Source organism: Pseudomonas sp. c313 (genome assembly GCF_055407145.1).
The window spans coordinates 1-55,300 of sequence record NZ_JBUZRD010000001.1; the positions used below are offsets into that span (position 1 = coordinate 1).

The 55,300-nt window shown below is 58.5% G+C and carries 54 protein-coding genes, 1 tRNA gene, 1 rRNA gene and 3 pseudogenes (1 of these 59 cut by a window edge); 23 read left to right on the forward strand and 36 right to left on the reverse strand.

Features of this window, described 5'->3' with window-relative positions; all coding sequences use genetic code 11:
- The 4 genes from rrf to ACZRKZ_RS00020 form a co-directional block, all read left to right on the forward strand.
- Positions 1-97: ribosomal RNA gene (gene rrf, locus ACZRKZ_RS00005) — 5S ribosomal RNA — on the forward strand; the annotation flags it as partial.
- A 183-nt stretch (positions 98-280) separates the two neighbouring features.
- A complete protein-coding gene (locus ACZRKZ_RS00010; RefSeq protein WP_463967937.1) occupies positions 281-940 on the forward strand; it encodes a paraquat-inducible protein A in 660 nt (219 codons plus the stop codon).
- A complete protein-coding gene (locus ACZRKZ_RS00015) occupies positions 927-1,550 on the forward strand; it encodes a paraquat-inducible protein A (RefSeq protein WP_133101902.1) in 624 nt (207 codons plus the stop codon). The genes ACZRKZ_RS00010 and ACZRKZ_RS00015 overlap by 14 nt, the downstream gene beginning before the upstream one ends.
- On the forward strand, positions 1,543-3,846 hold the full coding sequence (locus ACZRKZ_RS00020) for a PqiB family protein (protein WP_463980368.1): 2,304 nt from the start codon (positions 1,543-1,545) through the stop codon (positions 3,844-3,846). Before ACZRKZ_RS00015 ends, ACZRKZ_RS00020 begins: the two co-directional genes overlap by 8 nt.
- Positions 3,847-3,912: 66 nt before the next feature.
- Here ACZRKZ_RS00020 and mksF read toward each other — a convergent pair whose 3' ends face one another.
- The 3 genes from mksF to mksB are packed head-to-tail and all read right to left on the reverse strand — an operon-like array spanning position 3,913 to position 8,739.
- Positions 3,913-6,753: an Mks condensin complex protein MksF gene (gene mksF / locus ACZRKZ_RS00025; protein WP_463980369.1), complete on the reverse strand. Its 2,841-nt coding sequence runs from the start codon at positions 6,751-6,753 to the stop codon at positions 3,913-3,915.
- Complete coding sequence (gene mksE / locus ACZRKZ_RS00030) at positions 6,750-7,457, reverse strand: Mks condensin complex protein MksE (RefSeq protein WP_133101905.1); 708 nt, start codon at positions 7,455-7,457, stop codon at positions 6,750-6,752. Before mksE ends, mksF begins: the two co-directional genes overlap by 4 nt.
- Positions 7,447-8,739, reverse strand: coding sequence for an Mks condensin complex protein MksB (gene mksB, locus ACZRKZ_RS00035; RefSeq protein WP_463968413.1), 1,293 nt, complete (start codon positions 8,737-8,739; stop codon positions 7,447-7,449). Before mksB ends, mksE begins: the two co-directional genes overlap by 11 nt.
- A gap of 214 nt (positions 8,740-8,953) precedes the next feature.
- Between mksB and ACZRKZ_RS00040 the strand changes: the two genes are divergently transcribed.
- Positions 8,954-9,700 (forward strand): energy transducer TonB, encoded by a 747-nt coding sequence (locus ACZRKZ_RS00040; RefSeq protein ID WP_463980859.1) that lies wholly within the window; start codon positions 8,954-8,956, stop codon positions 9,698-9,700.
- Positions 9,693-10,145, forward strand: coding sequence for a ribosomal protein S18-alanine N-acetyltransferase (gene rimI, locus ACZRKZ_RS00045; RefSeq protein WP_149411788.1), 453 nt, complete (start codon positions 9,693-9,695; stop codon positions 10,143-10,145). The genes ACZRKZ_RS00040 and rimI overlap by 8 nt, the downstream gene beginning before the upstream one ends.
- Before the next feature lie 57 nt (positions 10,146-10,202).
- Here the strand turns inward: rimI and ACZRKZ_RS00050 are convergent, their stop codons facing one another.
- The gene (locus tag ACZRKZ_RS00050; RefSeq protein ID WP_463980370.1) at positions 10,203-10,607 is read right to left on the reverse strand and encodes a serine kinase/phosphatase; all 405 of its coding nucleotides are present in this window, start codon (positions 10,605-10,607) and stop codon (positions 10,203-10,205) included.
- 151 nt (positions 10,608-10,758) lie between these two features.
- On the opposite strand from ACZRKZ_RS00050, the gene can reads away from it, so the two are divergent.
- Complete coding sequence (can, locus tag ACZRKZ_RS00055; RefSeq protein WP_133101908.1) at positions 10,759-11,403, forward strand: carbonate dehydratase; 645 nt, start codon at positions 10,759-10,761, stop codon at positions 11,401-11,403.
- On the opposite strand, the pseudogene ACZRKZ_RS00060 reads toward can, so the two are convergent.
- The 5 genes and pseudogenes from ACZRKZ_RS00060 to ACZRKZ_RS00080 form a co-directional block, all read right to left on the reverse strand.
- A pseudogene (locus ACZRKZ_RS00060) lies at positions 11,400-11,735 on the reverse strand (SET domain-containing protein-lysine N-methyltransferase); the annotation flags it as partial. The gene can and the pseudogene ACZRKZ_RS00060 overlap by 4 nt on opposite strands.
- A 48-nt stretch (positions 11,736-11,783) precedes the next feature.
- Entirely contained in the window at positions 11,784-12,953 is a 1,170-nt protein-coding gene (locus ACZRKZ_RS00065; protein ID WP_463980371.1) for a hypothetical protein, read from the reverse strand.
- Between the two features lie 230 nt (positions 12,954-13,183).
- On the reverse strand, positions 13,184-14,602 hold the full coding sequence (locus ACZRKZ_RS00070) for a short-chain fatty acid transporter (protein ID WP_463967942.1): 1,419 nt from the start codon (positions 14,600-14,602) through the stop codon (positions 13,184-13,186).
- A 106-nt stretch (positions 14,603-14,708) separates the two neighbouring features.
- Positions 14,709-15,173, reverse strand: a complete 465-nt coding sequence (locus tag ACZRKZ_RS00075; protein WP_463967943.1) for a hypothetical protein — start codon at positions 15,171-15,173, stop codon at positions 14,709-14,711.
- A gap of 11 nt (positions 15,174-15,184) precedes the next feature.
- Positions 15,185-15,889 carry a hypothetical protein gene (locus ACZRKZ_RS00080; RefSeq protein WP_463980372.1) on the reverse strand — a complete coding sequence of 235 codons (705 nt, stop codon included), beginning with the start codon at positions 15,887-15,889 and terminating at the stop codon, positions 15,185-15,187.
- Positions 15,890-16,063: 174 nt separating this feature from the next.
- Here ACZRKZ_RS00080 and ACZRKZ_RS00085 point away from each other — a divergent pair, with 174 nt between their 5' ends.
- A complete protein-coding gene (locus tag ACZRKZ_RS00085; RefSeq protein WP_463967945.1) occupies positions 16,064-17,353 on the forward strand; it encodes an MFS transporter in 1,290 nt (429 codons plus the stop codon).
- 74 nt (positions 17,354-17,427) lie between these two features.
- Here the strand turns inward: ACZRKZ_RS00085 and ACZRKZ_RS00090 are convergent, their stop codons facing one another.
- Complete coding sequence (locus ACZRKZ_RS00090; protein ID WP_463980373.1) at positions 17,428-18,102, reverse strand: heavy metal response regulator transcription factor; 675 nt, start codon at positions 18,100-18,102, stop codon at positions 17,428-17,430.
- A gap of 251 nt (positions 18,103-18,353) precedes the next feature.
- On the opposite strand from ACZRKZ_RS00090, the gene ACZRKZ_RS00095 reads away from it, so the two are divergent.
- From ACZRKZ_RS00095 to ACZRKZ_RS00105, 3 genes are all read left to right on the forward strand, one after another.
- Positions 18,354-19,598, forward strand: coding sequence for a TolC family protein (locus tag ACZRKZ_RS00095; protein ID WP_463980374.1), 1,245 nt, complete (start codon positions 18,354-18,356; stop codon positions 19,596-19,598).
- 77 nt (positions 19,599-19,675) lie between these two features.
- Positions 19,676-20,770, forward strand: coding sequence for an efflux RND transporter periplasmic adaptor subunit (locus ACZRKZ_RS00100; protein ID WP_463980860.1), 1,095 nt, complete (start codon positions 19,676-19,678; stop codon positions 20,768-20,770).
- 18 nt (positions 20,771-20,788) lie between these two features.
- Positions 20,789-23,959 (forward strand): CusA/CzcA family heavy metal efflux RND transporter, encoded by a 3,171-nt coding sequence (locus ACZRKZ_RS00105; protein ID WP_463980375.1) that lies wholly within the window; start codon positions 20,789-20,791, stop codon positions 23,957-23,959.
- 23 nt (positions 23,960-23,982) lie between these two features.
- Here ACZRKZ_RS00105 and ACZRKZ_RS00110 read toward each other — a convergent pair whose 3' ends face one another.
- The 4 genes from ACZRKZ_RS00110 to ACZRKZ_RS00125 all read right to left on the reverse strand — a co-directional run bounded on the left by ACZRKZ_RS00110 (position 23,983) and on the right by ACZRKZ_RS00125 (position 28,013).
- Positions 23,983-25,362: a heavy metal sensor histidine kinase gene (locus ACZRKZ_RS00110; RefSeq protein WP_463980376.1), complete on the reverse strand. Its 1,380-nt coding sequence runs from the start codon at positions 25,360-25,362 to the stop codon at positions 23,983-23,985.
- Positions 25,359-26,033 (reverse strand): heavy metal response regulator transcription factor, encoded by a 675-nt coding sequence (locus tag ACZRKZ_RS00115; RefSeq protein WP_463967951.1) that lies wholly within the window; start codon positions 26,031-26,033, stop codon positions 25,359-25,361. Before ACZRKZ_RS00115 ends, ACZRKZ_RS00110 begins: the two co-directional genes overlap by 4 nt.
- A 272-nt stretch (positions 26,034-26,305) precedes the next feature.
- Positions 26,306-26,500, reverse strand: coding sequence for a hypothetical protein (locus ACZRKZ_RS00120; protein WP_463967952.1), 195 nt, complete (start codon positions 26,498-26,500; stop codon positions 26,306-26,308).
- A gap of 184 nt (positions 26,501-26,684) precedes the next feature.
- Complete coding sequence (locus tag ACZRKZ_RS00125; protein ID WP_463980377.1) at positions 26,685-28,013, reverse strand: OprD family porin; 1,329 nt, start codon at positions 28,011-28,013, stop codon at positions 26,685-26,687.
- Between the two features lie 257 nt (positions 28,014-28,270).
- On the opposite strand from ACZRKZ_RS00125, the gene ACZRKZ_RS00130 reads away from it, so the two are divergent.
- Positions 28,271-28,603, forward strand: coding sequence for a DUF2790 domain-containing protein (locus ACZRKZ_RS00130; RefSeq protein ID WP_463980378.1), 333 nt, complete (start codon positions 28,271-28,273; stop codon positions 28,601-28,603).
- Here the strand turns inward: ACZRKZ_RS00130 and ACZRKZ_RS00135 are convergent.
- Together ACZRKZ_RS00135 and ACZRKZ_RS00140 are read right to left on the reverse strand one after the other, a co-directional pair.
- Positions 28,551-29,141, reverse strand: coding sequence for a GNAT family N-acetyltransferase (locus ACZRKZ_RS00135; protein ID WP_463980379.1), 591 nt, complete (start codon positions 29,139-29,141; stop codon positions 28,551-28,553). The genes ACZRKZ_RS00130 and ACZRKZ_RS00135 overlap by 53 nt on opposite strands.
- Before the next feature lie 117 nt (positions 29,142-29,258).
- Complete coding sequence (locus ACZRKZ_RS00140) at positions 29,259-30,062, reverse strand: AraC family transcriptional regulator (RefSeq protein ID WP_463967956.1); 804 nt, start codon at positions 30,060-30,062, stop codon at positions 29,259-29,261.
- Positions 30,063-30,218: 156 nt separating this feature from the next.
- Between ACZRKZ_RS00140 and ACZRKZ_RS00145 the strand changes: the two genes are divergently transcribed.
- Positions 30,219-30,857 (forward strand): LysE family transporter, encoded by a 639-nt coding sequence (locus ACZRKZ_RS00145; RefSeq protein ID WP_463980380.1) that lies wholly within the window; start codon positions 30,219-30,221, stop codon positions 30,855-30,857.
- A gap of 100 nt (positions 30,858-30,957) precedes the next feature.
- Positions 30,958-32,052, forward strand: a complete 1,095-nt coding sequence (gene ddlA / locus ACZRKZ_RS00150) for a D-alanine--D-alanine ligase (RefSeq protein ID WP_463980381.1) — start codon at positions 30,958-30,960, stop codon at positions 32,050-32,052.
- A gap of 21 nt (positions 32,053-32,073) precedes the next feature.
- Here ddlA and ACZRKZ_RS00155 read toward each other — a convergent pair whose 3' ends face one another.
- The 4 genes from ACZRKZ_RS00155 to ACZRKZ_RS00170 form a co-directional block, all read right to left on the reverse strand.
- Complete coding sequence (locus ACZRKZ_RS00155) at positions 32,074-32,388, reverse strand: helix-turn-helix domain-containing protein (protein WP_463967958.1); 315 nt, start codon at positions 32,386-32,388, stop codon at positions 32,074-32,076.
- A 139-nt stretch (positions 32,389-32,527) separates the two neighbouring features.
- Complete coding sequence (locus ACZRKZ_RS00160; RefSeq protein ID WP_463980382.1) at positions 32,528-32,695, reverse strand: hypothetical protein; 168 nt, start codon at positions 32,693-32,695, stop codon at positions 32,528-32,530.
- Between the two features lie 161 nt (positions 32,696-32,856).
- Positions 32,857-34,701, reverse strand: coding sequence for a gamma-glutamyltransferase (ggt, locus tag ACZRKZ_RS00165; RefSeq protein WP_463980383.1), 1,845 nt, complete (start codon positions 34,699-34,701; stop codon positions 32,857-32,859).
- Positions 34,702-34,735: 34 nt separating this feature from the next.
- Positions 34,736-35,515 carry a PhzF family phenazine biosynthesis protein gene (locus ACZRKZ_RS00170; RefSeq protein WP_463980384.1) on the reverse strand — a complete coding sequence of 260 codons (780 nt, stop codon included), beginning with the start codon at positions 35,513-35,515 and terminating at the stop codon, positions 34,736-34,738.
- 119 nt (positions 35,516-35,634) lie between these two features.
- Here ACZRKZ_RS00170 and ACZRKZ_RS00175 point away from each other — a divergent pair, with 119 nt between their 5' ends.
- Together ACZRKZ_RS00175 and ACZRKZ_RS00180 are read left to right on the forward strand one after the other, a co-directional pair.
- Positions 35,635-36,609: a bifunctional helix-turn-helix transcriptional regulator/GNAT family N-acetyltransferase gene (locus tag ACZRKZ_RS00175; RefSeq protein ID WP_463980385.1), complete on the forward strand. Its 975-nt coding sequence runs from the start codon at positions 35,635-35,637 to the stop codon at positions 36,607-36,609.
- Positions 36,610-37,008: 399 nt separating this feature from the next.
- Positions 37,009-38,565: a methyl-accepting chemotaxis protein gene (locus ACZRKZ_RS00180; protein ID WP_463980386.1), complete on the forward strand. Its 1,557-nt coding sequence runs from the start codon at positions 37,009-37,011 to the stop codon at positions 38,563-38,565.
- Between the two features lie 233 nt (positions 38,566-38,798).
- On the opposite strand, the pseudogene ACZRKZ_RS00185 reads toward ACZRKZ_RS00180, so the two are convergent.
- Together ACZRKZ_RS00185 and ACZRKZ_RS00190 are read right to left on the reverse strand one after the other, a co-directional pair.
- Positions 38,799-39,036 (reverse strand): annotated as a pseudogene (locus ACZRKZ_RS00185) (phage integrase central domain-containing protein); the annotation flags it as partial.
- Between the two features lie 170 nt (positions 39,037-39,206).
- Positions 39,207-39,283 (reverse strand) — tRNA-Met (locus ACZRKZ_RS00190).
- A 377-nt stretch (positions 39,284-39,660) separates the two neighbouring features.
- Between ACZRKZ_RS00190 and ACZRKZ_RS00195 the strand changes: the two genes are divergently transcribed.
- The gene (locus ACZRKZ_RS00195; protein ID WP_463980387.1) at positions 39,661-40,878 is read left to right on the forward strand and encodes an MFS transporter; all 1,218 of its coding nucleotides are present in this window, start codon (positions 39,661-39,663) and stop codon (positions 40,876-40,878) included.
- A 53-nt stretch (positions 40,879-40,931) separates the two neighbouring features.
- On the opposite strand, the gene ACZRKZ_RS00200 is transcribed toward ACZRKZ_RS00195, so the two are convergent.
- Positions 40,932-41,480: an RNA polymerase sigma factor gene (locus ACZRKZ_RS00200; protein WP_463967965.1), complete on the reverse strand. Its 549-nt coding sequence runs from the start codon at positions 41,478-41,480 to the stop codon at positions 40,932-40,934.
- Positions 41,481-41,886: 406 nt separating this feature from the next.
- Here ACZRKZ_RS00200 and ACZRKZ_RS00205 point away from each other — a divergent pair, with 406 nt between their 5' ends.
- From ACZRKZ_RS00205 to sctU, 6 genes and pseudogenes are all read left to right on the forward strand, one after another.
- Complete coding sequence (locus tag ACZRKZ_RS00205; RefSeq protein WP_463980861.1) at positions 41,887-42,525, forward strand: HrpJ domain-containing protein; 639 nt, start codon at positions 41,887-41,889, stop codon at positions 42,523-42,525.
- A pseudogene (locus ACZRKZ_RS00210) lies at positions 42,435-43,142 on the forward strand (FliM/FliN family flagellar motor switch protein); the annotation flags it as partial. The gene ACZRKZ_RS00205 and the pseudogene ACZRKZ_RS00210, both read left to right, overlap by 91 nt.
- Positions 43,139-43,792 carry a type III secretion system export apparatus subunit SctR gene (gene sctR, locus ACZRKZ_RS00215; protein ID WP_463980388.1) on the forward strand — a complete coding sequence of 218 codons (654 nt, stop codon included), beginning with the start codon at positions 43,139-43,141 and terminating at the stop codon, positions 43,790-43,792. The pseudogene ACZRKZ_RS00210 and the gene sctR, both read left to right, overlap by 4 nt.
- A 7-nt stretch (positions 43,793-43,799) precedes the next feature.
- Positions 43,800-44,060 (forward strand): type III secretion system export apparatus subunit SctS, encoded by a 261-nt coding sequence (gene sctS, locus ACZRKZ_RS00220; RefSeq protein WP_463967974.1) that lies wholly within the window; start codon positions 43,800-43,802, stop codon positions 44,058-44,060.
- A gap of 15 nt (positions 44,061-44,075) precedes the next feature.
- Entirely contained in the window at positions 44,076-44,624 is a 549-nt protein-coding gene (locus ACZRKZ_RS00225; RefSeq protein ID WP_463980862.1) for an EscT/YscT/HrcT family type III secretion system export apparatus protein, read from the forward strand.
- A complete protein-coding gene (gene sctU, locus ACZRKZ_RS00230) occupies positions 44,621-45,718 on the forward strand; it encodes a type III secretion system export apparatus subunit SctU (RefSeq protein ID WP_463980389.1) in 1,098 nt (365 codons plus the stop codon). Before ACZRKZ_RS00225 ends, sctU begins: the two co-directional genes overlap by 4 nt.
- A gap of 33 nt (positions 45,719-45,751) precedes the next feature.
- Here the strand turns inward: sctU and ACZRKZ_RS00235 are convergent, their stop codons facing one another.
- The 13 genes from ACZRKZ_RS00235 to pth form a co-directional block, all read right to left on the reverse strand.
- On the reverse strand, positions 45,752-46,132 hold the full coding sequence (locus ACZRKZ_RS00235) for a transcriptional regulator (RefSeq protein WP_463980390.1): 381 nt from the start codon (positions 46,130-46,132) through the stop codon (positions 45,752-45,754).
- Positions 46,129-46,332 (reverse strand): HrpT family type III secretion system protein, encoded by a 204-nt coding sequence (hrpT, locus tag ACZRKZ_RS00240; protein ID WP_463967977.1) that lies wholly within the window; start codon positions 46,330-46,332, stop codon positions 46,129-46,131. Before hrpT ends, ACZRKZ_RS00235 begins: the two co-directional genes overlap by 4 nt.
- Positions 46,329-48,476: a type III secretion system outer membrane ring subunit SctC gene (gene sctC / locus ACZRKZ_RS00245; RefSeq protein WP_463980391.1), complete on the reverse strand. Its 2,148-nt coding sequence runs from the start codon at positions 48,474-48,476 to the stop codon at positions 46,329-46,331. The genes hrpT and sctC overlap by 4 nt, the downstream gene beginning before the upstream one ends.
- A gap of 15 nt (positions 48,477-48,491) precedes the next feature.
- A complete protein-coding gene (locus ACZRKZ_RS00250; protein WP_463980392.1) occupies positions 48,492-48,881 on the reverse strand; it encodes a type III secretion protein in 390 nt (129 codons plus the stop codon).
- 1 nt (position 48,882) lies between these two features.
- Entirely contained in the window at positions 48,883-49,101 is a 219-nt protein-coding gene (locus tag ACZRKZ_RS00255; RefSeq protein WP_463980393.1) for a hypothetical protein, read from the reverse strand.
- A 107-nt stretch (positions 49,102-49,208) separates the two neighbouring features.
- Positions 49,209-49,790 (reverse strand): type III secretion system stator protein SctL, encoded by a 582-nt coding sequence (gene sctL / locus ACZRKZ_RS00260; protein ID WP_463980394.1) that lies wholly within the window; start codon positions 49,788-49,790, stop codon positions 49,209-49,211.
- Positions 49,768-50,343, reverse strand: coding sequence for a type III secretion protein (locus tag ACZRKZ_RS00265; RefSeq protein WP_463980395.1), 576 nt, complete (start codon positions 50,341-50,343; stop codon positions 49,768-49,770). Before ACZRKZ_RS00265 ends, sctL begins: the two co-directional genes overlap by 23 nt.
- Positions 50,336-51,160, reverse strand: coding sequence for a type III secretion system inner membrane ring lipoprotein SctJ (gene sctJ / locus ACZRKZ_RS00270; protein ID WP_463980396.1), 825 nt, complete (start codon positions 51,158-51,160; stop codon positions 50,336-50,338). Before sctJ ends, ACZRKZ_RS00265 begins: the two co-directional genes overlap by 8 nt.
- Before the next feature lie 7 nt (positions 51,161-51,167).
- Positions 51,168-51,533 (reverse strand): EscI/YscI/HrpB family type III secretion system inner rod protein, encoded by a 366-nt coding sequence (locus ACZRKZ_RS00275; protein ID WP_463980397.1) that lies wholly within the window; start codon positions 51,531-51,533, stop codon positions 51,168-51,170.
- A gap of 114 nt (positions 51,534-51,647) precedes the next feature.
- The gene (locus ACZRKZ_RS00280) at positions 51,648-51,866 is read right to left on the reverse strand and encodes a hypothetical protein (RefSeq protein ID WP_350616900.1); all 219 of its coding nucleotides are present in this window, start codon (positions 51,864-51,866) and stop codon (positions 51,648-51,650) included.
- A gap of 609 nt (positions 51,867-52,475) precedes the next feature.
- Entirely contained in the window at positions 52,476-53,399 is a 924-nt protein-coding gene (locus ACZRKZ_RS00285) for a sigma 54-interacting transcriptional regulator (protein WP_463980398.1), read from the reverse strand.
- A 445-nt stretch (positions 53,400-53,844) separates the two neighbouring features.
- Entirely contained in the window at positions 53,845-54,945 is a 1,101-nt protein-coding gene (ychF, locus tag ACZRKZ_RS00290; protein ID WP_149411753.1) for a redox-regulated ATPase YchF, read from the reverse strand.
- Between the two features lie 22 nt (positions 54,946-54,967).
- A protein-coding gene (pth, locus tag ACZRKZ_RS00295) for an aminoacyl-tRNA hydrolase (RefSeq protein ID WP_003208389.1) crosses the window boundary here: on the reverse strand, positions 54,968-55,300 show its 3' portion. Its footprint extends 252 nt past the window's final position; the window shows 333 of its 585 coding nt (coding positions 253-585); the start codon falls outside the window, past its right edge — the gene reads right to left on this strand; its stop codon occupies positions 54,968-54,970.

Genomic DNA, 55,300 nt, shown 5'->3' on the forward strand with positions numbered 1-55,300 from the left:
TGGAACCACCTGATCCCATCCCGAACTCAGTAGTGAAACGATGCATCGCCGATGGTAGTGTGGGGTTTCCCCATGTGAGAGTAGGTCATCGTCAAGATTAAATTCCGAAACCCCATTTGCGAAAGCAGATGGGGTTTTGTTTTGGGCGCTCGAAAAGTATGAGCGAGCGCGCCGGGAGCAAGCTCGATCCTAGAGTTGAAGCCCCGACAAATTTGCACAGTTATTTCTGAAGCAGAACACTAGAATAGGCACCTAACCTTTTTTAGAGTTCGAGCCCTATATGCCGGATCCGGTTGATACCCTCAAGGTGTCAGACTTACCGCTGGACGACCTGGTGGCATGCCATGAGTGTGACTTGCTGATGCGCAAGCCAGAGCTTACCCGTGGTGAGAAAGCCTTATGCCCGCGTTGTGGTTATGAGCTGTACGCCCATCGGCACAATGTCGTCGAGCGTAGCCTCGCCTTGGTGATCGCGGCTCTGCTGTTGTACGTCCCGGCGAACTTTTTACCCATCATGCAGCTCAATCTACTCGGGCAGTCCTCGCAGGACACGGTGTGGAGCGGCGTTGTCGCCCTGTTCAACACCGGGATGCAAGGCGTCGCCGTGGTGGTTTTCCTCTGCAGCATGGGCATTCCATTGCTCAAACTCATCTGCCAATTGGCGGTATTGCTGAGCATTCGTTGGAACGTCGGCCGCAGCTACGGCTTGCTGTTCTATCGCATTTATCACCATTTGCGGGACTGGGGAATGCTTGAGGTCTACCTGATGGGTGTGCTGGTGGCAATCGTAAAGCTGGCCGATATGGCTTCCATCGCCGTAGGCTTGGGTTTGGCCTGTTTTGTCGGTCTGTTAATGGTCCAGGTGCTGCTGGAGGTGGTGATGTCACCTCACCAGATCTGGCAGGCGTTGTCAGGAGAGGATGCTCATGCGGGCGATTGATGCGGGCATTCTGATTTGTACCGAGTGTCACGAGCTGAACAAGCAAGCCCCGGACACTGACGAGCAAACCTGCAGCCGTTGCGGTGCATTGGTCCATGCTCGTCGTCCGAACAGCCTGATGCGTACTTGGGCCTTATTGATCACTGCGGCCATTTTGTACATCCCCGCCAACCTGCTGCCGATCATGACCGTCAGCTCCCTGGGGCAGGGCGATCCGAGCACCATCATGTCCGGGGTGATCCAACTGGTGCAGCACGGGATGTTCCCTATCGCTGCCGTAGTCTTTATCGCCAGTATCCTGGTGCCAACGTTCAAACTGGTGGGTATCGCTTTACTGCTGTTCTCGGTGCAACGCCATCAGCCGCTTTCTGCGCGACAACGCATTATCATGTACCGCTTTATCGAATTCATTGGCCGTTGGTCCATGCTGGATATCTTCGTGATCGCCATCCTGGTGGCGGTCGTAAACTTTGGGCGACTTGCCAGTGTCGAGGCTAATCTCGGCGCTGTGGCTTTCGCCAGTGTGGTGATTTTGACGATGCTTGCCGCAGTAACTTTCGATCCCCGACTGATTTGGGATAACACGGAGTCGGACGACGACCATGACTGATTTGCCTAAGGCTAAAACCCGCCCAGCTTCGAACTGGTCGGCCATTTGGGTGCTGCCCCTGATTGCACTGGTGATCGGCGGCTGGCTGGGATGGCGTGCTTATAACCAGACGGGCATCGAGATCCAGGTTCGCTTTGAAAGCGGCGAAGGCATCCAGGTCAACAAGACCGAAGTGGTCTACAAAGGCATGCCTGTGGGCAAGGTCAAAACCCTGGCCCTGGATGATGAAGGCAGTAACCGCGGGGTGATTGCTACCATCGAGATGAACAAGGATGTGGAGCAATACCTCAAGACCAACACCCGCTTCTGGCTGGTCAAACCCAGCGTCAGCCTGGCCGGAATTACCGGCCTGGAGACACTGGTCTCGGGTAATTACATTGCTGCCAGCCCCGGCGATGGCGAGTCCTCGCGCAAGTTCAAGGCGCTTTCCGAAGAGCCTCCACTCTCTGATGCCAAGCCCGGCCTGCACCTGACCATCAAGGCCGAACGCCTCGGTTCGCTTAACCGGGGCAGCCCGGTGTTCTATAAACAGATCCAGGTGGGCCAGGTCAAAAGTTACCTGCTCTCCGAAGACCAGAGTACCGTTGAGGTTAAGGTCTACATCGAGCCGACCTACGCCAATCTGGTGCGCAAACATACGCGTTTCTGGAACGCCAGTGGCATCAGCATTGATGCCAACCTGTCCGGAGTCAAAGTGCGCAGCGAGTCCCTGGCCAGCATCGTCGCCGGCGGTATCGCCTTCGCCACGCCAGAGAATCGCAAGGACAGCCCACCCACCGATCCAAGCCTGCCGTTCCGGCTGTACGAAGACTTTGACGCGGCCGCCGCCGGTATCCGGGTCAAGGTCAAACTCAGCGACTTCGAAGGCCTGCAGGCCGGCCGTACACCGGTGATGTACAAAGGCATCCAGGTCGGCAGCTTGAAGACCTTGAAGGTCGACCCAGACCTGTCCAGCGCCAGCGCCGAACTGACCCTCGATCCATTGGCCGAAGACTATCTGGTCCAGGGCACTCAGTTCTGGGTGGTCAAGCCCTCCATTTCCCTGGCTGGCATTACTGGTCTGGAAGCCCTTGTAAAGGGTAACTACATCGCCATCCGCCCCGGCGATAAAGGCACTGCCCCCCAGCGTGAGTTCGAGGCCCGGCCCAAGCCTCCCCCGTTGGACCTGCGTTCCCCAGGCTTGCACATGGTGCTGTTCACCGACAGCCTCGGCTCCCTGGAGGTCGGCAGTCCGATTCTCTACAAGCAGGTCAAGGTCGGTTCGGTACAGAGCTATCAATTCTCCCGCAAGCGCAAGCAACTGGTGATCGGTATCCATATCGAGAAGGAATACGAAGGCCTGGTCAACGGTTCTACCCGATTCTGGAATGCCAGCGGCGTCACGCTCACCGGCGGGCTGACCGGCGGCATCCAAGTCAAGAGTGAATCCCTGCAGAGTCTAATGGCCGGCGGTATCGCCTTCGAGACGCCAGAGCAGAACGTACCACTGAAAAAACGCATCCCACGTTTCCGCCTGTTCCCGGATCACGACGCTGCCAATCAAAAGGGCACGCTGGTGACCATCAAGGTTGACCGTGCCGATGGTTTGCGCAGTGGCACGCCGGTTCGCTTCAAGGGTCTGGACGTGGGCAAGATTGAAAGCGTCGACCTGAGCGCCGATATGCAGTCCGTGATGCTCAGCGCACGTATCACCGAAGTGCCGGAACGTATTGCTCGCGTTGGCAGCCAGTTCTGGGTGGTCAAGCCTGAACTGGGCTTGATGAAGACGTCCAATCTGGAAACCCTGGTGACGGGCCAGTACATTGAGGTGCAACCTGCGGCGAAAAGCGCTGGCCCACAAAAGAGCTTTGTCGCCCTGGCCCAACCGCCTGAGGCTACCCAACAGGAAGCCGGCTTGAGCCTGGTGCTCAGTGCTGCCCGCCGTGGATCGTTGAAAGTCGGTGTGCCGGTGACCTACCGTGAAGTCACCGTGGGCAAGGTCACCGGTTACGAGCTGGGCCAGACCGCTGACCGCGTGCTGATCCATATCTTGATCGAACCCAAGTACGCCCCACTGGTACGCACAGGCAGTCGGTTCTGGAACAGCAGCGGCTTCGGTGTCGACTTCGGCCTGTTCAAGGGCGCGACGGTACGCACCGAGTCCCTGGAGACCCTGATCCAGGGCGGCATCGCCTTTGCCACGCCAGACGGTGAACGCATGGGCAATGCAGCACGTCCCGAGCAGACCTTCCCGTTGTTCGACAAGTTCGAAGACGAGTGGCTAATCTGGGCACCGAAGATTCCTCTGGGTAAATAAACCCAAGCCCATAAAAAAGGCCGCGATCCATTGGATCGTGGCCTTTTTTGCTTTTAGTGCAGCCGATCAGACCTCATCCAACTCCGGCTCGTCCGCCTGCACCCTCACTGTCGCCTTCACTGCGTCGTGACGGCGAATGTACTTCCAGTCCGCCTCATCAATGTAAATCCCGTTCGGCCCGCTGCCGCCTTCCAGGTCAATCGCCACCTGGGCGGAAACCTGTGGCTTCACACTGGCCAGAATCGGCACGAAGCCCAGCTGCAAGCTGGTTTCCAGCAGCGCCGCCTGGTTCTTCTCGTCGATGTCTGCTGCCTCATCGAGGTAATACGGCAAGCGCACGCGCCCGGCCTGGTCGCGATCCATCAAGTGCAGCAACAAGTACATGTTGGTTAGCGCCTTGATGGTCATGGTGGTGCCGTTGGAGGCGGCGCCATCGATGTCGGTGTGAATCACCGGCTGACCGTTGACCTTGGTGATCTCAAACGCCAGCTCAAACAGATCCTTGAGGCCCAACTGGTTATGGTTGGCGGCTACCAGACGTGCCAGGTACTCCTTGGCCTCTTCGTTCTTGTTGTCCTGCTCGGCGCTCTGGCTCAAGTCGAACACCGACAGGGTTTCGCCTTCTTCATACTGACCGGCACTGTGGATGATCTGGTCGATATGCTTGAGGGCTTCCTTGTTCGGCGCCAGCACGATGCGGAAGCTTTGCAGGTTGGAGACCTGGCGCTTGTTGATCTCGCGGTTGAACAGCGCCAACTGGTGCTCAAGGCTGTCGTAGTCGCTGCGGATGTTGCGCAGGGTCCGCGCGATATCGGTGACCGCAGCACGTCGCGCCTTGCCCAGGGTCAGGGCTTCGTCGGTACGGTGTGCGTAAGCGTTGATCAGCAGATGCAGACGACGCTCAACGTCATCCTCACTGTCGAATTTGGCCACGCCCTTGAGGCGCACCTGGGCGTACAGCGCTTCGATCTGGCCATCGCCGCGCAGCAAACCCTGCCAGCTGTCCTGATAGTCATTGAGCAGCGCCAGCAAGTTATCCATTGAATCGTCGACCGGGTCCATAAACGGCGTGCCAAACGGCAAGTCCGCTGGCAACAGCTGGCGACGACGCAAGGCGTCATCCAGCGTGCGCTGCTTGGCTTCCATGTCACCGATCTGGCGACCCACCAGTTGCAGCTTGGCCGACAGTTGCTGGACGCGTTCGGTAAAGGCATCGCTGGAGCGTTTCAGTTCGTCTTGCGCTGCTTCCATCTGCGCCAGGTTTTCCAGCTTCTCGCCTTCCTCGGCGCTCAGGGTTTGCGCGCGGCGGAAGTCTTCCAAGGCTTTCTGCGCATCCAGCACCTGTTGGTACAGTGCCTCGGTCTGGGTCTTGCTCGCCGCGCGGTCGGAGGTCACGGCTTGCTGGGTTTTCAGTTGCTTGAGTTCTTTTTCCAGGCGCTCTTTCTGGTCGCGCAGTGCCGCGCGGTCAGCCAGGGCTTGCAACGCCGGCGGCTCGATGTGTGAGATGTCGATGGACAGCCCCGGCACTTCAAAGCGCTCGCCCTTGAAGCCATTGAGGATCAGCTCCAGGGATTTGACCCACTGACCGTCGTCGTCCAGGGCAATGCCATGCTCACCCAATGGCAAGCTGAACAACGAGCAGTTGAACAGGCGCATCAGGCGCTCGACATCCTGCTGGGAGAATTCTTCCCGCAGTTTGGCGTAGCTGTTGTTGTCGGCGTGATCGAGTTGTTGCTTGACCGACTTCAGGCGTTTTTCCAGGTCCCGCAGACGCTCATCCAGGTCCTCGGCGCTGAACTGGCGCGACTGCGCAAGGGCCCCTGCCAGCTCATCGTGAGCATCCTTGGCCGCGAGCAGTTGCTGTTCCAATACCTTGACGTCATCCACCAGGGCAAAGCGATGCTTGAGCACCGATAACTCACCCAGCCAACGCTGAAGGCCGCTGATTTCCCGCTCCAGGCGCATCAGTTCCTGGGTGCCACCACGCTGGTCGTTCTGCAGCGAATCTTGTTCGTTGCGGTAGTGCTCGGCCTGGATCGTCAGTTCTTCCTTGCGAGCACCGGCGTAGTCCGACCAAGTGCCCAGCAACGAATCCAGCAGTGGCGACAGGCGGTGCAGCTTGCCGCGCAAGATGTCACGGTGCTTCACGCCATTGGCCAGAGCTTCCACCAGAGGACCAGCCGCCACCAGGGCGTTGTAGTCCTGCTCCATGCGTCTCACATCACGGAATGCCTCTTCGCACGCCGCGATGTAATCGACACTGCCGGAACGCAGGCTGTGTTCGAAGGCATCGAGGAACAGCTGCTTAAGCTTGGCCGCAGTGATTTCGCGCATATGCAGCAGATTAATAAACAACGCCCGGAAGGTCTTCAGGCTCTGCTCGCTGGTAGAGCGCAACGGGATCAGCGTCAGGTCCAGCGGAATAGACGTGTGGCCACCTACCAGCAAACGACGCAGCTCATCGGGCTTGAGTTCATAGGCTTTCAAGCCTTCACGCTCAAGGTTGGTGAATAGCTCTTTCTGGCGCAGGCAAGTATCGTTTTTCTGGTAGTGGGCCAGGTCCAGCTTGCCGGCGTAGGCAAAGAACTGGTGACCGAAACCACCCCCCGGGCCGCGACCGACCACGCCGATCACATGTGGGCCGTGTGGTAGCGACACTTCCACCAGGATGTAGCTGGTGTCGGTAGCAAAGTAGAAACGCCGGGATTGCTCCAGGGTGTACTTGCCGAAACTCATGTCCGACATGCGCGCCAGGATCGGGAACTGCAAGGCGTTGATCGAAGCCGATTTACCCAGGTTGTTCGCGCCGTACACCGACAGCGGCTCTTCCAGCGGGAACAAGCCCAGGCTGTAACCGGCGGTATTCAAGAGGGCGAAGCGGCGAATGCCGTAGCGTTCCTTGCTCATGCATCGGTCTCCTGTTCTTCGGCAATGGCGCGGGCCATGGCGTCTTCTTCGCTGTCGTCGGCGAAGTCACTAAGGTCCAGCGGATCATTGGTCTTCAGCAACTTTTCGTCGCTGTCCTCGTCGATCAACACCGGAGCGGGTAACGGCAACACGCTATGCAAGCTGGCCGCCAAATCGCGGTCCTGCTGCACGGACAGGCACACATCGAGGAATCGATGCATCGGCGGCAGGAAGCGGTAGATACCGTTCTCCTCACTGGCGAAACCGAGCTGCGTCATGCGGCGCATGATTTTTTCTTCCAGCTCTTCCTGGGTCTGCACTTCGGCCTGGATAAACAGGTCGCGGTACTTTTCCAGCAACGACGGCAGCTCATCACGGCCCAGGCTGCCACCGTCGAGCACCGCAATCGGGTCGCGACCCTGGTCGGCCAGGTGCTCGACGATGATGAAGGTGAACAGTGCCAGGCGCTGGGCGGTCTTGTTGACCTGCGCGGCGGCGACGGCGGTGTCCGGGACGAAGTAATAGAAACCACGGGTATCGCATACCAGCTCAAAGCCCAGGGCCTTGAACAGCGTGCGGTACTGGTCCTGGAAGTTCGACAGTTGCGCGTACAGCTCCGGGTCGCGGCGGCTGACGTGGTACCCCTTGAACAGCTCGCGAAAGATCGGCGCCAGCTGGGACAGTTCGGATAGATCAAGTTGCATGCTGAGTACTTGCATAAGGGGTGCTCGCAGAATTCTCGGTCGCATCAGGCGTGGCCGGGAGCAGGGCGAATGAGCGCAGGCTGACCTGGTGCTCGTGAGTGTGGTAATCCTGGCGTTCCAGACGTTCGCGCTTGAAGCGTTTCTCCCGCGACAGGCGTGAGAACCAGTACAGCAACTCGTCGGTCGCGCCGTCCGGTTCCTGCTCCAGCAGCCAGGTCATCAGGTCCGGCATAGGCAGGGCATCTTCGCAGCGCTCCAGCATTTCCTTGACCGTGCGCGGTGCGCGAGGGGCTTCTCCCTTGTGGGATTTGTGTGCCTTGGGGAAGCGCGCGGGTTTGGGTTCGAAGTTCGCCAGAGCGTAGACATAAGCCTCGACCTGGCTAGCACTGCCGAGAAAGGTGCTTTGCGGCCGGGTAAACATTGGCATCGCCGCTTGCGGCACCGCGTCCAGGCCCTTGCGGCGAATCGCCGACAAGGCCAGCGCGGCGCCACGGGTTACTGCGTTGTGCCGGCGGGCTTCTTCGCGCAGCGGCAGCAGTAATTCGCGGGCATGACGCAAGGTCAGTTGGGCGCTGGTTTGCATCTCGAGGATGCGCGCGTGGGTGCGCAGCAGCATGTCATCGTCCACCAGGTGGCCGAGGCGCTGCTGCTCAGTGAGCATGCGCAGCAGCACGTTTTCCACCTTGCGCACGCCTTGTTCGAAGGCACCGTCGGCGTTCACCAGTTGGATCATCGGTTCTACGTATTCGTCCCAGGTCGCCAGCACTTCGGCATAACGCTGGCGCAACGGGATCTGCCGGTCGCTGGTTTTGGCCCGATCGGCCACGGCGGCGAGGGCCTGTTCGTCGTTGGCGAGCTTTTTCAGCACGTCGCGCACGCGCATGTCCAGCAACCGCAGCTGCCGGGCCAGGTCGTGGCCGTCACGGATATCGAAGGCGTCCTGGATATAACCGGCCAGGCGCTCAAGGTGGCGCAGGTAGGCTTCGATTTCCAGGCACAGGCCTAGCCGGTGCTCCTTGCGAAGATAGGCGAGGAAGTCGTGGATCTGCGCGTTGAGTTCGAAACGGTTCGGGCTCTTGGCGACAGGCACCAGGATATCCAGGCGAATCCACACGTCCAGCAGGCTGGTGATGTCCTGGGGCGTGCTGTCCAGTTGTTGGGCGGCCAGTTGTGCGCGCAGTTCGGCGAGGCTCAGGGTGCCTTGGTCGAAGTGTTCGCACAGAGGCTCAAGCAGGGCCCAGTGTTCGGCGAGGGCGCGCAAGACGCGCTTGGGTTCGATCATCGGAATGGCCAGCTGGTTGGCGATTAAAAGCAGCGATTGTACTGCATCCAAGGTGGGATTTATCCACAGCCGGTCAGGGTGCTCCTGGATGGGCTTTAAACGCATCAACGGTGGGCGATCTTCGTCGAAGGGCGGTAGAATCACCGTTCTTTAGTTATCCACAAGTGGCCGACCTTTGCTTATCGAGTCCCGACGTCGCGCTTACTTGACCGCCATGCAGGTGGTCAACTGGCTGCCACGCACCGAATTGCCCTTTGCCGCGCCTTCGCGGCCCGAGCTGTTGCAAGCGCTGGAACCTTACGAGCCTTTCGAGTCGTCTGGCGAGGAGGCGGCTGCGCCTGTAGCGGTGGTCAAACCTGCGGTTGAAGCGGTTGTTCGGCCGACAGAGCGGGTCAAGGTCGAAGTACCGCGTCGGTCGCCCGTTGCCAAACCGGTGATTGCAGAGCAGGCAGCCCCCGTGGTCAAGGCCCCGGTGGTGCTACCGCCGCGTTTTTCCCTGCAGTTGCTAAGAGCTGGACGCTGCCTGGTGCTGGTGGAATTGCCCACCGGCGAGCGCTTCCAGACGCGCGATCCGGCGTATCTGCTGCTCAAGGACATGCTACGCGCCGCCGGCCTGCCGGACAGCCCGCAGATCGTCGGCGACCCGGTGCGCTGGCCGCTGCTGGTACGAGGCACTATGGACCAAGGCCCGGAAGCGGCCCGGGACTTTGTCCAAGGCTTTGTCTCGGCCCGCCTGGAAGACGAACCCTGCGTCTGCCTGTGGCTGATCGGCCTGCCAGCCGTGCGTTTTGCCGGCGAGGCCAATGCCGAGTCCTGGTACCGCGAACTGCAGGTCGAAGGCCTCGGTTCAGTCTGGGCCCTGCCGGGCCTGGAATTATTAATGGAAGAGCCACAGCGTAAGGCTGATGTCTGGCAAGCCATGCGCCGGCTGATGGCGCGCTGGAAAAGTACCGATGAGTGAGGCTTTATCTTTCCGCCCGATGACCGAGGCGGACCTCGATGCTGTGCTGAAGATCGAATACGCAGCCTTCAGCCACCCCTGGACTCGCGGGATTTTTCTCGACGGACTGGGCAAGTACCAGATCTGGCTAATGTTTGAGGGTGAGCAACAGGTAGGGCATGGCGTGGTGCAGCTCATCCTCGATGAAGCGCACCTGCTGAACATCACCGTCAAGCCGGAAAACCAGGGCCGTGGCCTGGGCTTGAGCCTGTTGGAGCATTTGATGTCACGCGCCTACGAGGCCAAGGCGCGCGAGTGCTTCCTGGAAGTACGTGACAGCAATACCGGGGCGTTTCGCCTGTATGAGCGCTATGGCTTTAATGAAATCGGCCGGCGTCGGGATTACTATCCGGCTGTAGGCGGACGCGAGGATGCAGTCGTCATGGCCTGCACCTTGGTGGACTGAGTATAAAACTCATGTGGAAGCGAGCTTGCTCGCTCCCATAGTTAGAACCGCGTTGCTTCAGCGATTGCCATCCACCGGGTCCCGCTCCGCCATCTCCGCCTCATCCAGACCATTTCCGCCACCAATATCATCCTCATCAACGATGCTCAGGTCCCAATCCGCCGGCTCACCTTCCCCGGCTTCATGGGCATCGCGCGCACCATCTTCACGGATCAGCGTTTCTGGGCTCATATCGTCATCGGTCGCCTCATGATCGGCGGTCGAAGCTCCGGTCATCCCGGCTTCTCGCACCCGCTGCTCGGGCATCAAGTGTTCGCGTTCACCCTGCGGGATCTCATTGCCAATTTCCGCCGTCGGCTCCTCCTCATCAAAGTCCAGCTCCCGCATCGAGCCCATGCGGTCTTCGTTGTCATCAATCGGCTCCGGTTGAGTGGCGCCGAAAGGACGTCGTGATTCAGTCATGGCTATTCCTCATAATGTGGGGCTTATAGTGTGTGGACAGGCGCGGCCCTTTAAGATTCAAGGTATTTTCCGTTCGACTATCTGCGTCCTGGGCGTGACCCCGATGGGTGGTCGTCTGTCAAAGCTGCGCATGATTCCTGAGGCTGACCTGATGAACGAACTACAAGACCTGATTGATAACAATGAACGCTGGGCGGATGCGATCAAACAGGAAGATCCGGAATTCTTCGCCAAGCTCGCCCGTCAGCAAACCCCGGAATATCTGTGGATTGGCTGTTCGGACGCCCGAGTACCTGCCAACGAGATCGTCGGCATGTTGCCTGGCGACCTGTTTGTACACCGTAACGTGGCCAATGTGGTGCTGCACACCGACCTTAACTGCCTCTCGGTGATTCAGTACGCCGTTGACGTCCTCAAGGTCAAGCACATCCTGGTCACCGGCCACTATGGCTGCGGTGGTGTGCGCGCCTCGATGCAGGATCGCCAGCTCGGTCTGATTGACGGCTGGCTGCGCTCAATCCGCGACCTTTACTACGAAAACCGCGAAGTACTGGGCCAATTGCCTACGGAAGAAGAGCGGGTCGACCGCCTCTGTGAGCTGAACGTGATCCAGCAAGTGGCCAACGTCGGCCACACCAGCATTGTGCAAAACGCCTGGCACCGTGGGCAGAGCCTGTCGATCCACGGCTGCATCTACGGGATCAAGGACGGTCGCTGGAAAAGCCTGAACGCCACCATCAGCGGCTTTGAGCAGTTGCCGCCGCAGTACCGTTTGCGTCCGGTAGGCGCCGTTTAAGGGCTTTTACGTTTGCGCCACTGTTCCATGAACAGCTGGCCTTCAGCGTTCAGCGGCTCCTTTATACCGGTGATCCAGCTCCGGCAGTTGCCGGCGCTGCAACGGCAAGGGAACTGCTGAAACAACACGTCCTCAGTGCTGGCGTAATCCATGGTCAGGAGGGTTCCGGCGGGGATGGCCTGGACCGACCACAGCTCCAGCTCGCTGATGTCGAGAAAAGTGTTCGGGTTGCAGGAGTGCAATAGCAGGCCGCTGAAGCAGGGGTCATACAGGTGGATGCGAGCAGACACCTTTAGCGTATGCAGGCGTCGCTCGCCCAGGGTGTGCCCGGAGATATTGCCCATTTTTTGCGTAAGAAAATGCCTGCTGATTACCTGTCATTAAAGCGCCGGGATGCTCGCTGACGGGGCAGGCGCTGCGCTCTTCAATTGCTTGAGTTGAGCCTTGATCGCTGGCGTGGCGCACTTGGCCTTCGCTTGCTCGGGGGGAAACTCGCGAATCGAGGTATAGAACAATTCGCAGGTCTGCTCCTTGCGGGTCACTTGCCAGGTGTTCATACAACCTTTGAGTTGCACATTAGGATCGCTGGCGGGCTTTTGGCCCATTGCTGCCTGCCAGCAGGCAGCGCTCAAGTCCTGGCCCATGATTTTCAAGCCGGCATCGTCGGCTTTTTGTTCGTCGCCGTCGTAGGTGTCGGGGTTGGCGGCGTACCAGATGTAACTGGGGTGGTTGGCGCCCAATACCGCGACGTTGGCGCCTTCGGCTGGGCTGATCTGCGCGAGGCCCAGTACCGCCACACTCTGTCCGTACTGCTGCTTGATCCAACTGCGCACTGGCGCGCCGAACGCTACCATCGGCAACGAGCCGCTGGCGTTCTGGCTGAGTTCCTTGACCATCCGCGTCTGGTACTCGGTGAAGTAACCGTAGACCCCCTCCAAATCCTTGCCTGCCGTGGCGGGGGCGGCAATCGGTGCGATATCGATGATGGTCTGGTACTCCGGCGTCTGGGTCGCCGGGAGGCCGTTGGCGGTCAGCAGCGTGGCCCAACGGTCAGTAGTGGCTGATTCAAGGTAGTCCTGGAAGTGGGTCAGGGAATAGTCCGGCGGGAAGTGCAGCAGTTCGATACTTTTGCGGTTTTCCAGCGCCATGCCCAACGGCAGGAACAGGTACCAGTTGAACTGCCACTTGCCGTCGCTGTTGAGTTTGCTGGCGCCCTGATAGGCCAGGTCTGCCGTGTTGAGCAGTGTGGTCAACGGCTGGCCGTAGCCGTCCGGCACGCCGCTGAAGTGGGCCAACATTTGACTCTGATCGTTTTTTACGCTGACTTTCGCTCGACTGTAACCATCGCGCTGAAGGCTCTGGTTAAGGTAATGCTCAACGGTCTGCTCCAGCGTCAGCGGCCGAAAACAGATAACGCTGCAATTATTGGGATAGGCGAACAGTTGGGTGACCCGTTGCGGGGTGCCCAGCGGCACGATGACGTCAGCCTGTACGACCGCACTCAAGGTTAGTGCGGCCAGGGTGAAGGACAACCTGGTCAGTTTAAACATGCGTGTTTCCTTGTCAGCGAAAGCCCGTCTGCGCGGGGTGAGTGCCCACCCTCACACAGTAGCGGTTGACCAGGAAAAGCGCGTGGGAAATCTATTTTCTTGTCGCTATTGGGCAAGAGCGGCTACACCGTAAAGTGCAACGCATTGCTCAGGTCGCCCATGGGTTTCTGGCCTCGAGTGATCATGAGCCTGACCGCACCTGTCGCAATAACAGGCGCGGTTCAACTAAATTAAGGCATCACCGGCGGCAAATACGTCAACGTCGTCCCCAGCGCCCACAACAGAAACAGCACCAGCGGCGTATGCACCAGCAACTGCACAAACGAGAAACCAATCAAATCCCGCGCCTTCAACCCCAGCACACCCAGCAGCGGCAGCATGTAGAACGGGTTGATCAGGTTGGGCAGCGCCTCGGCAGCGTTATAGATCTGTACCGCCCAGCCCAGGTGATATTGCAGGTCGTTGGCCACTTGCATCACATAAGGGGCTTCGATGATCCACTTGCCGCCACCCGACGGAATAAAGAACCCCAGTACCGCCGAGTACACGCCCATCAGCAGGGCGTAAGTGTCGTGGGAAGCGATGGAGGTGAAAAACGTCGAGATATGGTGGGCCAACGTCTGCCCGTCGCCGCCCTTGACCACTGTCATCAGCGCCGCGATGGAACCATACAACGGGAACTGGATCAGCACCCCGGTGGTGGTTGGCACTGCGCGAGCCACCGCGTCGAGGAAACTGCGCGGGCGCCAGTGCAACAATGCCCCCACCATCAGGAACAAAAAATTGTAGGTGTTTAGCCCCGAAATAGCGCTGATCGCCGGCTTGGTGGAGAACTCATGGAACAGCCACCCGGCCGCCAGCAAGGCCAGCAGGATGGTCAGCAATGGGCTGTGCTCCAGCCATTCGCCGGGGCGGGTCGGTGGTTGCGGCTTGGGCAGGTTAAATGCCGGGTCGACCCCGCAGGCCTTGGCGTCACGGGCGGAATTGGGTCCAGGCGCAGTGACGTAAGCGATGACCAGCGACACCACAATCAACGCCAGCAACAGCACGCCCGATTGCCAGAGAAAGATGGTCTCGGTGAAGGGGATCATCCCGGTGATCGACAGAATCGACGGCGGCAGGCTGGCCGGGTTGGCCTGCAACTGCGCTGCCGACGACGAAAGCCCCAGGGCCCATACTGCGCCGAGGCCCAGGTACGCGGCGGCACCGGCGGCGCGGTAGTCCATGCGCAAGTCAGTACGGCGGGCCAGAGCGCGCACCAGCAAACCGCCGAAGACCAGGGACAAGCCCCAGTTGAGCAGCGAGGCGACCATGGAAATCAACGCTACCCAAGCCACGGCGGAGCGGCCGTTTTTGGGAATGCGCGCCAGGCGATCAATCAACTTTACGGCCGGCGGCGAACTGGCGACCACATAACCGCCAATCACCACAAAGGCCATTTGCATGGTGAACGGGATCAGGCTCCAGAAACCATCACCGAAGGCTTTGGCAGCCTCGGTCGGTGCTGCGCCCATGCTCAAGGTCGCTACGGCGACAATGATCACGGCAAGGGCGGCAAACACCCAGGAATCGGGAAACCAGCGTTCGGCAAAGTTTGAACAGCGCAAGGCGAAACGGGCATATCGGCTATCTTCGATATCAGCGGCCATTAAGCAACTCCAGGTTTTTTATGATTATGGTGGGGCACAGGGCCTGGGCAGGCCCTTGGTTCAGACGTCCACATTAAATCAAACGGTGGAGAGTTGGCTGCCTGTTTCAACCGACTTCGGGCTTGGGGTCCCCTCGCAGTATGAAGTGCCGGGAGAACCCCATTCGGCGACTGACGCCCGCCGGCTCGGACACCAGAGGCAGGCGAAATTGCGAGCGCTCCAGCAGTTCCAGATGCCAGGTGGTGTCACCGATAAAGCGAAAGCTCAAGGTATTGCCTTCACTCAGGCTCAGGTCGCGAAAATTCCCGGTGCTGTAGGCGCCACCCAGGGTTGCAGAGTCGAGCAACCTGCCGTGGTCGTCGAGCAGATGAATATTGAGCCCTTCTTCGAACGGCACGTCGTCCGTCACAAACAGCAGGTAAAAGCTGCGCCAACGCACCGCAGCCTCCAGTACCGCACCGTTGACGGTGGTGCTACACGCAGCTCCCTGCAACAGCACTGCGCAGGTTGGGACAACATTTTCATCGGCATCGGGCTGATGCCGGACGCTGATCTCAGAAGCCAAGCGCATCGCCAATCCCCTTACCAGAACAAGTCCATACCAAAGGCCGCCAATGCTCCGCCGGCAAATGCGCCGATGGTCACACACACCGGCGCGCCAGGGCCGCAGGCCAAACCGGCCAAGGCGCCCGAAGCCATGGCCCCGGCGATTCCCGCTCCGGTGACTGCAACCTCTCGGCCGATAGCATTGGGCTTGTCTTCGGCGCTCATCACGTTATAGACCGAAATGGCGATCGACAGCACAATCAGGCCGCGCCCGAAGCGCGAAAGATTGCGCATATTGGCGGTCACCCGAGGGTTGGATTTGCCCGCGGACTTGACGATTTCGGCATACACCGCATTCTGCTGCGGCGCCGACAGACGGTTGAACTGAGCATTCGGCCCGTGCAACTGCGTAGTCTTGCGCGCCACCAATTCATTGAGGGTTTTGCCCTCACGCTTCAACTGCTCGGCCATGGCCCGACCTACCGGCGTGCTGCGCCCGCGAATCACTTCCATGATGGTGTTGCGGGTTTCCTGGGCCTGGGACGCGGCCTGGGCCCAGGTCAAACGACCGCTGGCGGCTTGTTGACGCAGGTCATCGGCCATCAGCTTGATTTGCTGGGCATAGGCCTGGCGCGCACTGGCATCAATATTCAAGTGGATGCCGACGTTAGCGACTTCGACCTCCAGGGTCTTGATCGCACTTTCAAAGACAGCTTGTTGACTCTGTTGTGGGTTGGTCATCGGGCGAGGCCTGCATTCATCCATGAGGGGAACCGATTATGCCGCTGGAGCCTGTAGGGCGAAAGCGCGATGGTCGTGAAGTATTAACTGGCGCATAACCGAGTTGCCCGCTCCGTGGTTTGCGTAGACCATGCCCTCACATTTCGGCACATCTTCAATATTCAGAGTTTTGTCATGACTGCCATCTCTTATCCACAGGCGCAGCGTTTCTCCCGCTCCGACTACAAAACCCTGGGCCTGGCTGCCCTGGGTGGCGCTTTGGAAATCTACGATTTTATCATTTTCGTGTTTTTCGCCCTGACCCTGAGCCAACTGTTCTTTCCCCCGGAAATGCCCGAATGGCTGCGCCTGCTGCAAAGCTTCGGCATCTTCGTCACCGGCTACCTGGCGCGGCCCCTGGGAGGAATCCTGATGGCGCACTTCGCCGATCACCTGGGACGCAAGCGAGTGTTCAGCCTGAGCATCCTGATGATGGCGCTGCCGTGCCTGCTGATCGGCATCATGCCCACCTACGCGCAAATCGGCTATTTCGCGCCGTTGATACTGCTGGTGCTGCGGGTGCTTCAAGGTGCCGCGGTGGGCGGTGAAGTACCGAGCGCCTGGGTGTTCGTCGCCGAGCACGCACCGGCCAATCACCGTGGTTATGCCCTGGGGTTCCTGCAGGCCGGTCTGACCTTCGGCTACCTGCTCGGCGCACTGACGGCAACATTGCTGGCGCAAGTATTCACCCCGGCCGAGATACTTGACTACGCTTGGCGTTTTCCGTTTCTGTTGGGCGGTGTGTTTGGCGTGATCGGCGTCTGGCTACGGCGCTGGCTTAGCGAAACCCCCGTGTTCCTGGCGATGCAGGCCCGTCGCAAGACGGATACGGAAATGCCCCTGCGCACCGTTTTGCGTGAACACCGCCACGCGCTGCTGCCGGCGATGATCCTCACCTGCGTGCTGACCTCGGCGGTGGTCGTGCTGGTGGTCATCACCCCGACCATGATGCAGAAAACCTTCGGCATGACCCCAAGCCACACCTTCGCCCTGAGCAGTCTGGGCATCGTCTTCCTGAACATTGGCTGCGTCCTTGCCGGCCTGTTGGTGGACCGCATCGGCGCCTGGCGCGCAGTGCTGGTCTACAGCCTGCTGCTGCCGATGGGGATTGCCGTGCTCTACGCCAGTTTGATCGCGGGTGGCGTCTGGCTCGGCGCGGCTTACGCTATCGCCGGCTTGAGTTGCGGCGTGGTAGGCGCGGTGCCGTCGGTGATGGTCAGCCTGTTTCCGGCGCCGATTCGCGTCTCGGGGATCTCCTTCACCTACAACATTGCCTACGCCCTGTGGGGCAGTACTACACCGCTGATGTTGATCGCGTTGATGCCCACTCGTCCGTGGATATGCGTAGGGTATTGCGTGGTGATGGGGGCAGTGGGGGCGGTGAGTGCGGCGCACTTCGGCAAGCGCCACATCTTGGCGGGATGATCGTTACGTCAGAAAGTGCCACACCCAGGTCACTGAACCAGAGCGTCCGTATGCTGTTTTGGTGCAATCAGCGGCTAGTCACGCGCCTCCAATACATAGCCCACACCGCGTAGGGTGTGGATCAGCTTGTGATCGAACGGGTCATCGATCTTTGCCCGCAGGCGGCGGATCGACACTTCCACCACGTTGGTATCACAATCAAAATTCATGTCCCAGACGAACGAGATGATCTGCGTGCGCGACAGCACCACGCCGGTCTGACGCATCAGCAAGTGCAGCAAGGCGAATTCCTTGGTGGTCAGGTCGATGCGCCGGGTGCCGCGAAACGCTCGGTGGCGCCCCTGGTCCAGCTCCAGGTCAGCCACCCGCAGCACGTCTGGTATGGGTGTTTGGGCACTGCGTCGCATCAGGGTGCGCACCCTGGCCAGTAGTTCGGGAAACTCGAAGGGCTTGATCAGGTAGTCGTCGGCGCCCAGTTCCAGGCCTTTGACCTTGTCGGCCAGGCGGCCCTGGGCGGTGAGCATCATGATCCGCGTGTTGCTGGTCTGGCGGATGCATTGCAACACCTCCCAACCATCCATATGCGGCAGGTTTACATCCAGGATCACCAGGTCATAGGCATGTTGCCGAGCCAGGTGCAAACCGTCGGCACCGGTGGCCGCACAATCGACGATATAGCCACTTTCACTGAGGCCCTGATGTAAATAATTAGACGTTTTGGGTTCGTCTTCGATAACCAGAATGCGCATGGGCAGAGTTCCTCGGAGCAATAGAGAGGATTAAGTGAGAGGGGCGGATGAGTGCGAAGTTGTAGGGAGGTTGCGTTGGATAAGTAAGTTTATGTTACGAACTTGAATGGCTGTGAGCTTAAAGCAAATGCCCGAGGCAGAGCGGTTGATAACGGATTTGTAATGTCCTGGCCACCCCTCTGATAAGGAGTGAAAGTTACATTGCCCCTGCTTGGATTGATTAGCTATTTCATGGGTGTGGAACTTTCGTTATGCCAACTCGCATTAGAAAAACACTGTGGACAGTGGGCGCCTTGTTCGCTGTTTTGTTATTGGGGACGGCGACGCTTCAAGAAGCCAAGGCCCAAACTTTGACTCTTGACTCGGCCCTGCAAACCGCCTTCGACAACAATCCGGACCTAGCCGCTGCTCAATGGGAAATCGACATTGCCCAGGGTGGTCGGCAACAGGCCGGGTTGATCCCAAACCCGGTGGCATCCTGGGATGCCGAGGACACTCGCCGTAACTCGCGCACCACCACCGTCAAACTGACCCAAACCCTGGAGTTGGGCGGCAAGCGCGGCGCGCGAATCGATGTTGCTTCCCGTGGTCAGGACGCGGCGGCTCTGGAATTGGAGCAGAGACGCAATGGGTTGCGGGCCGAGGTCATCGAAGGATTCTATGGCGCACTCCGCGCCCAGGAGCGTCTGGATCTGGTGCAGCGCTCGCTGACCCTTGCCGAGCGCGGCCTGGTGGTCGCCAATGGCCGGGTCACGGCGGGTAAGTCGTCACCGGTGGAAGCCACCCGCGCCCAGGTGCAACTCTCGGAAATTCGCCTGGAGCGCAGCCGCGCCGAAATGGGCCTCACCGATGCCTATCGCCGCCTGGCCGCCACTACCGGCACGGCCAGCACGGACTTCCAGTCCGTTGCCTCGCCAGCCCTGGCCGCACCGACAATCCCACCCCCCACGCAATTGCTGGCGCGTCTGGAGCAAACCGCTGAATTGCGCCTGGCCGAACTGCAGATCCTGCTGCGTGAATCGGCTCTGGGCCTGGAAAAAGCCCAGCGCATTCCCGACCTTGACGTCTCGATCGGCAGCCAATACGACGCCGGCGCTCGCGAGCGGGTCAATGTGGTCGGCGTCTCGATGCCGATCCCGCTGTTCAATCGCAACCAGGGCAACGTGCTCGCCGCCAGCCGACGCGCCGATCAAGCCCGCGACTTGCGCAATGCCGCCGAGTTGCGGTTGCGCACTGAAACCCGTCAGGCCCTGGACCTGTGGGCGACCGCCAACAGTGAAGTCCAGTCGTTCAACCAAGTGATCCTGCCAGCCGCCCAGAGCGCGGTGGACAGCGCCACCCGTGGCTTTGAAATGGGCAAGTTCAACTTCCTTGACGTGCTCGACGCCCAGCGCACCTTGATTGCCGCCCGCACCCAATACCTCGCTTCTGTCGCCCAAGCCACCGAAGCCTGGGTGCGGATCGAGCGGATTTACGGCGACATTGCCCAGATTTGATATTTCAGGAGCCTCCCATGAACAAGAAACAAGGCATTGCTTTGGCCGTTGCGGTGGCCGTCGCGCTAGGACTGAAGATGGTGTGGCCTGCCGCCAGCGTTGCGGTCAAGGAACCGACTGCAGCCGTTGAAGCAACCGAGGAAGAGGGCAAGCTGGAACTCAATGACCAGCAAATCCAGGCCGCCGGCATTCAACTCGCCCAGGCTCAGCCCCGGCAGATCAGCATCCTGTTGTCGTTGCCGGGAGAAGTGCGTTTCGATGAAGACCGCACCTCCCACATCGTCCCTCGTGCTGCGGGCGTGGTGGAGTCAGTCAAGGTCAACCTTGGCCAGTCGGTAAAGAAGGGCGAGTTGCTGGCAGTGATCGCCAGCCAGCAGATTTCCGATCAGCGCAGCGAGCTGGCGGCCAGCGAACGCCGGGTCGAACTGGCCCGCACCACCTTCCAGCGTGAGCGCCAGTTGTGGCAAGACAAGATCTCCGCCGAACAGGATTACCTGCTGGCGCGTCAAGTTTTGCAAGAGGCCGAAATAGCCCTGAACAACGCCCGGCAAAAGATGAATGCCTTGAGCGGCAGCACCGTTTTGGCTGGCGGTAATCGCTATGAATTGCGTGCGCCTTTCGACGGCGTGGTAGTGGAAAAACACCTTGGTGTCGGCGAGGTGGTGAGCGAGACCAGCAATGCCTTCACCCTGTCGGACTTGTCCCAGGTCTGGGTCACCTTCGGCGTATTCCCCAAAGACCTGAATAAGGTCCGGGTCGGCAAGCCGGTGAAGGTCAGCTCCACGGAACTGGACACTGAAGTGATGGGCACGGTGGCTTATGTCGGCAATTTGCTGGGGGAACAGACCCGCACCGCAACGGTTCGGGTGACCGTGCCAAACCCTGATGACACCTGGCGTCCAGGGCTGTTTGTCGCCGTGCAAGTGGCAACCGACACCTACCAGGCCAACGTCACTGTCCCGCAGGAAGCCATCCAGACCGTCGAGGACAAACCCTCGGTGTTCGTACGCACCAGCGATGGTTTCATGACCCACCATATCGAACTGGGGGTCAGCGAAAACGGCTTTGTCGAAGTCCGCCAGGGCCTCGACGCCGGGGCGCAGGTGGCCACCGTCGGCAGCTTCATCCTCAAGTCCGAGCTGGGTAAGGGCTCGGCCGAGCACGCCCATTGATCCTGCGAGTGATTTCTCATGTTTGAGCGTCTTATCCAATTTGCCATCGAGCAGCGCATCATGGTGATGCTGGCGGTGCTGTTGATGGCCGGTATCGGCATTGCCAGCTATCAGAAGCTACCCATCGACGCTGTACCGGATATCACCAACGTCCAGGTGCAGATCAACTCGGCGGCGGCCGGATTTTCACCGCTGGAAACCGAACAGCGCATTACCTTTCCCATCGAAACCGCCATGGCCGGTTTGCCGGGGTTGCAGCAGACACGCTCGCTGTCCCGCTCCGGCTTGTCCCAGGTGACAGTGATCTTCAAGGACGGCACCGACCTGTTCTTCGCAAGGCAACTGGTCAACGAACGCTTGCAGGTGGCCCGCGAACAATTACCGGATGGCATCGAAACGGCGATGGGGCCGATTTCCACCGGCCTTGGGGAAATTTTCCTGTGGACCGTAGAGGCACAAGACGGCGCGCGCAAAGAGGACGGCTCAGCCTACACGCCGACGGATCTGCGGGTGATTCAGGATTGGATCATCAAGCCGCAATTGCGCAACGTGCCGGGCGTGGCCGAGATCAACACCATCGGCGGCTTCGCCAAGGAATACCAGATAGCGCCAGACCCCAAGCGCCTGGCGGCCTACAACTTGACCTTGAGCGACCTGGTCACAGCCCTTGAACGCAACAACGCCAACGTCGGGGCCGGTTACATCGAGCGCAGTGGCGAGCAGTTGCTGATTCGCGCGCCGGGGCAAGTGGCGTCCATCGACGACATCGCCAACATCGTCATCAATACCGTCGACGGCACGCCGATTCGCGTGCGCAACGTCGCCCAGGTCGAAATTGGCCGTGAGTTGCGGACCGGCGCCGCGACGGAAAACGGCCGTGAAGTAGTGCTCGGCACCGTGTTCATGTTGATCGGTGAAAACAGCCGCACCGTTTCCCAGGCCGTGGCGAAAAAACTTGAAGAGATCAACCGCTCGCTGCCCGACGGCGTGGTCGCAGTCACTGTCTACGACCGCACCAACCTGGTGGAAAAAGCCATCGCCACCGTGAAGAAAAACCTCTTCGAAGGTGCGCTGCTGGTGATCGTGGTTCTGTTCCTGTTCCTGGGCAATATCCGCGCCGCGCTGATCACCGCGATGGTGATTCCCCTGGCCATGTTGTTCACCTTCACCGGGATGTTCACCAACAAGGTCAGCGCCAACCTGATGAGCCTCGGCGCATTGGATTTCGGGATTATTGTCGACGGCGCGGTGGTGATCGTCGAGAACGCTATCCGCCGCTTGGCCCACGCTCAGCAGCGACACGGGCGATTGTTGACCCGCAGCGAGCGCCTGCATGAAGTGTTCGCGGCGGCCAAGGAAGCACGGCGTGCGCTGATCTTCGGGCAACTGATCATCATGGTGGTGTACCTGCCGATCTTCGCCCTGACCGGGGTGGCTGGGAAGATGTTCCATCCCATGGCCTTTACGGTAGTGATCGCACTGTTGGGGGCGATGATTCTCTCGGTGACCTTCGTGCCAGCGGCCATTGCGCTGTTCGTCACCGGCAAGGTCAAGGAAGACGAAAACTGGGTGATGCGCACCGCGCGTCGGGGTTATGCGCCGGTGCTGGATTGGGTGATGGCGCACCGGCCCTTGGCTTTCGGCCTGGCGCTCTTGACCCTTGCGGTGACCGGCGTGGTGGGTAGCCGCATGGGCAGCGAATTTATCCCCAGCCTCAGCGAAGGCGACTTCGCTCAACAGGCCTTGCGCGTGCCGGGCACCAGCCTCACGCAATCGGTGCAAATGCAGCAGCAGCTTGAACGAACGCTGATGGCCCAGGTACCGGAGATCGAGCGAGTGTTTGCCCGCACTGGCACGGCGGAAATTGCTTCTGACCCGATGCCGCCGAATATTTCCGACAGCTACGTGATGCTCAAGCCGAAAAACCTGTGGCCCGATCCGAAGAAGTCCCGCGAAGACCTTATCGCTGATATCCAACGCGCCAGTGCGATTGTGCCGGGCAGCCAGTACGAATTGTCGCAACCGATCCAGCTGCGTTTCAACGAGCTGATTTCCGGGGTACGCAGTGATGTGGCGGTGAAGGTGTTTGGTGACGACATGGCGGTGCTGAACAAGACCGCCGGGGACATCGCCGAGACGTTGCAGAAACTCAACGGCGCCTCGGAAGTGAAGGTGGAACAAACCTCCGGCTTACCGGTGCTGACCATCAATATCGACCGCGACAAGGCGGCGCGATTTGGCCTGAATGTCGGCGATGTACAGGACACCATTGCCGTCGCTGTGGGTGGGCGCCAGGCCGGCACGCTGTACGAAGGCGACCGCCGTTTTGACATGGTTGTGCGCTTGTCCGACGCCTTGCGCACCGATATCGACGGGTTGTCGCGGCTGTTGATCCCGATTCCTGCGTTGGCCAGTAATGCGCAAGGTCAGTTGGGCTTTATCGCCTTGTCGCAAGTTGCCAGCCTGGACCTGGTGCTTGGCCCGAACCAGATCAGCCGCGAGAACGGCAAGCGGCTGGTGATCGTCAGCGCCAACGTGCGTGGGCGTGACATTGGCTCATTTGTCGAGGAGGCCGAAGCCGCCCTCGCCAGTCAGGTAAAAGTCCCGGCCGGTTACTGGACCACCTGGGGCGGCCAGTTCGAACAGCTCAAGGAAGCCTCCGAACGCTTGAAAATCGTGGTGCCGGTGGCGCTGCTGCTGGTGTTCGGGCTGTTGTTCATGATGTTCAACAACCTCAAGGATGGGTTGCTGGTATTCACCGGGATTCCCTTCGCGCTGACCGGTGGGATCATGGCGCTGTGGCTGCGGGATATTCCGCTGTCAATCTCGGCGGGGGTGGGTTTTATTGCGTTGTCGGGGGTGGCGGTGCTCAACGGGCTGGTGATGATCGCCTTCATCCGTAATCTGCGGGAGGAGGGGCGCTCATTGTCGGTGGCGATCAACGAAGGTGCCTTGACCCGATTGCGTCCGGTGTTGATGACGGCGCTGGTAGCCTCGCTGGGCTTTATCCCCATGGCGCTGGCCACCGGCACCGGCGCCGAAGTTCAGCGCCCGCTGGCGACGGTGGTGATCGGCGGGATCATCTCCTCGACCATCCTCACCTTGCTGGTATTGCCAGCGCTGTACCACTGGGCGCACCGGCGTGAAGAGTATGAAGACCTGAACATCCCCTTGATGCCTGGCAAATAACTTGTGGTGATCCGACAAGCCCGCTAGCCACAGGGAAACACCAGCCGAAACAGCGTGGCGCTGCCCGGCAGGCTGCTGACTTCGGCCTGCCCCTGATGCAGGTTCATGATCGAGCGAACGATGGCCAGACCCAGGCCGGTACCGCCTTCGGCCCGGGCGCGGCTGCTGTCGACGCGGTAAAAGCGTTCGAACAGGTGCGGCAAATGTTGCGCTGCAATCCCCGCGCCCGGGTTGCTCACCGACAGCGACACACCTTGGTCGTGGGACTCCACCTGCAGGGAAACGCTGGCGGTCAGCGGGCTGTGGCGGATGGCATTGGACAACAGGTTGGAAATGGCCCGCTGAATCATCAGGCGATCGCCATGAACCCAGGCGTTGCCGGACAGGCTCAGGGTCAACTGCTTGTCTTCGGCACTCAAGGCAAACAGTTCCATGACCCGACGCGCTTCATCCCCCAGGGACACTGCTTCAAACGAGGCGCGTGCCGCAGGATGGCTGACCTGGGCGAGAAACAGCATGTCGCAAACAATCCGCGCCAGCCGCTCCAGCTCCTCGGTGCTGGATTCCAGCACCGACTTGTACTCCTCGGGCGCACGCACACGGGACAACGTCACCTGGGCCTTGCCCATCAGGTTGGTGAGGGGCGCGCGCAGCTCATGGGCCAGGTCATCGGAGAATTGCGATAACTGCTGCACACCGGCGTCCAGGCGATGGAGCATGAAGTTGATGCCCTGGGCCAGTTCGCCCAGCTCCTTGGGCAGGTTGTCCACCGCCAGCCGATGGGTCAGGTCCTGGGTGGTGACCTTGGCGGCGACGCGGCTGAACTGCTGCAGCGGTGCCAATCCCCGTTGCACCAGCCACCAGGCGCCGATGCCGATCAGCATCAACAGCAGCGGCAGGGCGATCACCGTGGAACGCAGGTAGGCGCTGAGCAACGCCAGGTCATCCGAACGATCCAGGGACAAGAGCACCCGCACGCTCTCGCCCGTGTGCAAACGCATCAGGCTGGAGGCGCTGAGAATCTGATTGCCGCGGCTGTCGGTCCAGTTCAGGTAGCCCAGGGTTTGACTGGCGGCAAAGTCGGTCAGCAAGGGTTCCTGTGACTTGGCGCCGACGCTGAGAAGCACGGCGGCGTCGGGGCCGATGATGGTCAGGTAAAAATTATCGTGGCCCATCACCAGGTCCAGCAGCGAATGGGGGCGGTCGCTGATGTCGCGGGTGTTGAGGTCCTGGGCCAGGCTGTGCTGGATTTGCTCCATCTTGTTTTCCAGGCCTTTGCGCGCCAGTTTTTCCTGTTCATGGGTGAGCGCCAGGTACGCCAGGGTCGCCAGCAGCAACACCAGACCCGCGCCCATCAGACTGACGGTCAGCCCCAGGCGCATCGACAGGCTGCCGGTCCTCATTGGCGCGCCTCCAATACGTAGCCGACACCGCGAATGGTATGGATCAGCTTGACCTCGCTCTGGTCATCGACCTTGGCCCGCAGGCGACTGATGGACACTTCCACTACATTGGTGTCGCAATCGAAGTTCATGTCCCAGACCAGGGAAATGATCTGTGTGCGGGTCAGCACTTCACCGCTCTGGCGCATCAGTACCTGCAGCAGCGCGAACTCCTTGGTGGTCAGGTCGATCCGTCGCGTGCCCCGGTAGGCGCGATGGCGGCGCGGGTCGAGTTCAAGGTCCGATACCCGGAATACTTCCGGCAGTACAATCGGCTCGCTACGCCGCAACAGGGAGCGCACGCGGGCCAGCAATTCGGGAAACTCAAAGGGCTTGACCAAGTAATCATCGGCGCCCATGTCCAGGCCTTTGATCTTGTCGGTCAGCCGGCCGCGAGCGGTGAGCATCATGACCCGCAGGGTGTTGTCGCGGCGCAATTGCTCAAGCACTTCCCAGCCATCTTTTTCCGGCAGGTTGACGTCGAGAATGACTAGCTCATAGGCGTGTTGCCCTGCCAGATGAAGACCATCAACACCGGTGGACGCACAGTCGACGACATAACCACTTTCGGTCAGGCCCTGGTGCAGGTAGTCGGCGGTTTTTTGCTCGTCCTCAACCACAAGGATACGCATGAAAATTTACCTTTTACTGATGAACGAATAGGCGGCAGGGGCTACGGTTTCATAAAGGTCGTAGTCCAAAATCTAGGAAAAGTCTGAAGGCTGAAGTAGCTATAGGGTCAAGGTGCGTATCCTTCCTAACCCACTGTTTTTGCTGGAGTGCGACGATTTGTCGCGAGTTTTGCGCGCGCAAAAAAAACGCCCCATGGGGGCGCTAAAAATTCATCTCTTTCCAAAGGAGCTACACAAAAGCTTCAGAGATGAATGTGCTCGGTGTGCGCAGGTCAGATGTCCTCTTGGGAAGGTGTCTCTGCAGACGCGGAAGATTGCTGGGCCACGGCTTGCGAGCCGTGGATCTGCTGCTGTTGCTGACGAAACTCAGTCAGAAACTGTCGGGCCCGGTCGCTGCCGTCATCGGCCAGTGCAGCGGTGGATGTGGCGCTCAGCAAACTGAGCAATAGAAAATAGAGCGGTTTCATTAACTCTCTCCCAATAAGGCCCGTGCCATTAGTTGAAATAAACGCTCGGCTTGGCGATGCAGGCAGTATAAGAAGCTCAACTTAACGAGAAGGTGAGGGCGATATTACAGTTCTGAAAGCATTCAATTTGTGAAGAAGTGCTAGTGAACGGCAAGTGAATGTAAGTACTTGCCGTTTCTGTTGTTTAGAGGATGGCCAACGGGTATTCAATAATCAGCCGAAATTCCTCCAGGTCCGATTCAAAGGCACTTGAGCGAACTGTCGCCTGGCGAAGCCGCAGCGACAGATCTTTCAAATTGCCGCCTTGCACCACGTACTTGGCCTCGATATCGCGCTCCCAGCGGCGCTGGTCGGTGAGTGGGTCACCCGCGCCATCGCGGCGCATGTACACCGCGTTGGCGTTGCTGTAGTCAGCGCCGGTGCCTTTGCCGTAGCGGGTCATGAACGACAGGCCGGGAATGCCGAAGGTCTGCATGTCCAGGTCGTAGCGCACCATCCATGAGCGTTCCTTGGGTGAGTTGAAGTCGCTGTACTGGATCGAGTTGTCGAGGAAGATCGAGTCCGACTGGCGCAAGTAATCGAAGTCGTCATCGCCGTTGTTGCGCTGGTGCGACAGGGCCAGGCGATGCGCGCCGACCTTCACGCCGAGCCGGGCGCTCCAGATGTTGTTATCGAACTCGCCCAACAGTTTTTTGCCCTCGTCCACCGCCTTGTAGTAATTAAAACCACCAAACACCGACACCTCGTCGGTCAGTGGGTAGCTGGCGGCGGTGCCGAAGTAATACTGATCCCAGGCATCCTTCAGGCGGCTGCTGTAAAGGCTCAGGCTCACATGCTTGTTCAACTGATAATCGCCGCCGAAATAACCGACCCAGGGCGAATCCACATTGCCCGCATAAAACGTCGCGAAGCCGTCGCGCATGCCGCTGGCGGTCGGTTGGCTCATGGCATGCAGGCGCCCGCCTTGCAGGTTCAAGCCTTCCAGGCTGGTGTTTTCCAGGGTGACGCCGCGAAAGCTTTCCGGCAACAAACGCGAGTCACCGTAGTGCACCACCGGCGTTTGCGGGAACACATCACCGACCTTGACCACGGTATCCAGCAGGCGCATTTTCGCCGCGCCGCCGAGTTTGCTGTAGCCATCTTCGGGACGGTTGTCGCTGTCCACCGGCAGCACGCCGAACGACCCCTTGCCGCCGCTGCGCCCGGTGCCCGAGTCCAGTTTCAAGCCGTACATCGCAAAGGCATCCAGGCCAAAACCTACGCTGCCCTGAGTGAATCCCGACTCGAACTTGCCGATCAGCCCTTGCGCCCAGGCCTCTGAATAGCCATTGCCGGTGGGGCTGGACTGGCCTTTGCGGTCATCACGATTGAAGTAAAAGTTGCGAGCCAGCACGTTCAAGGTACTGCCATCGATAAAACCTTCGGGTTTGTCTTCCACGGCCACGCTCGCCAGCGGCGTACATCCGGCCAATGCGGCGATTATTGTAAGGGTAAGTTTGCGGTTAGTGCACATGTAGCGCTCCTCGGTATTGGCAGCTATTAGCTTTTTGGGTCGCCAGGGGCGTTCTTGTTGGAGTTGTTCTCTGATAAAGAGAGCCAGGCTCATAGTTGCAAACACAAGATAACGAAGAGGTGGCGTGAGGATTACAATTCTGCCAGTTCAGAGGGATATAACGGATATGTAATCTTTCGGTGAACAATCTGACAGGGTGGATTAGTTACCCTTGGTTCTGAACTTGCAACTATCTGAAATCAGACGAGGACACTGTCATGAACCGTTTAACACTCGCCATGGGCGTATTGGCTCTATCGCTGTCGATGGGCGCAATGGCCGAAGGCGGTGGTGATCGCACCTTTGGTCAACTGATGGAACAGAACCAGAAAGCCATGGCTGTGTATGCCGCCAGCAAGGGCAAGCTGGCGCCCCAGGTGCAGGCCTATCGGTATGGCATGACGCTGGACATTGCCAGGGTGGTTAGCGTCACGCCACCGATTCGCGCTTGCAAGACCGTGCCCTCGCGCATGACTTATGAAGACTCCAACGGCACCCTCAATACTCTCGAATATCAGGTGATGGGTCTGTGCCGTAACAACGGTAGCTGACCTGCGTGCTTGTCGTAGTGTTGGGTTGCGCGTGGATTTCAAAGTGCAGCATGTCGAACCACTGACCATGGAACAAAAAACTTTTGTGTGAGTGGCCGTACTGAGTGAAGCCGCTGCGCTCCAGCACCCGCAGGGAACCTGGGTTTTCCGGGCGCACCGTGGCTTCGATGCGTAGCAGGGCGTGCTCCTCAAAGGCTTTTTTCAAGCCTAGCCCCACGGCTTGCCGGGCGAGGCCGCGCCCGGTGTGGTCGGCGCCCATGCGGTAACCCAGGGACGCCGAATGGAAGTACCGGCGCCGGACCTGGGTAAAGTTGATCCGTCCCACCAGAACCCCGTTCTCGCGCACCAGATACTGATAGGCACGGTCTTCATTGGCTTCCAGCAGGGCAGTCTCGATTGCCCGGGTTACGCCGTCGACGCTGTAGTAAGTGTCGGGTCTGGCGTTGACCCAGCTTTCGAAGTACGCCCGATTCCCCAGCTCGAAGGCCAGCACTTCGTTCACGTCATCCCACTGCGGGGGCGTCAATGTCAGGTTCATCCTTGTAAAGCCTCGCGGTCGCTGTAACGAACGTTATCTTCATCTCACAACCCAGCGTGTGGATTCAAGTTTCAGGTGGCTGGGCATGAAGCTTTAAACCTACCATCGCGCGCGGCCTCAGCGCCCGAGCATCTTCACCCAGCGCGACGGCGGCAACCCGAAGGTGCTGCGAAATTGCCGGGTCATATGGCTTTGGTCGGTGAAACCTGCGGTCAGCGCGGCGTCGACCATCGACTGGCCCTGCACGAGCAGGCTGCGCACCAGGTCCAGGCGGCGCATGGTCAGGTAGCGATAGGGGCTGGTGCCGAACAGCAGGCGAAAATCGCGCGACAATGCCCAGCGATCCCGGCCGCTGTGTTCGGCCATTTCATCCAAAGTGATGGTGCGGCCCAGGGCGCTGTGGATAAATTCCCGGGCACGTTCGGCGGCGCAGTAATCGAAGGTCTTGCGACGGGTGCTGATGCCCGATGCGTTATTCAGGGCATGGGCCAGGTCGAACAGTGCGTCCTGTTCCTGCAACGGATCAATCGGGCAATCCAGGTTTTGCAGCAGCACTTCGCTGGCCCGGTACAACCACGGGTCGCTGGACAGGCCATTGTGGATAAACGGTAACGGCTTGCCGCCGAGGATCTGCTGGATCAGCGCCGGCTGGACATAGATCATCCGGTACTTGAAACCTTGCGCGCTGCCGGCATAACCGTCGTGGACTTCATCGGGGTGCAAGACCATGGTCCCGCCCGGCAGGCTGTGACTCTGGGCCCCGCGATAGTGAAAGCTCTGCACGCCAAACAGGGTGCGGCCGATGGCGTAGGTGTCGTGGCGATGGGGGTCGTAGCCAAATCCGGCAAAATACGCCTCGATGCGCTCCAGCCCACTGGCGTGGGGGGCGCGGTGCAGCCAGTCGATGTTGGATTGGGCCATGGCAGAGTGACTTGTCACACAGGAATGTAAACACGTTAACCCAGTGTGAGTCAGCTGTCTGCCGGGGTCTTGAACGATCGTGCACGCAGTGGGCAGACAGCTCCGTTGACCGGGTCTATGATCCGTGTTCGTGCACTGACCTGGCGGAACCCTTACATGGAATTTTTCAATCCTGCCTATGCCGCGCCGCTGGTGTCGCTGGCCCTGCTCTGGGCCGTCGCCGTGGTGACGCCGGGACCGAATTTTTTCAACACCGCGCAGTTGGCCGCCAGTTGCTCGCGCCGACACGGTGTGGTGGCGTCTTGCGGCGTGGCCACCGGCACGGTGATGTGGGGTTTGGCCGGCGGGTTGGGGATCAAGTCGCTGTTTACCGCAGCGCCCATGCTGTACCTGGCGTTCAAGATCATCGGCGGTTGCTACCTGATTTACCTAGGATTGAAGTTGTTCAAACGCGCAGCACCCGCCATGGATCAGGCTCTGTTGCCTGATGAGTCTCAGCGCTCGCTGTTTTCAGCCTGGCGCCTGGGATTGCTGGGCAATCTGTCCAACCCCAAGGCGGCGCTGTTTGTCGCCACCATCTTCGCCTCCACCATGCCTGTGTCGCCCTCGCCGATGTTGTTGACGCTGGCGGTGATCACCATGGCGAGCCTGTCATTCAGTTGGTACTCCTGCGTGGCGCTGGTGTTTTCCAGCGAGCGGATGGCCAACGTCTACAGCCGTTCGCGCAAGTGGCTAGACCGCTTTGCCGGCAGTTGTTATGTGCTGTTCGGCGCGCATCTGGTGACTACTCGCTGAGATCAGCGCGTGGGAAAAAGTGCCACAGCCCCTTTAAGTTGATGCAAGCCTAGTGTTAAGTAGCGTGACTTTTCAGAATACGTTCAACGCGAGGCCAGTCATGAGCAAGTTGCGGGTAGGTATTATTTTTGGTGGGCGTTCGGCCGAGCACGAGGTGTCGTTGCAGTCGGCACGTAACATCGTCGATGCCCTGGACCGTTCGCGTTTCGAGCCGGTCCTGATTGGCATCGACAAGGCCGGCCACTGGCACCTCAATGACACCTCCGATTTTCTGATCAACCAGGAAAACCCTGCGTTGATCGCCCTCAACCAGTCCAACCGCGAGTTGGCCGTGGTGCCAGGCAAGGCCAGCCAGCAATTGGTGGAAACCTCCAGCCAGGCCTTGCTGGAACACGTCGACGTAATCTTCCCCATCGTCCACGGCACCCTTGGCGAAGATGGTTGCCTGCAAGGCCTGCTGCGCATGGCGGACTTGCCGTTTGTCGGCTCTGACGTATTGGGTTCGGCGGTGTGCATGGATAAGGACATCAGCAAGCGCCTGCTGCGCGATGCCGGGATTGCGGTGACGCCGTTTATCACCCTCAACCGTGGCAACGCCGCCCGTACCTCGTTCCAGCAGGCGCAGCACAAACTCGGTTTGCCGATGTTCGTCAAACCGGCGAACCAGGGCTCTTCGGTGGGCGTGAGCAAAGTCGGCAACGAAGCCGAGTACCACGCCGGCGTTGAACTGGCCCTGGGGTTTGATGAAAAAGTGCTGGTGGAATCGGCGGTCAAAGGCCGGGAAATCGAATGTGCCGTGCTGGGCAATGACAACCCCATCGCCAGCGGCTGCGGCGAGATTGTGGTGCGTGACGGGTTCTATTCCTACGACAGCAAATACATCGACGACCAGGCCGCCCAAGTGGTGGTGCCAGCGGCTATCAGCGTTGAAGCCAGCGAGCGTATTCGCGCCCTGGCCATCGAAGCCTTCCAAACCTTGGGCTGCGCCGGGCTGGCGCGGGTCGACGTATTTCTCACGGACGACGGTGAGGTACTGATCAACGAAATCAACTCACTGCCCGGCTTCACCCGCATCAGCATGTACCCCAAGCTGTGGCAGGCCGCGGGCATGAGCTATAGCGAACTGGTCAGCCGCTTGATCGAGCTGGCGCTGGAGCGGCATGCAGGGCGCAAGGGCTTGAAGATCAGTCGTTAACGCTGTTGCAAAGTAACGTCATCAGGCGTTACTGAGGACCTCGCGGAACACGTCCGGCCTGATGGCTGCAATGTGCAGCAACGAACGCGCTGCGCCGGACGGTGAGCGGCGACCTTGTTCCCACTCTTGAAGAGTGCGTACGGAAACACCCAGCAGTTCGGCGAATTGGGGTTGCGACAGCCCCGTCTTGCTACGCGCCTCAGCAGCTTGAGTGACTTCAACGTGATGAACCTGACCATGACGTCCTGCCTTGACGTCAACAATGGCAGCGAGTAACTCCTCGCCGATATTACGCTTGGCGTCACGTTCCTTCAGTTGTTTCTCAGTGAGCGGCATAGTTCATTTCCTTCGCGATTTTGTACAGGATGTGCGCTGGAATATTTTCAGTGGCACCTTTGCCATAGATCAGTAAGACAACCAGCGCGCCACAAGCTAACTGTGTTGTGTAGATGATTCGTACTGAGCCGCTCTTGCCTCAGCCCTCCAGGTTCCAGCGCACTTTTCGACAACCACCCGAGCCCGGAACAACTGTCCCGGCATCAGGATGGCTGGCCAGAAAACCCATGAAAATACCCCGTTCCTCCTCGGTCCAGTAATCGGGCCAGAGTTTGCTGAATAGCGCAGATTCAATGATCGTTAACACGCAAATGCTACGTCCTTGACGTAGCCTCTGACAAGAAGTGACGGGCCAGAAAATGTCAGGAGAAGAGCGGGCGCTCAAGTGGCTTTTCATCGCAAAAAATGACAGGGCATGCTGTATAGAGAAGGCCGCGATCTACGGGATCAATCGCAGCCCCAAAATTTTTAATCCCCCAGCGCCTCCCCCTCACGCCGCGGATCGGCTCCACCACTCCACGACACCTTGCCCTGGGCATCCAGCACCCGAACGATGGCCTGGGTGCCGCTGGTCATGTCGATTTCGCTGAGGGCGTGGCCCTTGTCCTTGAGCGCCTGTTTCAACTGCGGGCTGAACAGTCCTTGCTCTAGCTCGGTCGCGCCGTTGCGGCTGCCAAAGTTGGGCAGGCTGATGGCGGCTTGCGGGTCCAGGTTCCAGTCGAGCATGGCTACCAGGGATTTGCTGACGTATTCGATAATCTGCGAACCGCCTGGGGAGCCGACGGTAGCCAGCAGTTCGCCGCTTTGGCGGTCGAATACCAGGGTCGGTGCCATGGAGGAGCGTGGGCGCTTGCCCGGCTCGATTCGGTTGGCGACCGGCTGGCCGTTTTCCTCGGGAATAAAGGAAAAGTCCGTCATCTGGTTGTTGAGCAAAAAGCCCTGGACCATGACGTGGGAGCCAAAGGCCGCCTCGACGGTGGTGGTCATCGACACGGCGCCGCCTTGATCGTCCACGGCCACTACCTGGGACGTGGAGATGCGCAGCGGCGAGCGATCCGGCGCGTATGCCACCTCAATTCCAGCAGGCTTGCCGGGTTGGGCAATCCCCATGCTGCGATCACTGATCAAGGCGGCGCGGCTGGCCAGATAGTCGGGGGCCAGAAGCCCGGCGGTCGGTACCGGAACGAAGTCGCTGTCGGCTACGTACAGGGCGCGGTCGGCATAGGCCAGGCGATCGGCCTCGGCGATCAGGTGGACGGCTTCCGGGACCGGCTCCAGGCCTGCCACTGTTGCCGTCTTCACCGGTTTCAAGGGGGCCAGCGCCAAACGTGGATCGCGGGCTTCCAATGCCTGCAAGGTGCCAAGGATTTGCGCAATGGCAATCCCGCCCGAAGACGGTGGTGGCATGCCGCAGACTTGCCAGCGTTTGTAATCGGTGCACAACGGCGCGCGCTCCTTGGCGCTGTAGCCTTTGAGATCGTCCAGCGACAGGCTGCCGGCGTTGCTATTACCCTGGACCTTGCGGGTGATTTCTTCGGCAATTGGGCCGTGGTAAAGAGCGTCCGGTCCTTCCTTGGCAATGCGTTTGAAGACGTTGGCCAAGGCTGGGTTTTTCAGCAGCGTGCCAGTGGCTTTTGGCGTACCGTCGGTGTTGAGGAAGTAGGCGGCCATGTCCGGTGATTGGTTGATGTACCGGTCGGCGGCAATCAGGCTGTGCAGGCGCGGGGAAATCGGAAAGCCTTTTTCGGACAAGTTAATGGCCGGCTCAAACAACGTGGCCCACGGCAGGCGACCGGTCTTCTTGTGCGCCATCTCCAGCGCGCGCAACACACCGGGTGTGGCGACTGAACGGCCACCAATCTGCGCCTGAGGAAACGCCATCGGCGTACCGTCGGCCTTCAGGAACAAGCGCTCGGTGGTGCCGGCCGGCGCAGTTTCGCGACCGTCGTAGGCGCGTACCTGTTTACCGTCCCACAGCATGATAAAAGCGCCGCCGCCGATCCCGGAGGATTGCGGTTCCACCAGGGTGAGCACCGCTTGCATGGCAATCGCCGCATCAATGGCCGAGCCACCCTTGCGCAGGATTCCCCGCCCGGCTTCGGCTGCCAACGGGTTAGCCGCTGCAGCCATATGGCGCTCGGCGTGACGCACGCTCATGTCGGTGCGATAGCCCGAACCCAACTCGGGGGCAGGCGGCAACTCAGGCGTGGTGGCGCTCTGGCAAGCGGCGAGGGTGAGAGCGGCGGCTATCAACGAGAGGGTGGTAAGCCGGCGATGATGAAAAATCGAAAACACGCGATGAACTCCGTTCATTTTGAGAATGATCTGTTGTCCCTGGGGTAACGCTCTACAGGTAAATCGTGCCTTGCATATACAGCACGGCCTTGCCGGAAATAATCACCCGATGGCCCTGCAATTCGCAGCTCAACTGGCCGCGGCGCTTGCCGCCCTGCTCAGCGTGCAGCCGCGTCTTGCCCAGGCGCTCGGCCCAGAACGGCGCCAACGATGTGTGCGCGGAACCGGTGACTGGGTCTTCATTGACGCCGACATTGGGCCCGAACCAGCGGGAAATGAAATCAAAGCGTGTGCTCTTGGCCGTCACCGCGATGCCGCGTTTTGGCAGCCCCTTGAGCCGCGCGAAATCCGGGGTGAGGGCGGCGACCAGCGCCTCGTCTTCCACCAGCACGATGTAGTCATCGGTGGCGTACACCTCGGCGCTCTCAATCCCCAGGGCGCTCAACATTCCGGTGGGCGGTTCGCAGGCAGCCGGAGTCTTGGCCGGAAAATCCATCGCCAGCTCATCGCCAGTGCGGGTCACTCGAAGCTCACCGCTGCGAGTGGCAAACCGCAGGACCTTTGGCGCACCCGCCAACGCATGAATCAACACCCAGGCGGTAGCCAACGTGGCGTGGCCGCACAGGTCCACTTCCACCTCCGGGGTAAACCAGCGCAGCTCATACACCTCGCCCCGAGGCACGAAAAAGGCGGTTTCGGACAGGTTGTTCTCAGCGGCGATGTCCTGCAGTTGGTTGTCGGGCAGCCATTCGGTAAGCGGGCAGACTGCAGCCGGGTTGCCACCAAAAGGGTGGTCGCTAAAGGCGTCGACTTGGTAGATGTCCAGTTTCACCGGGGCGCTCCGTCTGTTTGGGGAGGTCGGACACTAGCAGTGGGGGAGGGCGAGCGTCAAAATCCGAGAGGTAGTTGTTCTGTGCAACTTAAATTCATATAGTTGCCTTGCACAACTAAATGCCCTGTTCAGATGAGGTGGCCCCTGTGAATGCTTTCCAACCGGATCTCATTGATCAAATCCGTTCGGCATCCCGACTCATGGTTCGAGAGCTGGGTTTCATGCAGCCCAGGTTGGCAGAGACTCACTACCCACCTTCATCGGTGCATACGATTGTAGAGATTGGCGAGCGTGGATCACTGACCGCGGGTGAGCTGGTAGCACTGCTGGGATTGGAAAAGTCTTCAGTGAGCCGGATGGTGCGCAAGCTGATCGATGCGGGCGAAATCGAAGAGTTTGCCAACGCTGGCGATGCGCGCTCGAAACTGCTGCGCCTCACAGCCCAAGGTACGAAAACCCTGCGGGAGATTGAGACGTTTGCCCGGCGTCAGGTGGGTGATGCGCTGGGGCTTTTGTCCAGTGAACAACAGCAAGCCGTGAGTCAGGGCATCGAACACTATGCGCACGCTTTGCGGGTGCATCGATTGGGTGCCGAGCCGTCTGCACAACAGCGTTTCAGTATCGTTCGAGGCTACCGGCCAGGCGTGATCGGGCGGATTACGCAAATGCATGCCGATTACTATTCCAGGCACGCCGAATTCGGCCAGCCCTTTGAAAGCCTGGTGGCATCGGACATGGCGCAGTTGATGGGGCGCTTGTCCAACCCTCGCAACGAGGTGTGGAGCGTATTGGACGCTGAGCGGATTGTCGGCTCGATTGCCATCGACGCTGAGGGCGAAAAGGGCGAGGCGATACTGCGCTGCTTTATTCTTGACCCATCGGCTCAAGGCCAGGGATTGGGTAAACGCTTGTTGAACGAGGCACTTACCTTTTGCGATGAGCAGCGGTTCCCCGTCGTGCGGCTTTGGACGTTCAAGGGGCTTGATGTCGCGCGCAAGCTCTATGAAGACGCTGGCTTTATTCTGGAATCGGAACAGGAAGGGCAGCAGTGGGGCGCGCTGGTGATTGAGCAGTGTTTTGTAAGGCTGCGGTAATGCAGGGGTAGGGCTTTTCTCCATGCATAAAAAAACGGCCTACCTTTCGGTAAGCCGTTTTTAGTACTTGGTGGTACACAGACATTTGAACTGGGTATGTAACTCTTTCAATGTTGGGTGACGGAGCCGTCGGAGCGATTCAGCTTTATTGTGATCCGCCCAGAGCCTTTCCAGAATCCGTCAGGGGTCTGTCTTGGGTGTGAGACGGCAAAGCCCGGCTCTTTGATGGCCCCCGTATGAAGTAAGCCTCAGACGCCCACCCGGCACCGGTTTCGTCTCATGCCTGTCTTACATTCCGACGAAGGGTGGACAACGTAGCTAAAGCATAACAAAGAGCCGTCGATAGACCTCTGTAGTTTATCCCCTAGGTAAACGCAGTCTGCAGCTCTGGAGTATTAAATGTTTGGTTGGATCAGCAATATCCGTGTCAGCGCCAAACTCGGGCTTGGATTCGGCTTGGTATTAGGACTGACTTTTCTCCTTGCGCTAACTGGCTGGACAGCAATCAATGTTCTTGCTGAGCGCGGCGTCAAAGTACAGGACATCGCTCGTGTCAGCGAAATGACCAAGGACCTGCGAATTCATCGCTTGCAGATGGAGCTCAATCCTAAGGGGGACAGTGCCCGGATGATCCTCCAGACGCTCGACGAACTGGCTGGGCGTTTGAACACTGCTCGTGTCCAACTGACCGTGCCCAGCGATGCGGCGCTGATTGACCAGCAGATAGCCGCAGTCAGGGTGTATCGCGATGCCCAGGGCGCCTTAAGCCAGGCGGGAGCCGATCTGGCTCCGGTGTTCGCCCGAATAGGTGCGCAAGGCGATATCCTGCTCAATACCACCCAGCAGTTGATAGCGTCGCAATCCGCCAAGCGCGATGCCGATTCGTCTTTTGCTAAAACCTTGCTTGCTAGCATCGCTGCGCTGGCGTTGCTGCTCGGTGCCGTCGCGGCCTGGATCATTACCCGGCAAATCGTTACACCGTTGCAGCATGTCCTCAAGGACGTCGGTCGTATTGCCTCCGGCGATTTGAGTCAGGATATGGAGGTCAATCGCCGCGATGAGGTAGGGCAATTGCAGAGAGGCCTGCAACAGATGACCACCAGCCTGCGCGAACTGATTGGCGGTATTGGCGCTAGTGTCATCCAGATTTCTAGCGCTGCCGAAGAGTTGTCAGCCGTCACCGAGCAGACCAGTGCTGGTGTGAACAGCCAAAGAGTCGAAACCGATCAAGTTGCTACTGCCATGAACGAAATGACCTCCACCGTGCAAGAGGTAGCGCGTAATGCTGAAGATGCCTCCGACGCCGCGGCCGCCGCAGATCAGCAGGCTCGCGAAGGTGACAAAGTTGTTGGCGAGGCCGTGGCTCAAATCGAACGTCTAGCTATCGAAGTCGGAAACTCCACCGTAGCTATGAGTAATCTCAGAGAGGAAAGCAACAAAATCGGCGGCGTACTCGATGTTATTAAGGCGGTCGCACAACAAACCAACCTACTCGCTCTCAATGCCGCCATTGAGGCTGCGCGTGCTGGTGAAGCTGGAAGAGGTTTTGCGGTAGTTGCCGATGAAGTTCGTAGCCTGGCGCAGCGTACCCAGCAATCCACTGAAGAAATTGAAAAGCTGATCTCTAGCTTGCAAAGCGGCACTCGAGAGGTATCCGCCGTTATGGAGAGCAGTCGTATATTGACTGAGAACAGTGTTGAATTAACTCGTCGTGCCGGAACATCTCTGGAAAATATCACCCGCACGGTGTCTACAATCCAGTTGATGAATCAGCAGATTGCCTCAGCCGCTGAACAGCAGAGCGCAGTGGCTGAAGAGATCAACCGTAGCGTGCTGAACGTGCGTGATATCTCTGAACAAACCGCTGGCGCTAGTGATGAGACAGCCGCCTCAAGTATCGAGTTGGCACGCTTAGGCCAGGAGCTTGACGTTTTGGTTAAGCGCTTTCGATTATAGGGCTGATCTAAAGCGCAGCCCAATCAGTTAGCCGGTAGACGGATAGATTGAAGCTGACGCTGGCTAGCATTGCATTGCGCGGGTGATTACAGGGGGCGTTTCACAAATTGGTGTAGCGCTTTACGCAACACTTCCGTGGGTTTGTTTTCCGAATGACCAGGTTTCCAGTCAAAAAGCCTGTTTTGGTGGAAACCAATGCCCGGCACCCCATAGTTTTTGATAACGGGTGACTGACGTTTGCCGAACACCTGGAAGACGTGACGCTCCAGGGCGCCGATGATTCGCTTCGCGGTGCCCGCATCCCAGTTGGTGAGGCGTGAGGCGTGCCACTCTCGCGCCAGTGGCTCGAATGTCTCGCCGGCGATATCCCTTTCCTCTTCCGTCCAGCTCGCGATACTCCTTGGCATCAGGCTCCAGGCCGGCCAATGTGGTATCGGAAAGGGGGCGGCGTTTTATCTCGGATCGCTTCATTTGGGCTTGTATCCCCTCGGTTCAATTATTTATCGAGGATGCACAGGGGGATACACGGAGGGAGGGTATAGGGGGAGGCAGCGAGAGATAGCCAGAAACAAGAAAGCCCGCACGAGGCGGGCTTCTTGAGGTGATTCATAGACTGCTGTAGACATCTATAAATCGGTACTTGGTGGCTACACAGGGACTTGAACCCCGGACCCCAGCATTATGAATGCTATGCTCTAACCAACTGAGCTATGTAGCCAAGTGGCGCGCATTATTCGCGGAGAACGGGAATGCGTCAAGCCTTTTTGTTGAAAATTTATCTACGCTATCAACTGTTTATCGAAAATCGCCGGGTAAGGTGACGAGTGGCGGGGCCTTGGTCGTTCCTGTGCCAGCGCGCAAGGGCAGGCACTCCGAAGACAAACCAGCGAACCCACCCGGCATAAAGCCGAAAGTTTCTCTAGGAAACGTCCCGCAAAATACAGCGATTTTCCGTGCTGGCTTTTTACAAGCCGTGGCGGCAGTACTAACTCATCAACTCGTTAGCACCCTAAGGGGATGGCAATCCTGCAGCGAAAAGTGGCACATTGTCGCACCTGCACCTGTGCATCCATCTGTTGTACGGAAACCTTCTTCATGGCTCTGAGCAATTCCCAGCCTACAGTGGCTACGGCGCCTGCCGCCGGGCAATCCAGCCCATTGGTCATGCGTGTCATCGGCGCGGTGGCGCTGGCGCATTTGATCAATGACTTGATCCAGGCGGTGTTGCCGTCGATCTATCCAATGCTTAAGGCCAGTTATGGCCTGACGTTCACCCAGGTCGGGCTGATTACCCTGACGTTCCAGCTCACCGCGTCGCTGTTGCAGCCGTGGGTGGGGTATTACACCGATCGCCATCCCAAGCCGTTCCTGTTGCCATGCGGAATGGTGTGCACCTTGATCGGGATTCTGATGATGTCCCAGGTCGGCAGTTTCCCGATGATCCTCGTTGCCGCGGCGATGATCGGTGTTGGCTCCTCTACGTTTCACCCGGAAGCTTCCCGTGTGGCGCGCCTGGCTTCGGGCGGGCGCTATGGCCTGGCGCAGTCGACGTTCCAGGTCGGTGGTAATGCCGGTTCCGCCTTTGGCCCGTTGCTGGCGGCGGCGATCATCATTCCGTTCGGCCAGGGCAATGTGGCCTGGTTTGGCTTGTTCGCGGTATTTGCGCTGGGTGTGCTGTATGCCATCAGTCGCTGGTACCGCAACCATTTGAACCTGTTCAAGCTTAAGCAAGGCCAGGCGGCGACCCACGGCTTGTCCAGGGGGCGCGTACTGAGCGCACTGGTGGTGTTGGGGCTGCTGGTGTTTTCCAAGTACTTCTACATGTCCAGTATCACCAGCTACTTCACCTTCTACCTGATCGAGAAGTTCGACTTGTCGGTGGCCAGTTCCCAGTTGCACCTGTTCCTGTTTCTCGGTGCGGTGGCGGCGGGGACGTTTTTCGGCGGGCCGATTGGCGACAAGATCGGCCGCAAGGCGGTGATCTGGTTCTCGATCCTGGGCGTTGCGCCATTCACCTTGCTATTGCCCCATGTCGACCTGTTCTGGACCAGCGTGCTCAGTGTGGTGATCGGCTTTATTCTGGCGTCGGCGTTCTCGGCGATTGTGGTTTACGCACAGGAGCTGGTGCCGGGGAACGTGGGGATGATCGCCGGAGTGTTCTTCGGTTTGATGTTCGGTTTTGGCGGGATTGGTGCGGCGCTGCTGGGGCACCTGGCTGACATTCACGGCATTGAGTACGTGTACACGTTGTGCTCGTTCTTGCCATTGTTGGGGGTGTTGGCGATTCTATTGCCGCGCGCGAAACAGGCGTGATACCTGAGTCTTGACCCAGGGGGGTATCGCTCCGTCCCTGGGCGATACCTCTCCTATCGGGAAGCGTGGGACTGTGTCACCCGTTTGAGCTGTTCGCGCGCGCGGGATAGCCGGGAGCGTACGGTGCCGATTGGAATCGCCAGCACATCGGCGGTGTCCTGGTAGCTGCCGTCGGTTTCGAGTGAGGCATACAGGGTGTTGCGCATTTCCACCGGCAGACCTTTGATGGCGCTGAGGGTCTTTTCCAGCCGGCGGTTGATTTCGAATTGCCACCCCAGATCCTGCCCTTCGTCCTGGCTGTGCCAGAGCGACTCATCAAATTCGCAATGCACAGGCTTGGCGTACAGACGGCGAAAGTGGTTGCGGATCAGATTTTGTGCAATGCCACACATCCAGGTGCTCAGGGCGGCCTGGCCGCTGAAACGCTCTTTGTTGCGCCAGGCTTCAAGGTAGGTCAACTGCAAGATGTCATCGGCATCTTCGGGGTTCAGGACGCGCTTGTGGATAAAACTGCGCAGCTTTTTCTGATGCTCGCCCGGTAGGTCGAGCATGGCTTGAGGTGAGACAGGAGAAGTAGGTTCTACATCGGAAGAGTTATCCATTATTTTTTCCTTAGGGTAATCGCTATCGAAATGGTTTCGATGGGGACTCCCTAAGCACCGCCTGTGCCAATCGCATTAATTGTCTAATGCATTGATATAAATAGTTATTTTTTTTGTTTTTTAGACGTGGAATGTCAAAGCTTGCACAGGGCTGATTAAAGCCGTGCCAGTTATTACACGTGCAAGAAAATGCGCCAGGGGTTGGAACTGTTCAGGAGTGGCTCGCCACACAGGAGCACGAAACCTAACTCTCGGCGCCTTTATGAAAGTTGATACATCCCACAGCGATGCGCAAAAGCTTCAGCAGCTCAACCCTGCTATTGCAATCCCCTTGGCACGTGGGCAATCGGCACAGGTTGCACAGCACAATGCCGCCGAGGAAGTTGGCATGCTGTTCAGCCAGCAGATGGAGCGCAGCAGCAAAGGTCTGGATCAGCGTCAGTTGAGGCTTGCCCGTACGGAGAACAGGGTTCAAAAAGTCGAGCAGTTGGCACAGCTGTATGAGCAGCTGGGGCACCCTGGGCAAGCGAGCCTGGAGCATCTGGTGCGCCAGGCGCGGATTCAGTTGCTGCAGCGGCCCAGTGCCGAGAACCTGCTGGGGTTGACTGGGGATGATCCGGCTCGCACCCATGTGGTGTTGCATCAGGTCAGTGCCCAGGCCCAGGCCGAAGGCCGCACTCATGAGGCCGATCTGGCCCGCGATTTTCTTCAGCAAATGCATGCGCTCTATGCTCCGCAGATTCAGGCGGGGCTCAATATTGCGCAGTCGCTGCAGGTGGCCAGCGATGATCCGGCGTTACGCCAGGCCGTTCGCCAGTTGTACTACGCCAGCGTGGTGGTGCGCCAATCCCTGGCGACCATGATGCAGGCGCTATTGGGGTTGTTTGGTGGCGAGCAGTTCAGTGCCGGGCTGCAAGTGATGCGTCGGGCCCTCGCCGATGATGTTGCCGCCCATATCTGCGACCGCTGGGGCAATTGCAGCGCAAGACCTTTGGCTGTCGACTCACCGTGGTGCTGGGTGCATCTAGGGTGGTTGCGCGTCTGATGCTGGCGCCGGCCAGCCTGCTGGCGCTGTGCGATGCCGCGTTATGGCGGCCGATGAGCGCCCCATTGCCAGACTCGTTTCCCCTCTGCGTACCGGTGACTCTCGGACGCCTGCAACTGCCTGTCACGCAGTTGGGCACCGTGCGCCCGGGAGATGTGCTGCTGCTGGAGTCCCTATTCTTCAATGCCCAGGGTGATGGTCAATTGCGCCTGGGGCGCCACCGCCTGCAAGGGCGCATTGACGATGAAACAGGCGCTCTGCGCCTGACCCTATTTTCTATCGAGGAAGCGACTGTGGACGAAGATTATGGGGACAGTTCCCAGGGACAGGGATGGGGCGAACCCGGTGATCAGGTACGCGACGAGCCGCTGGTTGATGTCTTCGGGCATGAGCCGTTCGATGAGTTGTCGATTGCCCTGACCGTGCGCTGCGGCACCCTGCAGCTGACCCTGGGGGAACTGCGGCAGTTGGCGCCGGGCGCTGTGTTGGGCATTTCAGGTTATGGGCCGGGGATGGCCGGGCTCTATTATGCAGACCGTCCCATTGGTCATGGGCAACTGGTGGAGGTGGATGGGCGCCTAGGGTTGCAGCTGTCACGGGTAATCTTTTCCCGATGAGTGTTCAAGGACTTGATCCCCTTCTGCTGGCGTTGTTCCTCGGTTCGTTGACGCTGATGCCGATGCTGTTGATCATCTGCACGGCATTTTTGAAAATCGTTATCGTGCTGATGATTACCCGCAACGCCATCGGCGTGCAGCAGGTTCCACCGAGCATGGCCTTGAACGGGATCGCGCTGGCAGCGACTCTCTTTATCATGGCCCCCGTGGGCTATGAAGTCGGGCAGATCGTCAAGGTATCGCCGCTGGACACCACCAGTGTGCAGGCGTTTCAGGAAACCGGGCTGGTTGCGATAAAACCACTGCGGGCCTTCATGTTTCGCAACACCGATCCGGATTTGTTGACCCACCTTCATGAAAATGCCGCGCGCCTGTGGCCTCCCGAAATGGTGCAGAGCACCGAACGCGATGACTTGATCCTGCTGATGCCGGCGTTTGTTCTGTCACAAGTGCAGGCAGGGTTTGAAGTCGGCTTCCTGATCTACATTCCGTTCATCGTCATCGACCTGATTGTCTCCAACCTGCTGCTGGCACTCGGCATGCAGATGGTCTCGCCCATGACCATCTCGCTGCCCCTCAAGCTGCTGCTGTTCGTTCTTGTATCGGGGTGGTCGCGGCTGCTCGACAGCCTCTTTCTTTCCTTCCTGTGAGTGAAACATGGACCCTATTCAGCTGTTCAAACAGGGCATGTTGCTGGTGGTGGTGCTGTCGGCTCCGCCACTGATTGTGGCAGTGATTGTCGGGGTGCTGACGTCCCTGGTGCAGGCCCTGATGCAGGTGCAGGACCAGACGCTGCCGTTCGGGATCAAGCTGGTGGCAGTGGGTATTACTTTGGTCGTGACGGGACGCTGGATCGGTGTCGAGTTGATCAAGCTGATCAATCTCACCTTCGACATGGTTGCGCGTTCAGCGCTCTGAGGAATTGGCCCCGTGGTGATCCCGTATCTTGAATACTTGCCCAGCCTGGCGATTGCCATGGCGCGCATTTATCCCTGTGCCTTCCTGGTGCCGGCGTTTTGTTTTCAGCATGTGCGCGGGATGCCGCGCCATGTCATTGTCCTGGTTATGGCGTTGCTGCCGACACCCGGTATTCACGCGGTGTTGGTGGACCAGGAATTTACCTTGCTGCTGATCAGCGCACTGGTGTTCAAGGAGGTCGCACTGGGCTTGTTGTTGGGCATATTGCTGGCGATGCCGTTCTGGCTGTTCGAAGGTGTGGGGGCATTGCTGGATAACCAGCGCGGGGCCCTGATCGGCGGGCAACTCAACCCCTCTCTCGGACCGGACGCCACGCCCATCGGGCATATGTTTAAGCAATTGAGCATCTTTCTGTTGATCGTCACTTTGGGCCTTGGCGCGATGACCCAGGTGATTTGGGACAGCTACCTGCCCGTGCTGCAAGATTTGATCGTGGGCCGCATGAGCTTGCTGAGCGAGCTCAAGCACTCGCTGGGCCTGTTGTTTCGGGTGGCGGCAACATGAGTGATTCGGGGGAGAAAAAACACCCGGCGACGGCAAAGAAACTGCGTGACCAACGCAAGAAGGGTCAGGTCGCCCAGAGCCAGGATATTGGCAAACTACTGGCGTTGACTGTGCTGAGCCAGATCGCCTTGTTCACCGCCGAAACCAGCATGCAACGTCTTCAGCAGTTGTTGATGTTGCCAGTGTCGCGCATCGGGCAACCCTTTGTGCGCACGCTGGAAGAGGTTGTGGTGGCGGGTGCGGTGGTGTTTTTCAGTTTCGCCTTGTTGATGGCCTCCGTCGCTATCGCGACAAAACTGATCAGCAGTTGGATGCAGTTCGGTTTTCTGTTCGCTCCTGAAACCTTGAGGCCGGATTTCAACCGCCTCAACCCGCTCAACCAGGCCAAGCAGATGTTCTCCGGCCAATCGTTGATGAACCTGTTCATGGGTGTGGCCAAGGCGCTGTTTATTACTCTGATCCTGTATGTGGTGGTTGGCCCGGCATTAGGTCCCTTGATCGGGTTGACCAGTGGAGATCTGCCAGGCTACATCTCGGCCCTGATCGTGCTGTTTCGCCATCTGCTCAACACCTGCCTGGGCTTGTTGCTGGTCCTGGCGCTCATTGACCTGGCGTTGCAAAAGTACTTCTTCGCCAAGCGCATGCGCATGACCCAGGTGGAGGTCATCAAGGAGTACAAGGACATGGAGGGCGACCCGCACGTCAAGAACCAGCGCCGCTCACTGGCCTATGAATTGGCCAACGAAGAGCCGAAGGTCAAGCTGCCCAAGTTTGAAGAGTCCGACATGCTGGTGGTCAACCCGACGCACTTTGCCGTGGCCCTGTACTACCGCTCCGGGGAAACGCCTCTGCCGATGATGGTGGAAAAAGGTACGGATGCCGAAGCACGCAAGTTGATTGATCGGGCCAAGGCGGCAGAGATACCGGTTATCCAGTGTGTGTGGCTGGCGCGCACCCTTTACAAGGGAGAACTGGGCAGTCATATCCCCCGTGAAACGCTGAAGGCTGTGGCCCTTATCTATCGCACCTTGCAGGAGTTGGATGATGCGGCCAAGCGCGAGACGCTTGAGCTGCCAGAGCTTGATGATCTTTGATTGGCATACACGCTGCGGCGTGTACCAAGGGGTTTAATAGCGCGTGCAGTACGCGTCCAGTCGTTCAAGTTCCGCCAATGACAGACTTCGACTCAGCATGCCGTCAAGCAATGCCCTCTCGTGGCGTTCAGGCAGCGCTTGCCAGATCACCAGCGCTCGCTCGTCGTCGAGATAGGCGAACAGTCCATCGAATGCCAGTGCCTGCGCAAAGCGTCGTTCCAGCACGCGCTGCAGCTGACCCGTCTTGATGGCGTGAGGTGGTATTCGCAAGGCCAGTCCCACCTTGGACCCCGCCCTCAACCGACAAAAAATGATGCCGTCGCACAACGACCACTCAGCGTCATTGCCAGCCATGAGGGCGTCCAGGAAGGCCTGCCGACGTTGCTCGTCGGCAGAAATCCCTGCGTTCTTCATCGCTCCAGAGAGACCGTCTGATAGTCCGAGTGTTCGCCGGACGGGCCGGGCTCCACTCGCATCTGTTCAGGCCACCAGATCACCATTTGCTGGGCGTTTGATTGCGGCCGTGAGCAGGAGTCACCCTTGCAGGTTGGCGTGCAACCCGACATGACCAAGGCCAGGGCAAGGAGTGCGAGGGGCGAGAGTATCTTTCTCATTGATTGGTCTTCCGGGTCGGTGTGAGCAGAGAAGGGCGAGACACACCAATGTGTTCGTCCTTCACAACAGGGCGCATGGCGATAAACACTTCCGCTTCCTCGCCCGGCTTGAGCCAGGCGTGCGGCCAGACAGTGACGGCCAGGGTCTGCGAGTTGCTGCATTCCCTCTCGTCGATGCGTACATTGCGGTTGAACTGGTTACGCAGAACGATGACGGCCACGTTGTACTGCGGGCCGGCATACCACTGGCTGCTGGCGGTGTTGAGCGTCAGGAGGTCGCGGGTTCGGCACAGGGTATCGAGCTCCAGTGGCATGGGCGCGGCCTTGAAGTCCTTGGGTACCTGCCCGGTGACCAGATGGGCCAGGGTAGAGGTGACATCGCTACGCTTGATCACCGGCTGGTGTTCGGCGTAGCGACGCGCGAGCGGTTTGAGGGCGTCTTCCAATTCCACCTGATCAGATTTTGGCAAATAGCGCGAGGGGTCGGCCTGATCACCGATGACTCGGGGCGTCAGGATAAACAGACGCTCTCGCCGGTTGCTCTTGCGTTCGGTAGAGGAAAACAGCGCCTTGCCCAGCAGTGGGATATCCCCCAGTAATGGCACCTTGTTCAGCCTGTCGGCGTTCTCTGTGACATGGAACCCTCCCACTACCAGCGAGCGCTTTTCCGCCATCACCGCCTGGGTGCTGACCTTACCCTTACGCACATCCGGGCCGATTCGATTGGGGTTGGTTTCATCGAAACTGCCGTCTTCGATGTCCACTACCAAGTGGATCTGGTGCGCGCCCTTGGACGTAATGACCCGTGGGACAACCTGGAAACTGGTGCCCACTGTGACCGGCAAAATGGTTGCGTTTTCGGTGCCTGCGGTAATGTACTGCGTGCGGTTGAAGTCGATCACCGCCGGCTGGTTTTCCAGGGTCAGGATCGAGGGATTAGACACTACGGTCGCCAGGCCGCGGGCTTCCAGTGCCCGCAGGTCTGCTTCAAAGCGGTCACGGTTACCTATAGACACTTGCGATGCCGTCCCCGGGGCAACGTTATTGACCCCGGCCCTGAAGCGACTGTTTTGAAAGCCCCAGTTCACTCCGAACTCCCTGAGTTGAGTGCGATCGATGTCCAGGATGATCGCGTCAATCTCCACCAGCTTGCGCGCCACGTCGAGCTTGGCGATCAGTTCGCGGTACATGGCCTGGCGTTCCGGCAGGTCGTAGATCAGCACGGCGTTGTTGCGCACATCGGCTTCGACGCGGATTTTGCTCGTGGGTGTCGGAGCTCGGGGCGTCATGGCGTAGTTGGCATCCGGCTGGCCGAGGGCGGCCGGGGGGCTGAGCATCTGCCCCAGCAGAGGATTGCTCAGCCGTGGAAAGCTTTGGGCCATGGGGGATGGCATTGACGCTGGCGCAGGGTTTTGAGCCGCATTCGAGAGCGTCGAGGATGTTCGCGGCTCCAGCAGACCACGCAGCATGCTGGCGACGCCCGGGATAACCAGTTTTTCGCCGCGATAGTCGATCTGGCGATCCGCGGCATTGGCGAACTGCAGGGTAAACGTCAGCACACTCTGTTTTTCATCAGGCGTCTTGCGCTTGCTACTGAATTGTTTGATCTGTTCTATATAGCGCTTGGGGCCAGAGACCAATACGACGCCGTCATCCGGCAGTTCACCCCAGCCAAAACGGCTATCCAGCAGGCCGATGTCGGTCAAGGCCTGCTTCAGGTCGGCAACAGTTTCGGCTGAAACCTCAAGTCGTGCTGACTCTTGCTGGTCCAGGGTACTGATGTACAGAGTGTTGTTGTACATGAACCACTGGAAGCGGTGCTCGACGGCGAGTCGGTCCAACAGCGATTGGGGCGTGTTTGAGCGAATTTTGCCATTGACGTAGCCTTCCAGGAAACCGTCGATTTGCAGTTGGGTGCCGAAGGTTTTCGTGAAGTCTTCGAGTACCTCCTGCAGGGTCTTGTTGTCGGCCTCGTAGGCGTAAGCCGTGGTTTTCCATTCGGTGGGTATGGCTGCCAGTGTGCTTTCCAGCGGTATCAGTAGCCAGGGTAATACGGCCAGCCAGCGCCAATGGGAGGGCTGTGTCGTTGTTGCTACGGGCGAGGTGGGGCGCAAGCAGGTTTGCTTGTAGGTCTTGTCAGGCATGGAGAGATTCTCTGGTTAGTGCGAAAGCAAGCGCAGCGATGAGGACATGCACTTCGGGGCACTCCGGCGGCACTCGACCATAGAGCGCCAGGTATCGCGTTGGTTGAGCAGGGTTTCGAGACTTGCCAATAGCTGATCCCGGCAACAGTTACCGGGCAATCTCTGAAGTAGCCAGAGATGGCGGCTTTCAGGTGATTGGGCCAGGGAACCTTGAAAGTACTCCAGGCTGGCTTGCCCCTGACGCATCCAGACTTCCTGCTGGGGGTTATCGGGAGGGGCAAGGGTAAGCTGGACGCTTAACAGCAGATTGCTTTCGCAACGCCGCAGGTCGATCGAGTCGTCGCCTTCGTACAATGCAATCTGTTGGTCGCTGCCTTCCAGCCAGCGAGCAAGCAGATCGCTCATTTCATTGCATTCCATCAAGAACGGATTTCCTCAGCTCATGCCTGATGCGGGTATGTTCTGACCTCGCGAAATGAGCCTTGGCAATTTCCATTTTGGTTTCGAAAAAATCGACGTCACCCGAAAAGAACGGGTCCGGATTGCGAAGAAGTTCGTCAAGTTGCTTCGTGGTTTTTTTCATTTGGCTGTCAAGCCTGCTTTGTATTCCGTCATAGAAACTCATCAACTGTCCCCTTTTGGATTTCCCTCCTCAGTGGTCCTTGTCTTGGCGTCAGTTCCACGATGGAGCACCTTGGCTGCAAAAAAATAAAATACCTGCGGCACATCAAGCTATCCGTCTTTCTCTGGAGTCATGAGCGTCTCAAGGATCGAGTTCCAATCGACGCAAAAGTCCCCTTCCTCCGTTTTCAGCACTAATGTTTGAGCACTCGGCGTGTCGCCGATCCGAAGACTCCAGGGGAGCTCTTCATGGCCGCTCAGCCACGACTCGACAGGTTCGCGGTCCAGGGGGTGGCACAACAGCGTCGCCTTGACCGGGGGCAGTTGGGTTGCCAGGAGTTGTTTGAGCAGGGCTGCGAGACGTTGCGCAGGCGGGGTATCTTCCAGTAGGCAGCGTAGCGCCTGGTTGACGAGCAATGTGGCGCTCTGTTCCAGGCCATCGCACATTTTTTGGTGTTCGATTTTCAGCTGACTGAGCTGGGTCTCGGCATTCGCCCTGAACTCCTGCAGAGCCTGCTCCAGCAGTTTTGCACGATGCTGCTCGGCCTGTTGCAGCAGTTCGCGCACTTGCGTCTGCGCGCGTGCCAGCAACCGAGAGGCCTGGCCGCAATGGATGAGGGTTTCTTGAGTAATCAAGGTTTGCGGCAGGCCCTGCGTGCCGTTATGCAGCTCAATCTTGCGATGACAAAGCATTGATTGAATGCTCCCCTGATTGATACTGATGGGTCTCAGCGCTTTCCATTGAGGTGGCGCGCCAGATGGCTGCTTGCCAGAGGGTGTCGAGCCTGTTATGGGCGTCGGATAGCCACGGGATCTGTTCCAATTCAATCACTCGTTGACGGGGGAAACTGAGGCGGAGTCGCTGCCAGGTGGCGAGCGGAACCCACTCCCGTAACAGTCGCAGCGGATCTTGCGCTTCTGAAAGCGGCGAGCCGGGAGGCAATGCCTTTGCAAGTCGATGGCACCAGAGTTGGTGTTCTTCGCTCAATTGGCTGCTGGCCTTGGGGTGGTAAATACTTTCAATCAACGCAAGCATCAACTCTCGTTGGCCTGACGATCCATATATAAGCCGCAGCAGTGCCAAGTTGGGGGGCGTGGGAAGGCAGGGGGCAATGGAGAGTTTTTTGCCGAGCAGCCAATGCTGGCTGCGATAGAGGGGTTTCAAGGCGCCTGGAACTCCCCATTCGGGTGATGAGACTGTCCAGGGATAGGCCCACCATTGCGCCCAGATTTGTGCGTCACTCATAAGACGATGGGTTCATCGAGGTGTGGGCAGGCGTTGGTGAATGCGCCGGCTCACTGGCCAGATAACCCCGCGCTCGTGAGTTGCGTTTAAACCAGAAAAACGCGGCGATACCGGCAAGCAAAAGGCTGAACAATAATACTGTCAGGCTGTTTTGCCAAAATCGCAGATCCTCACTGGGCACTAGGAAGGGGCCGAAATAGATCAAGCGTCTTTGCTCCTGATAAACAGTCGCCGGGACAAACACTACGGTGAGTTTTTGTGGGTTATCCACCGCGGTCGACATGCCGGGAATACCGCTGGCCACCATCCTGCGAACGCGGGGACGGATATTGTCAGGCTCAAGTCGCGGATCATGTTTGATAAATACCGAGGCGGATGCCGGTTGTACCGGTTCTCCCGGTGCAACCCGTTCAGGCAGCACCACATGAACGCGGGCGACGATGACCCCGTCGATATTGGACAAGGTGGCTTCCAGCTCCTGGGACAAGGCGTAGATGTAGCGGGCGCGCTCTTCCAGTGGGGTGGAGATGACACCTTCCTTACGAAAAATATCACCCAGTGTAGAGCGTGCGGTTCGTGGCAGGCCGGCTGCTTCCAGTGTGCGGACAGCGCGGCTGATGTCATCAGTTGCAACACGGACAACGACCCCATCCTTGGCCGGGGCTTTCTGGGCGCGGATTTGTTTGTCCGCCAACTCGGCAATGACTTCGTTGGCTTCCTGCTCTGAGAGCTGGCGATGAAGCTCCACACTTTCGCCGCATCCACCCAGCATTAACATCAATGACAAAAGCACAGTGGCAATCAGAGGGCGGGCCATGTTCTTCCTATTGCAGGTTGGTCAGTTTTTCGAGAGCTTGTACGGTTTTATTGAGAGTCTTGACCGTTAGAACGGTCTGTAGTTGAGCGTCGGAAAGTTGGCTACCGTAATCGCGTAGCGCCGAGGGGTTGGAGCCTCGACTGATCTCTCGAAGGCTGCGAGTCACCTGTGATCTCAGCCCAATCAGCTGGTTCGACTGTTCTGACAGCAGGTTGGGAGCCACGGCTGTGCTCATACTCGTGGCTGGCAGTTTGTCGCTGGTTAAGCGCGCATTGAAAAAGTTGATGTCTGTGGCTGACGAGGATAGTTCTGGTCCGCCAGTAGAGTTATGGAGGGGGGCGCTCGACGAAAAACTCTTGATATTTTCGAGCATAAATTCCTTGCTCCAAATTGATGGGTGATCAACTGGCGAGTTGATTTAAAATAGGAGTGAGTTATTTTTTGAACTGCCTCCTTTCCCTCTATTCGGGGGGAGGAGGCAGTAGCGTTAGCTGATCCTTATGGATTTTGGAACATCGATTCCTGCAGCAAAATCCTCGGCGGCAATACGCTGCCAGCCGCGCTTTTCTGCAAGCGCCTTCCTAGCCGCCTCTTGCTGATCCCCGACGTCCCCGCCAGCACCTGCTGCACTCGAGCCGGAGCCCGCCAAGTTGGTGTTATAGTTGACATAGTTGGACATTAGGTTGCTATTTAAACCATATGACATGGTGTATACCTCTATTCAGTTTCTGATCTGTTATAGGATGAGTATGTTGTGAGTATTTCAATGCGCTTGAATACACTACGCCTTCGACGGTGCCCCGTAGGTCACGTATTGTTTGCGACGGGTCTGTCTGCCAATGCATAAATCAAGAGCATGGAATGTATCCGTGATACAGAACCTTCGGTAAGTTCTGGTGTGCAACATTCGGCTAATAAGTCAAGATTCTGATTGTGGGTCGTCGATTATTATTTTCTGTACAAAAAAATACTCTATTGCATTGACGACTACTCAAACTTCATCAATAACTCAAAGGTCTCTGTTGTTCAAGGACGCTGCTCGCTGCTTGCCCCACGACGCCACCGATAGCGCCGCCCACCATACCGCCGAGGGGGCCACCTACAGCTGCACCCAACGCCGTTCCTGCGGCTGTACCTGCTATAGGTGCAGCGCTCTGGATTAACTGCATCGGAAGTTGCGTTATACCGCTAGTCATATCGTTAATCTCCTAGAGAACTGAAGTTTCATGTTGACTATGGATTCACAAGTCCAGTCAAGCCAATTGGAGCTGGCTTGCACAATAAGTGGTGATTCCGGCTCTCTGGTTCCATCAACTCAATGAGTGGGTATTTCCAGTTGTTTCATCCGGTGATAAAGCGTCCGCCTGGCCATCCCCAATTCAAGTGAGACCGCATCAATGCTTCGCTGGTGGCGACGCATTGAGTCTTCGATCAGTACCTTCTCTATTTGTTGTAATCGTTCCTTGAGGTTCATTGTGACCCCTTGATGTTCATTCCCTTGGGTTGGAATCGCAGGCAAGCCGAGTACAAAGCGTTTGGCAGCCGAACCCAGTTCGCGGACATTGCCTGGCCACGAATGGCAGAGCAGTTGCTGGAGCAGGACGCTTGGGGGAATGGGGGCGGGAAATTGGAAATGCTTGGCTTCGCGCTCAATCATATTCAGGAATAACGGGATGATACGCTCCCGGCGCTCGCGCAAGGCTGGCAGGTTAATGGCGACGACGTTGAGACGAAAATACAAATCCCGCCTGAATAGGCCTTGCTCGACCATCTCATGCAGAGATTGTTGTGCCGAGGCGATCACCCGCATGTCCACGGCAATAAACTTGGTTGACCCCAGTCGTTCGACACCTCTTGATTCCAATACTCGTAGTAATTTGGCCTGTAGAACCAGGGGCATGCTGTCTATTTCATCGAGGTATAAGGTTCCCAAATGTGCCGCTTCGATAAAGCCAGCTCGTGATTGCACCGCGCCGGTGAATGCACCATTGGTGACGCCGAACAATTGGCTTTCGGCGAGTGTTTCCGGGATCGCTGCACAATTGATTGCAACAAAGTTGCCCCTGCGCCCGGATAAGCGATGAACTCTTTCAGCCAGGGTGTCCTTGCCGCTTCCAGTTTCCCCAAGTAACAAAATGTCGACATTTAGTGTCGCAGTATTCCTGATCGTGGCTTCCAGATCCGGACATTCAATTAGAGGGGGGAGGTTGTCGTCGTTGATCTTGTGGGATGCCGACATCACTCTTGCTGCAACATATTTATTGCCTCCGTCAGACCGATTACGATTTCAACTACTTGAGCCGCTTGGTCATTTTCTTAAAGGCAGTAGAACGCAAGTCTATACCGTTGTCATTGGTGATAAATGGTGAGTTTGAATACTTATAGACTGAGCAGCGGAGTGGAAGCTAAAAATAATAAATATTCAAGTGCGGTGGCTGTTTTAAAACGTTATTGGAGGTAGGAGTAGTCTGGGGTTTTTGGTTTTTTTTAGATGGTGGGGGATTAGTGGTTTTTAGGAAGCGTTGTGTGGGTGTGGTCTTATGTATTTAGTGGAGTTGCCAAATTGTTACATTTTATTGTGTCATTGCGCGTGCCAGTTGGATTCTTTCTGGCATGTAGGATATCGGTCAGACGCCCACAAAAAAGCCGATGCATTGCATCGGCTTTTTGTTCTGCGCCAGGGTTTAGACGTTGAAACGGAAGTGCATCACGTCGCCATCCTTAACGATGTATTCCTTACCTTCCAGGCGCCATTTACCGGCTTCCTTGGCACCGGCTTCACCCTTGAACTGGATGAAGTCGTTGTAGGCGATGACTTCGGCGCGGATAAAACCTTTTTCGAAGTCGGTGTGGATCACGCCAGCGGCTTGTGGTGCGGTGGCACCGACTTTGACGGTCCATGCGCGGACTTCTTCAACACCAGCGGTGAAGTAAGTCTGCAGGTGCAGCATTTCGTAGCCGGCGCGGATCACACGGTTCAGGCCAGGCTCTTCCAGGCCCAGGGCCTCAAGGAACATGTCTTTTTCTTCGCCGTCATCAAGCTCGGCGATTTCCGCTTCGATCTTGTTGCAGACCGGTACGACAATGGCGCCTTCTTCTTTGGCAATGGCCATGACCACGTCGAGCAACGGGTTGTTCTCGAAGCCGTCTTCAGCCACGTTGGCGATGTACATGACAGGCTTGGTGGTCAGCAGGTGAAAACCACGAATCACCGCCTTTTCGTCGGTGTTCATGCTTTTCATCAGGCTACGTGCTGGTTTGCCTTCAGTGAAGTGAGCGATCAGTTGCTCCAGCAGAGCCTTCTGAACCACAGCATCCTTGTCGCCGCCCTTGGCATTGCGAGTGACCTTTTGCAGTTGCTTCTCGCAGCTGTCGAGGTCGGCAAAGATCAGTTCCAGGTCGATGATCTCGATGTCGCGTTTCGGGTCGACGCTGTTGGAGACGTGAATCACGTTCTCGTCTTCGAAGCAGCGGACCACGTGGGCGATGGCGTCGGTCTCGCGGATGTTGGCGAGGAACTTGTTGCCCAGGCCTTCACCTTTCGACGCGCCGGCCACCAGGCCTGCGATGTCGACGAACTCCATGGTGGTCGGCAGGATGCGCTTGGGATTGACGATGACCGCCAGTGCTTCCAGGCGTGCATCGGGCATCGGCACGATACCGGTGTTGGGTTCGATGGTGCAGAAGGGGAAGTTCTCCGCCGCAATACCTGATTTGGTCAGGGCGTTGAACAGGGTGGACTTGCCGACGTTGGGCAGGCCGACGATGCCGCAATTGAATCCCATGGTGTTTCCCCTTGGATAAGAGTCAGGCCTTCTGGCTGTGCAGGTTTTTCATCGCACGGTTCCATTCCCCGGCGAAGATATCCGGCAGCACGCCGAGGGCAAAATCGATGCTGGCATCGAGTTTTTCCTGTTCGGCGCGTGGCGCACGACCCAGGACGAAGTTTGAAACCATACTGGCGACGCCTGGGTGGCCAATGCCAAGCCGCAGACGGTAAAAGGTATTCTGATTGCCCAACTGCGCGATGATGTCGCGCAGGCCGTTATGACCGCCATGCCCGCCGCCTTGCTTGAGCTTGGCAACACCGGGTGGCAAGTCCAATTCGTCATGGGCCACCAGGATTTCTTCGGGTTTGAT

Bases quoted from the DNA above. Each gene is read 5' to 3' on its own strand.
- ACZRKZ_RS00065 (WP_463980371.1), bottom strand. From the start codon at position 12,953: ATGTTTAAACTGACCAGGTTGTCCTTCACCCTGGCCGCACTAACCTTG.
- mksE (WP_133101905.1), bottom strand. From the start codon at position 7,457: ATGCAACTTGATCTATCCGAACTGTCCCAGCTGGCGCCGATCTTTCGC.
- ACZRKZ_RS00130 (WP_463980378.1), top strand. From the start codon at position 28,271: ATGAACCGTTTAACACTCGCCATGGGCGTATTGGCTCTATCGCTGTCG.
- ACZRKZ_RS00050 (WP_463980370.1), bottom strand. From the start codon at position 10,607: ATGACTGAATCACGACGTCCTTTCGGCGCCACTCAACCGGAGCCGATT.
- ACZRKZ_RS00075 (WP_463967943.1), bottom strand. From the start codon at position 15,173: ATGCGCTTGGCTTCTGAGATCAGCGTCCGGCATCAGCCCGATGCCGAT.
- sctS (WP_463967974.1), top strand. From the start codon at position 43,800: ATGGACCCTATTCAGCTGTTCAAACAGGGCATGTTGCTGGTGGTGGTG.
- ACZRKZ_RS00020 (WP_463980368.1), top strand. From the start codon at position 1,543: ATGACTGATTTGCCTAAGGCTAAAACCCGCCCAGCTTCGAACTGGTCG.
- ACZRKZ_RS00010 (WP_463967937.1), top strand. From the start codon at position 281: ATGCCGGATCCGGTTGATACCCTCAAGGTGTCAGACTTACCGCTGGAC.
- ACZRKZ_RS00110 (WP_463980376.1), bottom strand. From the start codon at position 25,362: ATGAGGACCGGCAGCCTGTCGATGCGCCTGGGGCTGACCGTCAGTCTG.
- sctJ (WP_463980396.1), bottom strand. From the start codon at position 51,160: ATGGCCCGCCCTCTGATTGCCACTGTGCTTTTGTCATTGATGTTAATG.
- sctR (WP_463980388.1), top strand. From the start codon at position 43,139: ATGAGTGTTCAAGGACTTGATCCCCTTCTGCTGGCGTTGTTCCTCGGT.
- mksB (WP_463968413.1), bottom strand. From the start codon at position 8,739: ATGATCGAACCCAAGCGCGTCTTGCGCGCCCTCGCCGAACACTGGGCC.
- ACZRKZ_RS00080 (WP_463980372.1), bottom strand. From the start codon at position 15,889: ATGACCAACCCACAACAGAGTCAACAAGCTGTCTTTGAAAGTGCGATC.
- ACZRKZ_RS00100 (WP_463980860.1), top strand. From the start codon at position 19,676: ATGGTGTGGCCTGCCGCCAGCGTTGCGGTCAAGGAACCGACTGCAGCC.
- ACZRKZ_RS00265 (WP_463980395.1), bottom strand. From the start codon at position 50,343: ATGAGTGACGCACAAATCTGGGCGCAATGGTGGGCCTATCCCTGGACA.
- ACZRKZ_RS00250 (WP_463980392.1), bottom strand. From the start codon at position 48,881: ATGAGCGATCTGCTTGCTCGCTGGCTGGAAGGCAGCGACCAACAGATT.
- ACZRKZ_RS00195 (WP_463980387.1), top strand. From the start codon at position 39,661: ATGGCTCTGAGCAATTCCCAGCCTACAGTGGCTACGGCGCCTGCCGCC.
- ACZRKZ_RS00105 (WP_463980375.1), top strand. From the start codon at position 20,789: ATGTTTGAGCGTCTTATCCAATTTGCCATCGAGCAGCGCATCATGGTG.
- hrpT (WP_463967977.1), bottom strand. From the start codon at position 46,332: ATGAGAAAGATACTCTCGCCCCTCGCACTCCTTGCCCTGGCCTTGGTC.
- ACZRKZ_RS00235 (WP_463980390.1), bottom strand. From the start codon at position 46,132: ATGAAGAACGCAGGGATTTCTGCCGACGAGCAACGTCGGCAGGCCTTC.
- mksF (WP_463980369.1), bottom strand. From the start codon at position 6,753: ATGAGCAAGGAACGCTACGGCATTCGCCGCTTCGCCCTCTTGAATACC.
- can (WP_133101908.1), top strand. From the start codon at position 10,759: ATGAACGAACTACAAGACCTGATTGATAACAATGAACGCTGGGCGGAT.
- ACZRKZ_RS00285 (WP_463980398.1), bottom strand. From the start codon at position 53,399: ATGTCGGCATCCCACAAGATCAACGACGACAACCTCCCCCCTCTAATT.
- rimI (WP_149411788.1), top strand. From the start codon at position 9,693: ATGAGTGAGGCTTTATCTTTCCGCCCGATGACCGAGGCGGACCTCGAT.
- ACZRKZ_RS00115 (WP_463967951.1), bottom strand. From the start codon at position 26,033: ATGCGTATCCTTGTGGTTGAGGACGAGCAAAAAACCGCCGACTACCTG.
- ACZRKZ_RS00255 (WP_463980393.1), bottom strand. From the start codon at position 49,101: ATGAGTTTCTATGACGGAATACAAAGCAGGCTTGACAGCCAAATGAAA.
- ACZRKZ_RS00120 (WP_463967952.1), bottom strand. From the start codon at position 26,500: ATGAAACCGCTCTATTTTCTATTGCTCAGTTTGCTGAGCGCCACATCC.
- sctU (WP_463980389.1), top strand. From the start codon at position 44,621: ATGAGTGATTCGGGGGAGAAAAAACACCCGGCGACGGCAAAGAAACTG.
- ACZRKZ_RS00125 (WP_463980377.1), bottom strand. From the start codon at position 28,013: ATGTGCACTAACCGCAAACTTACCCTTACAATAATCGCCGCATTGGCC.
- ACZRKZ_RS00070 (WP_463967942.1), bottom strand. From the start codon at position 14,602: ATGGCCGCTGATATCGAAGATAGCCGATATGCCCGTTTCGCCTTGCGC.
- ACZRKZ_RS00135 (WP_463980379.1), bottom strand. From the start codon at position 29,141: ATGAACCTGACATTGACGCCCCCGCAGTGGGATGACGTGAACGAAGTG.
- ACZRKZ_RS00095 (WP_463980374.1), top strand. From the start codon at position 18,354: ATGCCAACTCGCATTAGAAAAACACTGTGGACAGTGGGCGCCTTGTTC.
- sctC (WP_463980391.1), bottom strand. From the start codon at position 48,476: ATGCCTGACAAGACCTACAAGCAAACCTGCTTGCGCCCCACCTCGCCC.
- ACZRKZ_RS00090 (WP_463980373.1), bottom strand. From the start codon at position 18,102: ATGCGCATTCTGGTTATCGAAGACGAACCCAAAACGTCTAATTATTTA.
- ACZRKZ_RS00280 (WP_350616900.1), bottom strand. From the start codon at position 51,866: ATGTCATATGGTTTAAATAGCAACCTAATGTCCAACTATGTCAACTAT.
- ACZRKZ_RS00015 (WP_133101902.1), top strand. From the start codon at position 927: ATGCGGGCGATTGATGCGGGCATTCTGATTTGTACCGAGTGTCACGAG.
- ACZRKZ_RS00180 (WP_463980386.1), top strand. From the start codon at position 37,009: ATGTTTGGTTGGATCAGCAATATCCGTGTCAGCGCCAAACTCGGGCTT.
- ACZRKZ_RS00040 (WP_463980859.1), top strand. From the start codon at position 8,954: ATGCAGGTGGTCAACTGGCTGCCACGCACCGAATTGCCCTTTGCCGCG.
- ggt (WP_463980383.1), bottom strand. From the start codon at position 34,701: ATGAACGGAGTTCATCGCGTGTTTTCGATTTTTCATCATCGCCGGCTT.
- ACZRKZ_RS00275 (WP_463980397.1), bottom strand. From the start codon at position 51,533: ATGCTCGAAAATATCAAGAGTTTTTCGTCGAGCGCCCCCCTCCATAAC.
- ychF (WP_149411753.1), bottom strand. From the start codon at position 54,945: ATGGGATTCAATTGCGGCATCGTCGGCCTGCCCAACGTCGGCAAGTCC.
- ACZRKZ_RS00085 (WP_463967945.1), top strand. From the start codon at position 16,064: ATGACTGCCATCTCTTATCCACAGGCGCAGCGTTTCTCCCGCTCCGAC.
- ACZRKZ_RS00175 (WP_463980385.1), top strand. From the start codon at position 35,635: ATGCCCTGTTCAGATGAGGTGGCCCCTGTGAATGCTTTCCAACCGGAT.
- ACZRKZ_RS00200 (WP_463967965.1), bottom strand. From the start codon at position 41,480: ATGGATAACTCTTCCGATGTAGAACCTACTTCTCCTGTCTCACCTCAA.
- sctL (WP_463980394.1), bottom strand. From the start codon at position 49,790: ATGCTTTGTCATCGCAAGATTGAGCTGCATAACGGCACGCAGGGCCTG.
- ACZRKZ_RS00155 (WP_463967958.1), bottom strand. From the start codon at position 32,388: ATGCCGCTCACTGAGAAACAACTGAAGGAACGTGACGCCAAGCGTAAT.
- ACZRKZ_RS00205 (WP_463980861.1), top strand. From the start codon at position 41,887: ATGGAGCGCAGCAGCAAAGGTCTGGATCAGCGTCAGTTGAGGCTTGCC.
- ACZRKZ_RS00140 (WP_463967956.1), bottom strand. From the start codon at position 30,062: ATGGCCCAATCCAACATCGACTGGCTGCACCGCGCCCCCCACGCCAGT.
- ACZRKZ_RS00145 (WP_463980380.1), top strand. From the start codon at position 30,219: ATGGAATTTTTCAATCCTGCCTATGCCGCGCCGCTGGTGTCGCTGGCC.
- ddlA (WP_463980381.1), top strand. From the start codon at position 30,958: ATGAGCAAGTTGCGGGTAGGTATTATTTTTGGTGGGCGTTCGGCCGAG.